General features: G+C 50.9%; 45 protein-coding genes (2 of these 45 running past the window's edge). 35 read left to right on the top strand and 10 right to left on the bottom strand.

The genetic code is table 11. From position 1 onward, the window contains the following. On the bottom strand, window positions 1–37 hold the 5' portion of the coding sequence (gene gpmI, locus F463_RS0105565) for a 2,3-bisphosphoglycerate-independent phosphoglycerate mutase (RefSeq protein WP_018986070.1). It extends 1514 nt beyond the left edge of the window; the window shows 37 of its 1551 coding nt (coding positions 1–37); it begins with the start codon at window positions 35–37; its stop codon lies off the left edge, out of view. 131 nt (window positions 38–168) lie between these two features. Between gpmI and F463_RS0105560 the strand changes: the two genes are divergently transcribed. From F463_RS0105560 to F463_RS0105540, 5 genes are all read left to right on the top strand, one after another. Continuing rightward, window positions 169–579, top strand: coding sequence for a rhodanese-like domain-containing protein (locus tag F463_RS0105560; RefSeq protein WP_018986069.1), 411 nt, complete (start codon window positions 169–171; stop codon window positions 577–579). A gap of 22 nt (window positions 580–601) precedes the next feature. Next, on the top strand, window positions 602–859 hold the full coding sequence (grxC, locus tag F463_RS0105555; protein ID WP_026295337.1) for a glutaredoxin 3: 258 nt from the start codon (window positions 602–604) through the stop codon (window positions 857–859). Between the two features lie 94 nt (window positions 860–953). Then, entirely contained in the window at window positions 954–1430 is a 477-nt protein-coding gene (secB, locus tag F463_RS0105550) for a protein-export chaperone SecB (protein ID WP_018986067.1), read from the top strand. 57 nt (window positions 1431–1487) lie between these two features. Then, complete coding sequence (locus F463_RS0105545) at window positions 1488–2480, top strand: NAD(P)H-dependent glycerol-3-phosphate dehydrogenase (protein WP_018986066.1); 993 nt, start codon at window positions 1488–1490, stop codon at window positions 2478–2480. Between the two features lie 416 nt (window positions 2481–2896). Then, window positions 2897–3796 carry an SdiA-regulated domain-containing protein gene (locus tag F463_RS0105540; RefSeq protein ID WP_018986065.1) on the top strand — a complete coding sequence of 300 codons (900 nt, stop codon included), beginning with the start codon at window positions 2897–2899 and terminating at the stop codon, window positions 3794–3796. 58 nt (window positions 3797–3854) lie between these two features. Here F463_RS0105540 and F463_RS0105535 read toward each other — a convergent pair whose 3' ends face one another. The 7 genes from F463_RS0105535 to F463_RS0105505 all read right to left on the bottom strand — a co-directional run bounded on the left by F463_RS0105535 (window position 3855) and on the right by F463_RS0105505 (window position 13350). After that, window positions 3855–4481 carry an FKBP-type peptidyl-prolyl cis-trans isomerase gene (locus F463_RS0105535; protein ID WP_018986064.1) on the bottom strand — a complete coding sequence of 209 codons (627 nt, stop codon included), beginning with the start codon at window positions 4479–4481 and terminating at the stop codon, window positions 3855–3857. A 239-nt stretch (window positions 4482–4720) separates the two neighbouring features. After that, window positions 4721–6358, bottom strand: a complete 1638-nt coding sequence (gene groL, locus F463_RS0105530) for a chaperonin GroEL (protein WP_018986063.1) — start codon at window positions 6356–6358, stop codon at window positions 4721–4723. A gap of 46 nt (window positions 6359–6404) precedes the next feature. Next, window positions 6405–6692 (bottom strand): co-chaperone GroES, encoded by a 288-nt coding sequence (locus F463_RS0105525; protein WP_018986062.1) that lies wholly within the window; start codon window positions 6690–6692, stop codon window positions 6405–6407. 338 nt (window positions 6693–7030) lie between these two features. Beyond that, complete coding sequence (gene pdeM / locus F463_RS0105520; protein ID WP_018986061.1) at window positions 7031–7702, bottom strand: ligase-associated DNA damage response endonuclease PdeM; 672 nt, start codon at window positions 7700–7702, stop codon at window positions 7031–7033. A 73-nt stretch (window positions 7703–7775) separates the two neighbouring features. Beyond that, entirely contained in the window at window positions 7776–10520 is a 2745-nt protein-coding gene (locus F463_RS0105515; protein WP_018986060.1) for a ligase-associated DNA damage response DEXH box helicase, read from the bottom strand. Window positions 10521–10522: 2 nt separating this feature from the next. Continuing rightward, window positions 10523–12277 (bottom strand): ATP-dependent DNA ligase, encoded by a 1755-nt coding sequence (locus F463_RS0105510; protein ID WP_018986059.1) that lies wholly within the window; start codon window positions 12275–12277, stop codon window positions 10523–10525. Beyond that, on the bottom strand, window positions 12274–13350 hold the full coding sequence (locus F463_RS0105505; RefSeq protein WP_018986058.1) for a ligase-associated DNA damage response exonuclease: 1077 nt from the start codon (window positions 13348–13350) through the stop codon (window positions 12274–12276). The genes F463_RS0105510 and F463_RS0105505 overlap by 4 nt, the downstream gene beginning before the upstream one ends. Window positions 13351–13898: 548 nt before the next feature. Between F463_RS0105505 and F463_RS14125 the strand changes: the two genes are divergently transcribed. The 17 genes from F463_RS14125 (at window position 13899) to F463_RS14115 (ending at window position 35447) form a co-directional block, all read left to right on the top strand. After that, the gene (locus F463_RS14125) at window positions 13899–14915 is read left to right on the top strand and encodes a methyl-accepting chemotaxis protein (protein ID WP_018986057.1); all 1017 of its coding nucleotides are present in this window, start codon (window positions 13899–13901) and stop codon (window positions 14913–14915) included. Window positions 14916–14941: 26 nt separating this feature from the next. Continuing rightward, complete coding sequence (locus F463_RS0105495) at window positions 14942–15310, top strand: response regulator (protein WP_018986056.1); 369 nt, start codon at window positions 14942–14944, stop codon at window positions 15308–15310. A gap of 52 nt (window positions 15311–15362) precedes the next feature. Further along, a complete protein-coding gene (locus F463_RS14120; RefSeq protein ID WP_018986055.1) occupies window positions 15363–15686 on the top strand; it encodes an STAS domain-containing protein in 324 nt (107 codons plus the stop codon). 25 nt (window positions 15687–15711) lie between these two features. Continuing rightward, window positions 15712–17895, top strand: coding sequence for a chemotaxis protein CheA (locus F463_RS0105485; protein ID WP_018986054.1), 2184 nt, complete (start codon window positions 15712–15714; stop codon window positions 17893–17895). 58 nt (window positions 17896–17953) lie between these two features. Then, window positions 17954–19579, top strand: coding sequence for a methyl-accepting chemotaxis protein (locus tag F463_RS0105480; RefSeq protein WP_018986053.1), 1626 nt, complete (start codon window positions 17954–17956; stop codon window positions 19577–19579). Window positions 19580–19656: 77 nt separating this feature from the next. Then, window positions 19657–20181 carry a chemotaxis protein CheW gene (locus tag F463_RS0105475; RefSeq protein WP_018986052.1) on the top strand — a complete coding sequence of 175 codons (525 nt, stop codon included), beginning with the start codon at window positions 19657–19659 and terminating at the stop codon, window positions 20179–20181. Window positions 20182–20430: 249 nt separating this feature from the next. Next, window positions 20431–21243, top strand: a complete 813-nt coding sequence (locus F463_RS0105470; protein ID WP_018986051.1) for a CheR family methyltransferase — start codon at window positions 20431–20433, stop codon at window positions 21241–21243. A 15-nt stretch (window positions 21244–21258) separates the two neighbouring features. After that, complete coding sequence (locus F463_RS0105465; protein WP_018986050.1) at window positions 21259–21786, top strand: chemotaxis protein CheD; 528 nt, start codon at window positions 21259–21261, stop codon at window positions 21784–21786. Between the two features lie 14 nt (window positions 21787–21800). Continuing rightward, on the top strand, window positions 21801–22877 hold the full coding sequence (locus F463_RS0105460) for a protein-glutamate methylesterase/protein-glutamine glutaminase (RefSeq protein ID WP_026295334.1): 1077 nt from the start codon (window positions 21801–21803) through the stop codon (window positions 22875–22877). Further along, window positions 22874–23590 carry a DUF2490 domain-containing protein gene (locus F463_RS0105455; protein ID WP_018986048.1) on the top strand — a complete coding sequence of 239 codons (717 nt, stop codon included), beginning with the start codon at window positions 22874–22876 and terminating at the stop codon, window positions 23588–23590. Before F463_RS0105460 ends, F463_RS0105455 begins: the two co-directional genes overlap by 4 nt. A gap of 285 nt (window positions 23591–23875) precedes the next feature. Beyond that, window positions 23876–26200 (top strand): FdhF/YdeP family oxidoreductase, encoded by a 2325-nt coding sequence (locus tag F463_RS0105445; RefSeq protein WP_018986046.1) that lies wholly within the window; start codon window positions 23876–23878, stop codon window positions 26198–26200. Continuing rightward, window positions 26190–26537, top strand: coding sequence for a hypothetical protein (locus tag F463_RS0105440; RefSeq protein WP_018986045.1), 348 nt, complete (start codon window positions 26190–26192; stop codon window positions 26535–26537). Before F463_RS0105445 ends, F463_RS0105440 begins: the two co-directional genes overlap by 11 nt. A gap of 95 nt (window positions 26538–26632) precedes the next feature. Beyond that, window positions 26633–28069, top strand: a complete 1437-nt coding sequence (locus F463_RS0105435; RefSeq protein ID WP_018986044.1) for an aminotransferase-like domain-containing protein — start codon at window positions 26633–26635, stop codon at window positions 28067–28069. A 261-nt stretch (window positions 28070–28330) separates the two neighbouring features. Beyond that, window positions 28331–31570 carry a response regulator gene (locus F463_RS0105430; protein WP_088177805.1) on the top strand — a complete coding sequence of 1080 codons (3240 nt, stop codon included), beginning with the start codon at window positions 28331–28333 and terminating at the stop codon, window positions 31568–31570. Further along, the gene (locus tag F463_RS0105425; protein ID WP_018986042.1) at window positions 31548–31907 is read left to right on the top strand and encodes a response regulator; all 360 of its coding nucleotides are present in this window, start codon (window positions 31548–31550) and stop codon (window positions 31905–31907) included. The genes F463_RS0105430 and F463_RS0105425 overlap by 23 nt, the downstream gene beginning before the upstream one ends. Before the next feature lie 36 nt (window positions 31908–31943). After that, window positions 31944–33014 (top strand): HD domain-containing phosphohydrolase, encoded by a 1071-nt coding sequence (locus F463_RS0105420; RefSeq protein ID WP_018986041.1) that lies wholly within the window; start codon window positions 31944–31946, stop codon window positions 33012–33014. A 510-nt stretch (window positions 33015–33524) separates the two neighbouring features. Next, on the top strand, window positions 33525–35447 hold the full coding sequence (locus F463_RS14115) for a putative bifunctional diguanylate cyclase/phosphodiesterase (RefSeq protein ID WP_018986040.1): 1923 nt from the start codon (window positions 33525–33527) through the stop codon (window positions 35445–35447). On the opposite strand, the gene F463_RS0105410 is transcribed toward F463_RS14115, so the two are convergent. Together F463_RS0105410 and F463_RS0105405 are read right to left on the bottom strand one after the other, a co-directional pair. Further along, the gene (locus tag F463_RS0105410) at window positions 35444–36628 is read right to left on the bottom strand and encodes an EAL domain-containing response regulator (protein ID WP_018986039.1); all 1185 of its coding nucleotides are present in this window, start codon (window positions 36626–36628) and stop codon (window positions 35444–35446) included. The two genes, F463_RS14115 and F463_RS0105410, sit on opposite strands and share 4 nt — an antisense overlap. A gap of 201 nt (window positions 36629–36829) precedes the next feature. Continuing rightward, window positions 36830–38737, bottom strand: coding sequence for a putative bifunctional diguanylate cyclase/phosphodiesterase (locus tag F463_RS0105405; RefSeq protein WP_018986038.1), 1908 nt, complete (start codon window positions 38735–38737; stop codon window positions 36830–36832). A gap of 385 nt (window positions 38738–39122) precedes the next feature. On the opposite strand from F463_RS0105405, the gene F463_RS0105400 reads away from it, so the two are divergent. The 13 genes from F463_RS0105400 to F463_RS0105340 form a co-directional block, all read left to right on the top strand. Then, complete coding sequence (locus F463_RS0105400; RefSeq protein ID WP_018986037.1) at window positions 39123–39623, top strand: RNA polymerase sigma factor; 501 nt, start codon at window positions 39123–39125, stop codon at window positions 39621–39623. A gap of 6 nt (window positions 39624–39629) precedes the next feature. Continuing rightward, the gene (locus F463_RS0105395; RefSeq protein WP_018986036.1) at window positions 39630–40655 is read left to right on the top strand and encodes a FecR family protein; all 1026 of its coding nucleotides are present in this window, start codon (window positions 39630–39632) and stop codon (window positions 40653–40655) included. A 146-nt stretch (window positions 40656–40801) separates the two neighbouring features. Further along, window positions 40802–44320 (top strand): TonB-dependent receptor, encoded by a 3519-nt coding sequence (locus F463_RS0105390; protein WP_026295329.1) that lies wholly within the window; start codon window positions 40802–40804, stop codon window positions 44318–44320. A gap of 187 nt (window positions 44321–44507) precedes the next feature. Next, entirely contained in the window at window positions 44508–45449 is a 942-nt protein-coding gene (locus tag F463_RS15110; RefSeq protein ID WP_018986034.1) for a hypothetical protein, read from the top strand. 70 nt (window positions 45450–45519) lie between these two features. Next, the gene (locus F463_RS0105380; RefSeq protein ID WP_018986033.1) at window positions 45520–47688 is read left to right on the top strand and encodes a calcium-binding protein; all 2169 of its coding nucleotides are present in this window, start codon (window positions 45520–45522) and stop codon (window positions 47686–47688) included. Between the two features lie 98 nt (window positions 47689–47786). Further along, window positions 47787–49511, top strand: a complete 1725-nt coding sequence (locus F463_RS0105375) for a type I secretion system permease/ATPase (protein ID WP_051082021.1) — start codon at window positions 47787–47789, stop codon at window positions 49509–49511. Then, on the top strand, window positions 49508–51226 hold the full coding sequence (locus tag F463_RS0105370) for a type I secretion system permease/ATPase (RefSeq protein WP_018986031.1): 1719 nt from the start codon (window positions 49508–49510) through the stop codon (window positions 51224–51226). Before F463_RS0105375 ends, F463_RS0105370 begins: the two co-directional genes overlap by 4 nt. After that, window positions 51217–52566, top strand: a complete 1350-nt coding sequence (locus F463_RS0105365; protein WP_018986030.1) for an HlyD family type I secretion periplasmic adaptor subunit — start codon at window positions 51217–51219, stop codon at window positions 52564–52566. Before F463_RS0105370 ends, F463_RS0105365 begins: the two co-directional genes overlap by 10 nt. Next, window positions 52566–54056: a TolC family outer membrane protein gene (locus F463_RS0105360; RefSeq protein ID WP_018986029.1), complete on the top strand. Its 1491-nt coding sequence runs from the start codon at window positions 52566–52568 to the stop codon at window positions 54054–54056. The genes F463_RS0105365 and F463_RS0105360 overlap by 1 nt, the downstream gene beginning before the upstream one ends. Before the next feature lie 25 nt (window positions 54057–54081). Then, entirely contained in the window at window positions 54082–54507 is a 426-nt protein-coding gene (gene gspG / locus F463_RS0105355) for a type II secretion system major pseudopilin GspG (protein ID WP_018986028.1), read from the top strand. Between the two features lie 22 nt (window positions 54508–54529). Continuing rightward, window positions 54530–55723: a type II secretion system F family protein gene (locus F463_RS0105350; protein ID WP_018986027.1), complete on the top strand. Its 1194-nt coding sequence runs from the start codon at window positions 54530–54532 to the stop codon at window positions 55721–55723. Window positions 55724–55824: 101 nt separating this feature from the next. Then, window positions 55825–57525, top strand: coding sequence for a GspE/PulE family protein (locus F463_RS0105345; RefSeq protein WP_018986026.1), 1701 nt, complete (start codon window positions 55825–55827; stop codon window positions 57523–57525). Then, window positions 57506–57671 carry the 5' portion of a hypothetical protein gene (locus F463_RS0105340; protein WP_018986025.1) on the top strand. It continues 749 nt past the right edge of the window, so the window shows 166 of its 915 coding nt (coding positions 1–166); the start codon lies at window positions 57506–57508; the stop codon falls past the right edge of the window. Before F463_RS0105345 ends, F463_RS0105340 begins: the two co-directional genes overlap by 20 nt.

Here is a 57671-nt window from a genome sequence, read left to right as displayed (position 1 = left end):
CATCGAGAATCAGCAAAATAACAGGTTTGATAGGCATGGCTAAGAATCTTTAAAGTGGTGACGCAATGTCAAATGAATGATTCGTCTATTATAATCGCAACCGCAGGTGACGCCTACCCGAAGGGCGCAGGACTGTGAAAACATAAAGTGAATAGGCAGGTAAAACAAGTGGATTTTTTTAAGCAAAATGTATTGTTGATCGGTTTGGCAATCGGCTCCGGACTGGCCCTGTTGTGGCCCATGCTGAATCGTTCATCAGCTGGAGCAACTGTGCTCTCGGTCACAGAAGCCGTCGTGCTCATGAACCGAAAATCTGCTTTGGTGCTGGATGTGCGTGACGCAGGCGAGTTTGCGCAAGGCCATTTGCAGGGTGCCCGCAACATACCGCTCTCGCAACTGGATGCGCGCAGCAAGGAACTGGAAAAGTTTCGTGACAAACCCGTATTGATTGTCTGCCAGCGTGGCAGCCGTGCCAGCAAAGCGGCCAAGTTACTCAAAGCGCAAAATTTCAGTGCATTGAATGTATTGAAAGGCGGCATGCAGGCCTGGCAGGAAGCCAACATGCCCACTGGCAAATAAGCAATTACTTTAAAGGATCATCATGGCTAAAGTCGTAATGTATACCTCTGCAGTCTGCCCATACTGCATGAATGCGGAGCGCTTGCTCAAAAACAAGGGCGTGACCGAGATTGAAAAAATCCGTGTTGATTTACAGCCAGAGCTACGAGCTGAAATGATGGAAAAAACTGGCCGCCGCACGGTACCGCAGATATTTATCGGTGACCATCATGTGGGCGGCTTTGATGACCTGCATGCGCTGGATGTGCAGGGTGGGCTGGATCCATTGCTGGCCGCATAGATACCTCTTGCTTTTGTCACAAAAAACACATAGTCATGCTGCACGTGTCCGGTTAGAATAGCGGCTTTGTGTATTGATCAATTAAGGATAATTCATGGCTCAGGATTCACAGAACCAAACAGAACAAAACGCAGCGCCCATTTTCAGCATTGAAAAACTGTACGTACATGACGCTTCGATTGAAGTGCCTAATGCGCCTGCCATTTTCACTGAGCGTACCACACCGCAAATCAATGTGGAGCTGGGCAACAGCGCGCAGCAGATCGAAGACGGCATTTTCAACGTGTCTATCAAAGTGACCGTGACTGCCAAAATCGAAGACAAGACTGCATTCCTGGTGGAAGTGAACCAGTCCGGCATTTTTGCCATCCGCAATGTGCCGCAAGAAAACATGGAGCCTATCCTGGCCGTGGCTTGTCCGAATATCCTGTTTCCATATGCCCGTGAAGCGATTTCCGATATGGTGACCCGCGCAGGCTTTATGCCGGTATTGTTGAACCCGATCAACTTCGAAGCGCTGTACCTGCAACAGCAACAGCAAGCTGCACAAGCCGCTGGTGCACCTAACTAATTTATTCAAATCAAGGACATCGCTAGTCACGCTGGTGATGTGTCTGGATAAAGCCAAATGAGTAAGGTCGCAGTTCTTGGAGCCGGTGCCTGGGGCACTGCTCTCGCCATGCATATCGCGCTACAGCACGAGGTTGTGCTGTGGGCGCGTAACAGCGGACATGTTTCCGGCATGCGCAAAGCACGCTCCAACCCGCTTTACCTCGGCGACTTTGCATTCCCTGAAAAACTTTCGGTAGAAGATGATCTGGCGGCTGCCATTGAGGGTGCCGATTTGATTTTATCTGTGGTGCCTACCGCTGGTTTCCGGCCTATCTTGCAACAGCTCAAAGCTTTGGGCATTACACAGCCATTGATCTGGGCCAATAAAGGCCTGGAACCCCAAACGGCCAAGCTGCCTTTTGAAGTCGCGCAAGATGAATTGGGTAGCGAATATCCGTGGGGCGTATTAAGCGGCCCCAGCTTTGCCGCTGAGCTGGTACGTGGCTTGCCGACGGCGATTACGCTCGCTGCCAATCACCGCGAGCTGGCGCAGCAAGCGGCACAGCTGATTCACGGTGGCTGTCTGCGCGTCTACGATAGCACCGATGTGGTGGGCGCTTCTGTAGGCGGTGCGGTGAAAAACGTGATGGCGATTGCCGCCGGGATCTCAGACGGCATGGGTTTTGGCAACAATGCACGTGCTGCGATGATCACGCGCGGGCTGGCAGAAATCACCCGCTTTGGCATGGCACTCGGCGCCAAGGCAGAGACCTTTATGGGGCTGGCTGGGGCAGGTGACCTGATCCTGACCTGTACCGGTCAATATTCGCGTAATCGTGAAGTCGGCTTGCAACTCGCTTCAGGCAAGTCTCTTGAAAGCATCCTCGCCGGTTTGGGCCATGTGGCAGAAGGCGTGAATACGGCGCGTGAAGTCATGCGTCGCGCAGAAACCATCCATGTTGAAATGCCGATTACCTTTGAAGTCAATCAGTTATTGACCAACCAAAAGACTGCGCAAGAAGCTGTCAGTGCCTTGCTCGGCCGCGGTCAGCGTCAAGAATCTGTTTAACCATCCTTCCCAACACCCCTGAGTCGAGTAGCGGCATCTCTTTAGCCGATTTTCGGAACTTGCTTGCATATATTCAGTCTGTCTAGGGCCTGTTAACGCTATTTCAATTGTCGATGTTGCCTCTGTCATCAGTGGTATCAAGGCGTGAGAAGCGCAGTTTGGTTATTCCCAACAAGCGCCGAACAACGCGGAGACCGCTGATGACAGAGGTAATCCTACGGGCTGGAGTCATTTATTCGCTTCGCTACGTTGTCTATCGCTTATGTAGCCAGCTGCGCCAAATCTATTCCTGCGACTCTTTCCGCCTTGCGTAACGAATAAATGCTCTCCAGCAGCGGCAACTGAAATAGCGTTAACAGGCCATAGTGGTTAACTCTCTTATAGGTAGTCCTCTTATGAAGTCTCTAAGGCAGCGCATGGCAAAAGCCGGTTTGGCATTCAGTTTACTGGCAGGCCTGCTTGCGACGCTTTACATGATCAAAGGCGAGGCGCTGGTGTGGCATGTATGGCATCAATTGCATCCGACAGATCATCACGGTCTTGATCTGGCACATTATCAAGTCTCGATAGAGGCGAAGCCGCTTTCTGGCTATAAAAACTTATCTGGAATTACATTTAATCGTGAAACCGGCACCCTTTTCGCCGTCTTGAACGATATGGGTAAGATTATTGAGTTAACCACCGGTGGTGTACCTTTGCGCGAGATCAGTGTCCAAGGTGTCGATGACCTTGAGGGAATTACGCATATAGAGAAAGATTACTTTGTGGTCGCAGACGAGCGGGAAAGTCAACTTTTGCTATTGCAGCTTGGCCCGGAAACGAGGGAAGTGTCGATCAACAATGCCAAATTATTTCGCTTGGGGCTGAACGAACGGGGAAATAAGAATTTTGAAGGCGTGTCCTGGGATAGCTTGCATCATCGCCTGATTGTCGTCAAAGAGCGGGATCCAAAATACGTTATTTCAGTCAGTGGCCTGTATCATCCGGATCAAGCGCAGCTGAATAGGGTCGTGGTTGAACGCATGCCTCAGTATGATCAGGCGATCAAATGGGTGCTGCGTGACTTGTCAGAAGTGTCGCACCACGCACAGTCAGGGCACCTGTTTCTGCTCAGTGACGAATCAAAACTGCTAAAGCAGTTTGACGAATCAGGCCAGCCTATGGGGTCGCTGGCGTTGTGGCAAGGGTTTCATGGACTGCATAAGAGCATACCGCAACCTGAAGGCGTCACTTTGGATGACGCAGGAAATATTTACGTCGTCAGCGAGCCCAACCTCTTTTATGTGTTCAAGCCGCAGTCCAAGCGACCAGTTTAAATAACAAGAAACCCGCCGAAGCGGGTTTTTATTGGTATTGCTGAATAGAGTTTCAGCCTTATTCAATCGCCAATAACTCAACTTGAAACACCAGGGTGGCATCCGGGCCAATCACCGGACCGCTGCCATTCACGCCGTAAGCCAGGTTGGATGGAATGGTCAATTCAAATTTGCTGCCTACATTCATCAACTGTAAGCCTTCTACCCAGCCTGCAATCACGCCTGTTACCGGGAACACGATAGGCTCGCCACGCTCGTAAGAACTGTCAAACACGGTACCGTCTGTCAGGGTGCCGTGGTAATGGACTTTAACGCGGTCTTGAGTGGTGGGTTTGGCCCCATTGCCTGCCACCAGTTGCTTGTACTGCAAGCCACTTGCTGTCGTGCTCACCCCTTCTTTTTTAGCATTCTCTGCCAGGTACGCGGCGCCTTCAGCCTGGTTTTTAGCTGATTTTTCAGCATGGGCGGCGCGCTGTTTTTCCTGGCTATATTTTTGTACCTCTTCGATCGTACTGCGTTTATCAGCATCAGATAAACGTGAAGGGGTGCCTGACATCACATCGGAAATCGCCAGCGCCAACGCCGTTGGATCAATATCCAGGCCGTCGTTTCTAAGCTGGTGCGCCATGTTTTCACCAACGATATAACTCAAGCGCTGGATTAAAGTATCTAACTGATTTGCCATAATGGTAAGTTCTTTCGTAATTTGAATAGATTGCGTTTAAATGGCGCAATCCGTCATTATGGCCGAGAACGCCAGATAAAACAAAACCCGCCAAAGCGGGTTTTGTTTTATATGAGATGCTAATGAGCGCATTTCAACAAGATAAAGCGGGGAGTGCAAGGCGCTTTATCCGCAGACAGTACAATTAAGTACGGCAAGGATAAAGCAACGCAGCAATCCCCGCTTTAGCGACGTTGAAATTACATCATACCGCCCATGCCACCCATCCCGCCCATATCCGGCGCAGCAGGTGCATCTTCTTTAGGCAGTTCTGCGACCATGCAGTCAGTCGTCAGCATCAGGCCAGCGACAGAAGCTGCGTTAGTCAAGGCAGAACGTGTCACTTTGGTTGGATCCAGTACGCCCATTTCAACCATGTCGCCATAGGTTTCGTTGGCAGCGTTGTAACCGTAGTTACCTTTACCAGCAGCAACGTTGCTGACAACCACAGATGGTTCAGCACCGGCGTTAGAAACGATCTGGCGCAGTGGTTCTTCAACCGCACGCAGAACGATCTTGATACCAGCATCCTGATCAGCGTTTTCGCCTTTGACTTTAGCAATCGCGTCACGAGCACGGATCAATGCAACACCGCCACCCGCCACGATACCTTCTTCAACCGCAGCGCGAGTCGCGTGCAATGCATCTTCAACGCGTGCTTTTTTCTCTTTCATTTCAACCTCAGTCGCAGCACCCACCTTGATCACTGCAACACCACCAGCCAGTTTGGCCACGCGCTCTTGCAGTTTTTCACGGTCGTAGTCGCTGGAAGCTTCTTCGATTTGGGTTTTGATCTGGCCGATACGCGCTTTGATCGCTTCTTCGTTACCAGCGCCATCAATGATGATGGTGTTTTCTTTACCCACTTCGATACGTTTGGCTTGACCCAGGTCGTGCAGCTGTACGCCTTCCAGTTTCAGGCCCACTTCTTCAGAAATCACGGTACCACCGGTCAGCACAGCGATATCTTCCAACATCGCTTTACGACGGTCACCAAAACCAGGCGCTTTCACAGCGGTTGTTTTCAGGATGCCGCGGATGTTGTTTACTACCAACGTTGCCAGAGCTTCGCCATCTACATCTTCAGCGATGATCAGCAATGGACGGCCGGCTTTAGCCACTTGCTCCAGGGTTGGCAGCAGGTCACGGATGTTGGAGATTTTCTTGTCGTGCAACAATACAAAAGGATTGTCCAGCAACGCAATTTGGCGCTCTGGGTTGTTGATGAAGTATGGGGACAAGTAACCGCGATCAAATTGCATACCCTCAACCACGTCCAGCTCGTTGCTCAAGCCAGAACCGTCTTCAACAGTGATCACGCCTTCTTTACCTACTTTGTCCATCGCATCAGCAATAATTTGGCCAACAGAAGTGTCGGAGTTAGCAGAGATAGAACCTACCTGGGCGATTTCTTTGCTGGTCGTACAGGGTTTGGATTGCACTTTCAATTCAGCAATCGCCGCTTCAACCGCTTTGTCGATACCGCGCTTCAGGTCCATTGGGTTCATGCCAGCAGCCACAGATTTCATGCCTTCGCGGATGATCGCTTGTGCCAACACAGTCGCAGTCGTTGTACCGTCACCAGCGATGTCGTTGGTTTTAGAAGCCACTTCTTTCACCATCTGTGCGCCCATGTTTTCGAATTTGTCTTTCAATTCGATTTCTTTAGCCACAGACACACCGTCTTTAGTGATGGTTGGCGCGCCAAAAGAACGCTCCAATACCACGTTACGGCCTTTAGGGCCCAAAGTTACGCGCACAGCGTTAGCCAATACGTTAACGCCATTTACCATTTTTTGGCGAACGTCATCACCAAATCTTACGTCTTTAGCTGCCATTTAAATTCTCCTAAATTTCAAATGTGTGGGATCAGTTGCGAGTGAGTTACTCAACAATCGCCATAATGTCTTCTTCGCGCATCACCAACAGCTCTTCGCCGTTGACTTTCACTGTTTGACCGGAGTATTTGCCGAACAATACCTTGTCGCCGACTTTCACGTCCAAGGCAATTGCTTTGCCGTTTTCATCTTTTTTGCCATTGCCAACTGCCTGAACCACACCTTGATCTGGTTTCTCAGTCGCACTGTCAGGGATCACAATGCCAGAAGCAGTGGTGCGCTCTTCAGCAGCGCGTTTAACAATTACACGGTCGTGCAACGGACGAATGTTCATTAGATTCTCCTTGGAGGTTTCCTAAAGTGTTATAGGGATAACGTTAAAACTAAAACAATAAAAGCGGTACGCATTTTAGCACTCACGCACCTTGATTGCTAATTGGGGTGGGATTTTTTGATTTCAAGAGCAAACACGCAAAATTTTTAAGGATTTGTGTTGTGGTGTTGTCGTTTGTAATTCAACTTGAGATTTTTTAATTCAACTCTAGAGTCCCATTCTCAAATATATTCATAAATGTCAGGCAGGAAAGCATTAGACCAAATTTGTTATTTTTTGGTTAAATTGTAGAAGGCAGACATATGAGTTTAAATTAAATGAGTGGTTGAACAGTTGCCTTATCTCAACGATAAGGCCGTGATAGGCCAGATATATTCACCGTTAGTAACGTATATAAAAGAGCCTGGTGTATGCTCTATGACACAGCCACCGGTAAAATCGCCAAATGAAGGGAGCAGGGTCATATTGTTCTGGTGGTGAAAACACGGTAACACCAGGCGTTGCCTGCCTTTTCCTTGCAAGCGAAAAGCTGGATGAATATGGCCAGCTAGGACATGGTGAGTGGGGTGGGGTGTGGGCATGTGTTGCAAGGCAAAGTTGCCAATCAGATAAGGCTCATCTACTGTTTTGATGTTTAAATTGACTGGTGGGTCGCCTGCATGTTTGTCATGATTGCCGCGCACCAGAATGCAGTGCAGCTGAGTGTGACGCGCTCGCCAGTGACCTAATGCGGCGAGGGTGGCAGGTGCATGAGACTTGGGAGCGTGTAAAAAGTCGCCTAAAAAAATCATTTGTTCTGTCGGGTAGTTAGATAATAAGGCATTGAGACGTTGCAAATTGTGGCTGGTGGTCCCTTGGGGGACGGGCTGGCCCAAGGCTCTGTAAGTAGCCGCTTTGCCGAAGTGCGCATCTGCAATCAATAGTGTACGTTGTTCTGGCCAGTAGATCGCTTTGTCGGCTAATAACAGAAGATCCTGCGACTGAATGGTGAGTTTTTGTTCGGAGTTCATGACGCTATATATCGAGCTTACGACTACTTTTTATGATTGTGGTACGTAGCGGCCAAATCAATACGCAGGTTCATTAAAATCCGTGACGTGGTTTGGGCGGAATGATTCTGGTGCGCCGGGGTGTTGTATTTTCTTGTGAACTGTCGCTATGCGCAACCCCGCTGGGTAAGCCCGTTTTACGAACACGTTCCCGCTTTTTATATACTTTTTCCTGCATATTGAATTTCGCCTGTTGAGTCACGCTTTCTTGTGGCATATAAGCACCGCCGCCTGCCGCTTTTTCCAGATCTGCCACCATGCGCGCAATGCGGTCGGCGAGCTTTTCAGAACTACTGCTCTCGCGAAAGCGTTCTACCAGTAATGGGAAAGCAAATGGCGTCGGCCTTTTGATGTGCATCAGTTGTAATTGCTTGCTTTGCAGATGTTGCAAAGTGGTTGATAATCGATCAATTTCAAGCTCCTGTTGCAGCACTTCTTGCTGCGCTTGGCTTAGCAGTAAATTGTTGGGGTCATATTTACGGAACACATCAAAAAACAGGCTGGAGGATGCTTGCACTTGACGTGCACTTTTGTGCGCACCGGGAAATCCGGCAAACACCAGCCCTGAAATCCGCGCGATTTCCCTAAAGCGTCTTTGTGCCAACTCACCGGCATTCAGGCTGCCGATCACATCAATTAGCAGGTGGTCGGTGCTGAAAATATCCTGTTTGAACATCGTTTCCCAATCCACCGGTGTGGCAGAAAGCAGTTCAAGCCCATAGTCGTTCACAGCGATGGAAAAGGTATTAGGCTGATGCTTGCCTGCACGCCACGCAATCAAGCTGGCCAGGCCCAGATGCACACTACGCCCGGCATAAGGGTAGAGAAACAGATGCCAGCCTTCACGCGATTGCATGCACTCTGCCAGCAGGTTGCTGTTCGTGGGAAGTGCAGACCAATCGCTCTGCACCTGTAAGAGCGGTTTGATCATATGCATTTCCGGGCCGTCAAAATGTCCGTGTGCAGCCGAGTCCATGCGTGCGACCATGGCATTGGCGAGCTCGGTAGAAAGCGGCAAACGGCCACCATTCCAGCGCGGGACAGCCGCTTTTTTGCCAGTGGCTTTACGCACAAATGCGGTCATTTCATGCACACGTACCAGCTCTAGCAGGCGTCCGCCAAATAAAAAGTGATCACCGGGTTTGAGTCGTGCGATAAAGTTTTCTTCTACCGAACCCAAGCTTTTACCCGATGCACCCTTGGCCCAGAATTTCACCAGCATGCTGGCATCGCTGACGATGGTACCTACGCTCATACGGTGGCGTCGTGCCAGGTGTGCATCCGGCACATGCCACACACCGTGTTCATCAGGAATCGCACGACGGTAATCCGGATAGGCGGTCAGTGATTCGCCGCCATGTCGTACAAACGCCAGCGCCCAGTGCCACTCGTCATCGGTTAACTGTCGGTAGGCATAACAGCTGCGTACTTCTGCCAGCAAGTCGTCCGCAGAAAATCCTCCACCTAAGGCGATTGTTACCAAATGCTGTACTAATACATCCAGCGGTTTTTGCGGTGATTCGCGCGGTTCGACATTGCGTGCGGCAATCGCATCCTGCGCAGCCACTGATTCAATCAGTTCCAGGCTGTGCGTGGGCACGACCGTCAGCCGGGAAGCGCGGCCAGGCGCATGGCCGGAACGGCCCGCACGTTGCATCAGACGTGCAACGCCTTTAGGCGAACCTATCTGCAATACGCGTTCCACCGGCAAAAAGTCGACTCCGAGGTCCAGGCTAGAGGTGCAGACAACCGCTTTTAGCGTGCCTTCTTTCAGGCCATTTTCTACCCATTCACGGACATTCCTGTCCAGCGAGCCGTGATGCAGAGCGATCAATCCCGCCCAGTCAGGCCGGGCTTCCAGCAGGGCCTGGTACCAGATTTCGCATTGCGAACGGGTGTTGGTGAAAATCAGGCTGTTGGGGCTGGATTCGATTTCCTCCACCACTTGCGGCAGCATGCGCAAACCCAGGTGGCCGGCCCATGGGAAGCGTTCTATGCCAGGCGGTAACAGGGTATCTATGATGAGATTTTTTGCCAGTTTGCCCTGTACCAGTAACGCATTGGACGCATTGGGGATCAGCACGTCCATGGCATGCTGCAAATTTCCCAGCGTCGCCGACAAGCCCCACGTGATCAGCTGGGGCTGCCAGCGCCGCAGCCGTGCGAGCGCCAGTTGCAGCTGCACGCCGCGTTTGTTGCCGATCAGCTCGTGCCATTCATCAACGACGACCATTTTCAGGCTGTCGAAAGTTTCGGCGGCGTCTTGTCTGGTCAAGAGCAACGTCAAGCTTTCCGGCGTGGTAATCAGCGCGGTCGGCAGGCGTTTGGATTGTCGCGAACGCTCGGCACTATTGGTATCGCCGGTGCGTAGCCCGATACTCCAGTCCAAATTTAACGCCTCAACCGGGGCGATGAGTGCGCGCTCGGTATCTGCGGCCAGGGCACGCATGGGGGTGATCCATAACACCGTCAGCGGTTGCGTGATGGCTTTGCGCCTGGCTGATTTTGGCGCTTTTTCAGGATCCGATTTACCTGTTTTTTTTAAAGCAAAGCGCTCAATCGCTGCCATCCATACGGCATAGGTTTTACCGGCACCGGTGGTCGCATGCAGCATGCCGGACTGGCCATGCGTCACCGCCTGCCAGACCTGCAGCTGGAACGGGAAAGGTTGCCATTGATGGGCAGCAAACCATTGGCAGCTTAACGGGAAATCACTGTGGCCTACTGTGTCAGCAGCCACATCCGGTTGGGTTAGCGCTGTAGCAGTTTGCAAAATCATGGCTAAGCCGCATCCTTGCTGTCGGGGCGCGAAGCCTCTGGTAACAATGCCTGTAAGGTTTGCAGTGTATCGGCTTCGGCTACCGGTTTATCCTGCCGCCAGCGCAGCATGCGCGGAAAGCGCACGGCAATGCCACTTTTATGGCGGCTGCTTAAAGAAATCCCTTCAAAGCCTAACTCAAACACCATGGTCGGCGTGACGCTGCGTACCGGACCAAATTTCTCAACCGTGGTTTTGCGGATAATTGCATCCACCTCACGCATTTCGGCATCGGTGAGGCCAGAATACGCTTTGGCAAACGGCACCAGTTTGCGGTCGGGATTATCCTCAGGGCTATCCCACACCGCAAAGGTGTAGTCGGTATACAGGCTGGCGCGGCGTCCGTGCCCGGTCTGGGCATAAATCAGCACAGCATCGGCCGTGTACGGGTCAATCTTCCATTTCCACCAGACACCGACATCCTTGGTTCTGCCGACGCCGTAGCGCGCATCCTTGCGCTTGAGCATAAAGCCTTCCACACCCAGGCTACGCGATGCCTGGCGCTGGCGGTCCAGGTCCTGCCAGCTGCCACCTGTGATCAACGGAGATATTTGCAGCTGTGGCTGCATGCAGGTCGCTACGATTTTTTCCAGTTGTTCGCGCCGGATGGATTGCGCTTGTTCGCGCCAGTCTTCGCCCTGCCATTCGAGCAGATCGTAAGCCAGTATCACGACGGGCAGGTTTTCCAGGATTTTAGCGTTTAAGGTTTTGCGGCCTATGCGTTGTTGTAGCAAGGCAAACGGTTGGACTTGCCCCTGGCTTTGGGAGGCTTGGGATTGGACATTGGTCTGATGTTTGATCTGTTCAGGATCAACTTCAGTCCCCGGCGCAGGCGCATGTTTCCACACCACCAGTTCGCCATCAATTACCGTGCCATCCGGCAGTTGGCTAGCCAGCACCTGTAATTCGGGAAAATGGTCGGTCACCAGTTCTTCGCCACGTGACCATACCCACAGCTGACCGTCGCGTTTGACCAGCTGGGCGCGTATGCCATCCCATTTCCATTCCACCTGCCATTGCTCAGGGCTGCCAATCGCTGCTGCAAACTCGTCAGTCGGCAATTGCAAAGGATGCGCCAGGAAAAACGGGTAGGGCTGGCCTTCACTGCGTTCTTCACACTCTTGATTGACCGCTGCGATCAGCTTCTGGTAATGCGCAGCAGTCGGCCTTGCCGAAAGGTCGGTGTAGCCAACCAGGCGCTGGGCAATGCGTTTGGCATCTATGTCTGCCACGGCAGCCAGGGCACGTGTCACCAGCAGTTTGGAAACCCCGACGCGGAAACTGCCGGTAATCAGCTTGATACACACCATCTTGCTGCGCTGGTCCAACTGCTGCAATAACGGGATCAGTTGCAGCGTCAACACTTGGGGTGCCAGGCCGCGCAAGGGTAATAATTTGTGTTCTACCCATGTTGCCAGCCCTTCGTCCGAGGTATGGGAAGATTCAGGCAGCAGCAGCGCCATGGTTTCCGCCAGGTCGCCCACGGCATGGTAGCTTTCTTCAAACAGCCATTCCGGCAGGCCGGCGACACTCAGTGTCAGTTCGCGCAGTAATTTGGTCGGGACCAATTGCCGTGGCCGCCCACCGGCCAGGAAATACACCGCCCATGCGGCATCTTCGGGGGCGGCTGCAGAAAAGAAATCACGCAGCGCAGCCAGTTTGGCGTTGCTGCTTGTGGTAGCGTCCAGCCGGTTGTAGAGATCGGCAAATGCTTTCAAACCGTTGCCTTTGCCATGGTCATATGATCACTGCCATCAGCCTCAGGCGGCAGTGTTGCTTCTGGTGGCAAGTCCGTTTCCGCTTCAGCTGCTTCTTCACCGTATTCGGTGGCAAATCCCTGCGCATCCAGCCCTTGCTCACACAACCAGCGAACCATGGGATGAACCTGCCCATGCGTGACAAACACACGTTGCGCGCCTGTCGCCTGTATGGCGGACTGCAACCCCGGCCAGTCTGCATGATCGGACATAATAAAGCCGCGATCCACCCCACGCCGCCTGCGCGTGCCACGTAACTGCATCCAGCCGCTGGCAAACGCATCCGAATAATCCCCAAAGCGTTTCATCCACGGCGTGCCTTGCGCCGAGGGTGGCGCCAGTACAATACTTTTTCCTATCTGTGATTTGTCCTGCATCTCGCTCACATATTGTGTCTCCGGCAGGCGAACACCGCCTTCGCGATAAACCTTGTTCAATGGCTCTACTGCCCCATGGACCAGGATGGGGCCTATGTGCGGGTTGAGCCCGGATAATATCCGTTGGGCTTTACCAAAGGCGTAGCAAAACAGGACGCTGGTGCGGTTTTGATTGGCATTGCTGTGCCACCACTGGTTGATGTCGGCAAAGACTTCGCTTTGCGGCTGCCATTTATAAATCGGCAGGCCAAAGGTGGATTCGGTGATAAAGGTATGGCAACGCACGCTTTCAAAAGGGGCGCAGGTCCCGTCCGGCTCCACTTTATAATCGCCCGAGGCCACCCATACTTCTCCCTTGTATTCCAGGCGTACCTGAGCAGAGCCCAGGACATGTCCGGCAGGGTGCAGGCTCAGCTTGACGCCATGATGATTGATGCTTTCGCCATATGCCAGCGTTTGCAGATGGATGTCTTCACCCAGCCGCTTGCGCAAAATACCTGCACCGGCTGCCGCTGCCAGGTAATGTCCGTGGCCGGTACGCGCATGGTCGCCATGCCCATGCGTGATCACGGCACGATCCACCTGCCGCCAGGGGTCGATATAAAAATCGCCCGGCGGGCAATACAAGCCTTCCGGGCGGGCTACCACTAACTCCATGGGATTAAATCCATCACATGTTGTGATCATTAAACATGATGATATGACAGTCAAAATAGAATTTCATTCTGTATGCTCCGAATAAAAAGTATTGAGATGACGGGAGAGGATGCGTCTGATGAAAGAAGTCAGTTGCAGTGGCATCACTCCATATTTCTCCATTTGTTGTTAATTTTATTTATATCAAATTGATTTTTTTACACAAAAATAAAGGTTAAACATGAGGGCTTGTGTCATTTATTTGACTTAAGCTTAGTCACGTCATTTTCCAGGAAATTTTCATGAAAAATGATGGCACGATAACCATTAAAGTCATTTTTTGTGAGTGCTCACTTACGCTTAATTATTTTTATATATTATGTTTTTGTTATCTTGATTTCTGAATATTCTACCAATCAAAAGCGTCTCGGCATCTAGGCAGTTTTCCCGTACCAAAATTTGAACAGGAAAGTGCATTCTTATTGATTAATCAAATTAATTTAAATCATTTATATTTATTTCAAATAAATTTTGGCTGGCCGCCTGGTTAAATTTTAAGGATCGAATGCATGCAGAACCATTATGTTCAAAATATCAATACAAATGATGTGCCGGAGTTTCGAGAGGAACTGCTGCAACAATTATGTGCGTCACTGCTTCCAGTGTGGGCTGACCAGATTCATGCTGCCAAGACGCTGACCAGCAGTTCTATTGATGAGTTGAGTGCGAAATTTTCAGGGCTGTCACAAAGTGTGAGGGCAGTGACCAGCCAGGAGCAGTCACAAAGTAACCAACAGTTGCTTGAATTACTCAACCTTAGCCAGGACCAATTAGCTACGGTGATTGTGTTGCTCAAAAATAGCATCGAAGAAAAACAAACTTTGCTACAGGCTGTTTCCACGTTGTCTGGGTATACCAAGAACTTGCTGGACATGGCAGATGTGGTTACCAGAATTGCCAAAGAAACCGGGATGGTGGCAGTCAATGCTGCGATTGAGGCTGCGCGCGTGGGTGACCGCGGACGAGGCTTTGCTGTGGTGGCGGAAGCGGTTAGAAGATTGTCTACAGATGCCGGGACAACTGGCTCTCATATTTCCGAAACCGTTAAAAACGTGTCAGAAGCCATTAAAAATGTTTCCCAGGTCTCTAAAGAGTTTGAAGCAAAAGATGCCAAAACGCTGGTGGAGGCCGAGCAGATTGTGAACTCTGTCGTAGATAAATTTGGACATACCGCTAACGCAGTTATCCAGGCCAGTCAGCAGATGATGAATGAAAGCCAGCATGTGGCTAATGAAATTGACCAGGTACTTTACGCCTTGCAATTCCAAGATCGTGTCAGCCAAATGCTTAGCCACGTGCAACAGGATATCGAAAAACTGAATCACAGGGTCGACGATGTCAATGGCCTGGGCAGTGTCGATGAGTGGTTAAGGGAGCTTAAATCCACTTATACCATGCGCGAGCAAACCCAGATTCATGAAAAGCGTGCTAAGCCCGCTTCTAGATTCGGAAAAAAAACTTTCGGTGCCAGCACTCCCCCGCCAGCCAGCACCAGCAACGATGCAGATGACATCACTTTCTTTTAAATGCTTTTGATAACAAGGATATCGCCATGGCAAAAACCATACTTATTGTAGACGACTCTTCCTCTTTACGATCCGTGGTTGGCACTGCCCTTAAAGGGGCAGGCTACGATGTGATTGAAGCCGAGGACGGTAAGGACGCACTCACCAAGTTAAACGGGCAAAAAATTCACCTGATTATTAGCGATGTGAACATGCCTAACATGAATGGCATTGAGTTCCTCAAGGCCAGCAAACAAATTCCGGCCTACAAATTTACCCCTGTCATCATGCTGACGACAGAAAGTGCAGAAGATAAAAAAATGCAAGGTCAGGCAGGTGGTGCCAAGGCCTGGATGGTGAAACCGTTTCAACCACCACAATTATTAAACGCAGTCTCCAAATTAGTGCTGCCATAACGGTTAACAAATCAGTGTTGTCGGCCAATCTTATCTCTCACGGAGTATTCCTATGCCAGTCATGATCAATACCAATGAAGCGCGTTGTGTGCTGACCTTCAGCGGCGAGCTGAATATTTACAACGCGGCCGAGACACTGTCACAGATTAAGGCTGAAATGAGCAACACATTGCCCATTCATGTGGATTTGGCCGCGGTGGATGAAGCTGACGCGGCTGGCTTGCAGATATTGATGGCTATCCGCTTACACACCCTTTCCCATGGCCTGGCTTTCCAGCTTGAAAATCCCAATGAAGCGGTCATGGCATTGATTGAGCTTTCGGACATGGCCGGTTTTTTTGGCGTCACCCAAGTGTTTACTGATATCGCCGCTTGAGACCAATATACGAGGATAAAACACCATGCAACTAGATGAGTCCCTGCAGATTTATATCATTGAAAGCCGCGATTTGTTGCAGCAAATGGAAGAGGCTTTGCTCACACTGGAGCAGAATCCGGAAGACGAGGAAAAGATTAATGCCATTTTCCGTGCCGCGCACACCATCAAAGGGTCGGCAGGATTGTTTGGCCTCGATTTTATTATCAGCTTTACCCACGTGGCCGAAAGCGTGCTCGATAAAGTCCGTAATGGCCAAGTCCCGGTGACCGAAGAAATTGTCGCGCTGTTCCTGGAGGTAGGTGACTTTATCTGCAAGCTGATTGATCATGTCGCCGAGGGGACCACCCCTGACGCCGATACCATGGTGGTGAATGATGGCCTGATTAACCGCCTGAATGTCTATTTGGGTGCGCCTCGTGCAACTGCAGCTGCATTGCCTGTTGCCTCACAGAATGAGGCTTCAGGTGTGGTGGAAAGCTTGGATGGTGTAGAGACCAGTTGCTGGCATATCTCATTAAGATTTGGGCCTGACACTTTCCGCAGCGGCATGGATCCTTTCAGTTTCCTGCGCTATATGAACACCATGGGCAAGATTGTGCATGTCGCGACCATCACCCAGGCACTGCCATCTCTGGAAGAAATGGATGCAGAGAGTTGTTACCTGGGTTTTGAAATCAGCTATGAAAGCCAGGCAAGTAAAGTTGAAATCGAAAGTATTTTTGATTTTGTTCGTGACGATTGTGACATTCATATCCTGCCACCGCACAGCCAGGTTCAGCATTATATTGACCTGATTGACCGCCTCTCGAATGAAGAAATGAAGCTTGGGGAGATCTTGGTCAAGTGTGGCACTCTGACCCCAACGGAGCTTGAAGCGGCACTTGTTCAACAGGCTGATGTTGCCACGGTTGATAAACAACCTATTGGTCAAACGCTCATTAATGCGCAGTTGGTACAGCCAGCGGTGGTGAATGCTGCGCTTGAAAAACAACGCCAGGTCAAAGAAAGCAAAAATTCAGAGTCCAACTATATTCGCATAGATGCCAACAAGCTTGATGAACTGATTAATCTGGTGGGTGAGCTGATTATCGCAGGGGCTGGTGCTACCCTGATCGCCGACAAATTAGGTGACGGTGCCATGAACGAGGCCACTTCCAATATTTCTACACTGGTAGAACAAGTGCGTGACTCAGCGCTGGCGCTACGTATGGTGCAAATTGGTGCCACGTTTAGTCGCTTTAACCGTGTCGTTCGGGATGTGAGCAAGGAGTTGGGGAAAGATATCCGGCTGGAAATCAGTGGCGAAGAAACCGAACTCGATAAAACCGTGGTGGAAAAAATCAGTGATCCGTTAACCCATCTGGTGCGTAACTCTATGGATCACGGTATTGAATCCGCCGAAGTGCGTGTCCCTAAAGGCAAGCCCGCTTATGGCACGCTCAAGCTTAACGCTTTCCACGATTCAGGCAGTATTGTGATTGAGGTCAGTGATGATGGCGCAGGCCTTAATCGCGACAAGATCCTGGCCAAAGCCATAGACAAAGGCTTGGTATCTGCAGAACAGTCACTCAGCGATAAAGAGATTTATAACCTGATTTTTGAAGCAGGTTTTTCAACGGCAGATGCCGTGAGTAACCTGTCCGGCCGCGGCGTGGGCATGGATGTGGTCAAGCGCAATATCCAAGCCTTACGCGGCACCATAGACATTCAATCCACGCCAGGGCTGGGATGCACCATGAGCATCCGCCTGCCGCTAACGTTGGCGATTATTGACGGCTTCCTGGTAGGAGTCGCAGATTCCTCCTATGTGGTGCCATTGGACATGGTGGTGGAATGTATCGAATTGTCGGCTGAAGATTACGCGTCTTCAGTCAGCGATAAACGTAACTTTATTAACCTGAGGGGCGAGGTATTGCCTTACCTCAAGCTCAGGGATGAGTTCGAATGTAAAGGGGAACCCCCCATACGGCAAAACATCGTCGTCATGCAGTACGCAAATCAAAAAATAGGATTAGTGGTGGATAAGTTAATTGGTGAATTCCAGACCGTGATTAAACCCCTAGGCAAGGTGTTTGAGCATGTGAAAGGTATTGGCGGCTTCACCATTCTAGGCTCAGGCAGTGTGGCATTGGTGCTGGATGTGCCGCGCATGATGCAACTGGCCAATATGGAAAGCATAAAAGAACAGGCGCTCGTCGAGAGTTGAATCATCACTTTGCGAGCAGTTTAGCCACAATTTATTGATTAAAGAAAGCAGGTTTGTAATGAAAGTCTCACACAAAATATCACTCATGATTGCCATTGCAGTCATTGGGTTATTCAGTTTGATCGGTCTTAGCTATAGCAGCATTGAAAAGGTATTTGAAGCCACAAACAGTGCTAACGTCAATAGCATCCCAAGCATTAATACACTCAATGAGAGTATGAAGAAATTTGGTCAATTGCGTGTCAGGGTGTATCGCCATGTGCTAAATACCGACCAGAACAATATGACCCAGATCGAAGAGGCCATTAATGAAGCAAGAAAAGGTCTCGAAGATGCGCTCGTCAAATATAACAATCAATACATTGCAGATGCCCAGGACAAGGCGTTGTTGCAAAAAGTGCGCAAAGGCCTGGACGCTTACGTGCCAGGCATGACAGAAGTGATCAAGCTATCCAGAGAAGGTAAACAAAAGGAAGCATTGGCTATTCTTACAGCAAATGCCAAGCTGGCAGAAGAACTGAATACGGCCATTGATGAACATATAGTGTATAACCAGACGCTGGCCCAAGCCTCCGCTGAAAGTGCGAAGGCCATTAAATCGTCTGCAATAACCATAGGTTTATTAGTCGGCGGCGTGCTTTCATTAGTGGTGTTTGGATTAGCATTTTTTACTATCCGCTCAATAACCCGTCCATTGAATAGCGCGGTCAAATCTGCCAATGCGATGGCTAGCGGCGATCTCACCCAACGTGTGGAAGTGAATTCAAAAGATGAAATCGGGCAGATGATGGCCTCAATGAAGATGATGTCTGAAAAAATCAGCAATGTGATTCATGAAATCAAATCTTCTGCTGACAACATTGCGAGTGCTTCTGAACAAGTCAGTGCCACAGCACAAAGCATCAGCCAGGCCACCAATGAGCAAGCCGCTTCAGTCGAAGAGACGTCTGCCTCTGTTGAACAGATGAGTGCGTCGATTAACCAGAACGCTGAAAACTCCAAGGTGACTGATGGCATTGCTGGTAAAGCGGCGACAGATGCCAACGAAGGCGGTGCAGCGGTTAAAGACACAGTGTCTGCCATGAAGAGTATTGCTGACAAAATCAGCATTATTGACGACATTGCCTACCAGACTAACTTGCTGGCTTTGAACGCGGCGATTGAAGCGGCACGAGCGGGTGAGCATGGCAAAGGCTTTGCCGTGGTGGCAGCCGAGGTGCGCAAGCTGGCCGAGCGCAGCCAAATCGCTGCACAAGAGATTGGCGAAGTAGCCAAGAACTCTGTCGGTTTGGCTGAGCGTGCTGGTGACCTGCTGGACGAGATCGTCCCTAGCATCAATAAAACCAGTGACCTGGTGCAAGAGATTTATGCCGCGAGTGAGGAGCAAAGCAGTGGCGCATTGCAGATTACAGCTGCTATGAACCAATTAAGCCAGGCCACACAGCAAAACGCCAGTTCGAGCGAGGAACTGGCAGCGACGGCAGAAGAGATGAGCGGCCAGGCTGAGCAGTTACAGCACCTGATCGGCTTTTTTAAAGTTAGCCTCGATGACATGCCTGTGTCTTCAGCCACAAAAAAAGTGATACAAAAAGTATCTAAGCCCCTGACTTCTAAAGTTGCGGCGAACCCGTCTCATCATGACTATGAGGCGCAAATCGATGAAGCTCAGTTTGTAAAATTCTAATAGGTGTGTGGCCAGGGTATCGGTAGCCAGCGCGTGGCTTACCGATAGGCCTGACTGCATCTGCGAAAGGAAAAATGATGAGTGAACTCATTGTGGCACAGCCACCAAGAACTCCGCAAGCGGTGAAAGAAAATGTGATCCAGCAATACCTGACCTTTGTCCTCGGTCGAGAAATATTTGCCCTCAATATTCTCAATGTGAAAGAGATTATTGAATACGGGCAATTGACTGAGGTCCCCAAGATGCCAGTCTTTATCAGAGGCGTTATTAATTTGCGCGGCGCCGTTGTCCCCGTGATCGACATGGCGGCACGTTTTGACAAACCCAGTGCACAAATCACGCGTAAAACCTGCATCGTGATTATTGAAGTTGCGCATACAGGCGGTACGCAAGTCGTGGGCGTCATGGTTGATGCCGTGAATGAAGTGGTAGAAATCGAGTCAGGCAATATAGAGCCAGCGCCTAGTTTTGGCGCTAACATCCGTGCCGACTTTATCGAAGGCATGGGAAAAATCGATGGCAAGTTCGTTATTATCCTGAATGTCAATAACGTATTGTCTATGGATGAAGTAGCTGCCTTGGCTGGAAGCATTGTGCAATAACGAGTTAGAAAAGCAGTGACCCAGTAGTCTAAGTTTCACGACAAGTGTATTGAGAGGCTATTGGGAATGGTAATGAAGGTCGATTCACAAGACCATCGATTTTATTGAAGCATGGACAAGATTAAAGGCAAATTCATTATTTTGTTCCACGTCAACAAGGTCCTTTCTGTCGATTAAATTTCCAGTCTGGTCACCGGTACCAGTTTGGCAAATTAGGGTTATTTAAGTTAAACGTTAAGGGTGGTAGAGATGGACCAAATTGAATCGCTGACGGCCAAAGAGTTCGGCTTATTCAAGAGTTTTATTTATTCGCAGGCCGGGATTGCATTATCGGATGTAAAAAAACCGCTGGTCAGCGGTAGACTCACCAAACGCCTGCATTTTCATAGATTGAATTCATTCACACAGTATTACAAATTGATCAATGATCCTGCCAATGCGACCGAGAAACAGATTGCGATTGATTTGCTTACGACCAACGAAACACATTTTTTCAGGGAACCCAAGCATTTCGATTTCTTTAAAGATGTCATTCTGCCCAAACGCAGCAAGGGCAGGCCTTTCCGCGTGTGGAGTGCAGCCTGCTCTTCTGGCGAGGAGCCTTACACCATTGCCATGATGCTCGATGAACACTTGGGCAAGGAGCCATGGGAAATCGTCGCCTCGGACTTAAGCACCAAAGTATTGCAGCAGGCACAAAACGGTTGCTACAAGATGCAGCGTGCGTCAGAAATTCCAAGGCAATATTTGACCAAATATTGTTTAAAAGGCACGGGTGATCATGAAGGTGATTTGCTCATCGTTAAAGAGCTGAGGCAGCGAATTAAATTCTTACAGGTCAACCTGACCAAACCTTACCCGGACCTTGGCCAGTTTGATGTGATTTTTTTGCGCAACGTCATGATTTATTTTGATGTTGAGACCAAGCGCATGATTACCAACCAAATGCTGCCTCTCTTGAAAAAGGACGGCTATTTTATGATCAGCCACTCCGAGAGCCTGAATGGTGTCACCGAAAAATTTGTTTCCGAAGTGCCGTCCATTTACAAAAAAAGCGCCTAACTTTTAGATATATTGATGCGTACGCAGCCTGCTTTGAATGTTGGATCATTAGACAAAAAGCCTGAGGAGGTTTTTGAGGTCTTTTTACAACCTGGTGAATTTTACTGGGGAGACGCAGACACCCGGATCAGGACCATATTGGGGTCCTGCGTAGCAGTGACCATCTGGCATCCTGAAAAGCAGGTGGGTGGTATGTGCCATATTATCCTGCCACAACGTTGCGAAGCTCATAAGAATCAGGCGATTGCAGAGAAATCGGCCAAATATGCAGACGAGGCGATCACCTTGATGATGTATGAAATGACCAAGATTAAAGTTCGCCCTAATGATTGTCAGGTCAAGGTGTTTGGCGGTAGTAATATGTTTCCGAAATTGCATATCAACCACAAACACAATATTGGCGACAGAAATCTACATGCAGTGTTAAAGCATCTCGCAGGCAATGGCTTTCAGGTAAGTGCCAATCACTCCGGGGGCAAGGATTCACGCTATATCATTTTTGATATCTGGAGTGGATTTGCCTGGGTGAAAATCAAGGCTTAACGCGAAGGGGAAACATGAAAAAAATAAGAATTATGATTGTGGACGATTCAGCCGTGGTCAGAAAAGTGCTCACTGAAAAAATCGCCAAATCGTCTGAGATCGAGGTGATTGCCTCGGCCTCAGACCCTATTTTTGCCATGGATAAAATGGTCAAGGATTGGCCGGATGTTGTGATCCTGGATGTAGAAATGCCGAGGATGGACGGTATTACTTTTCTCAAGAAAATCATGGCGCAACGTCCGACACCGGTCATTATCTGTTCTACCCTCACCGAGAAAGGTGCCGAGACTACCATTCAAGCACTGGCCGCCGGGGCAGTCAGCATTGTGACCAAGCCCAAAGCAGGGTTAAAAGATTTTTTAGAAGATGATGCCAACGACATTATCAACGTGATTAAGATTGCGGCCAAAGCCAACCTGAAACGCATGGTGCAGATGGAGCCGGTGGCCAAAATACAGCCCAAACTGACTGCGGATGCGGTACTGGCTGCGCCCAGCACTCGAGCCATGGCACAAACGACAGAAAGTATTGTTGCGATTGGCACCTCTACCGGTGGCACACAGGCGCTGGAAGCCGTGCTGACAAGCCTGCCTCGCGTATCTCCCGGTATGGTGATTGTGCAGCATATGCCAGAGAATTTTACCGCAGCGTTTGCCAAGCGGCTCAATGATTTGTGTGAGATTGAGGTGAAAGAGGCTGCGCATGGTGACCGCGTGATTCCCGGCCGCGCCCTGATTGCCCCTGGCGGCAAGCATATGCTGCTTAAACGCAGTGGCGCTCAATACCATGTTGATATCATCGATGGCCCATTGGTCAGCCGTCACCGCCCCTCGGTCAACGTGCTATTCCGTTCGGTAGCGCAACAGGCCGGTAAAAACGCCCTGGGAATCATCATGACGGGCATGGGTGATGACGGTGCGCAAGGATTAAAAGAAATGCTGGACGCCGGCGCAGAAACCCTGGGGCAAGATGAACGAAGCTGTGTTGTTTATGGCATGCCCAAAGAAGCACACAAACTGGGGGCGACCCCTAAAGAAGTGGCGCTTAGCAAAATCCCTCTCGAAATTATGAATTACTGGAATAAGAAATGAAATCCCTATTAAATAGACTGCCATTTAATCTTAAACCCTGGCTGCAAACGGCAGTCGCGCTGCCCTTGTGTATGCTGGGCAACCTCGCCATGGCCGACGTCGAAGAAGATGGGCGGTACTGGCTCAATATTTATGCACAAGGCAAGTTGCCGGTGGAAAACCTGTACTGGAGCATGGATACCCACCCGCGTTGGCGCGATGAGGGTAAACATTTCGATACGCTGATTCTGCGTCCTGCCATTTTCTACAAGGTGACGCCAAAAGCCAGTCTCTGGCTAGGGTACGATACGGTCATTAACCATCCTGCGGGCGCTTCTTCCTATAAGGAAAACCGCCTGTGGCAACAGTTCTTATACCAGTTTGACCCGGTTGCCAGCGTGAGTTGGAGTAGCCGATCCCGCCTGGAAAACAGGGATCGTGAAGACTTTAGCGAGCATGCCTATCGTTGGCGACAGATGGTGCGTGCCAGCATGCCTTCTACACTCAATCCGCATTTATCCTGGGTGGTGTATGACGAGCTGTTTATCAATTTTAATGACACCAATTGGGGTGTGCGCAAAGGCTTCGACCAGAACCGTTTGTTTCTGGGGGTCAACTGGAAATTCAGCGATTTTAGCAATGCGGATATTGGCTACCTGAACCAATACATCAATACCAAAACAGTTGACCGCGAAAATCATGTGCTCATGACAGCCATCCGCTTTAACTTCTAGCACCATCCCTGTTAGGGAGCGTTCGTATTGCTACCGCCGTGTGCAAGAGACGGCGGCAGCGCATCATCCGATTCGTGGAGCCCGATGCTCGTCCCTTCTGTGAGGGAGACTCCAGCCTGCACTTTGTGTCTTTGATGGCCTGACTGTACCCTAAAAATTAAGCCTGTCTGTATCTGGTTTCCTTGCCCGGCCTGCCTTACGATGGCATTCATCAAAATTCCTCAGGGATTAGGCTGGCAAAGGTAAACCAATGTCAGTCTATCCTCTGACACCATAGTAGGACATATGTCACAACCAAAAGCTACCATTAAACCATATCACCACCCGGCTGCCGGTTGGGGGGCGTTAAAACAAGTGGCTGCGCAACTCGCGCTGCAAAAAATCCCTGTGAAGGGTGTGATGACCCTGCTGGCGCAAAACCAGCCGGATGGATTTGACTGCCCGGGGTGTGCCTGGCCGGATAAAGAACATACCTCTACCTTTGAGTTTTGTGAAAATGGCGTGAAGGCGGTGGCTGCAGAAGCGACTGCCAAGCGCGTACCACCAGCGTTTTTTGCTAAACACACCGTCACCGAGTTGATGGGGTGGGGCGATTTTGAACTGGAAAATGAAGGCCGGTTAACACACCCGATGCGTTATAACGCGGCCACGGACAAGTATGAAGAAGTTTCCTGGGACGACGCATTCGCATTGATCGCCTCGCACCTGAATGCCTTGGCGGATCCGAATGAGGCGATTTTTTATACCTCAGGCCGTGCCGGCAATGAGGCGGCTTTTCTTTATCAATTGTTTGTGCGTGAGTTTGGCACCAACAACTTCCCTGATTGCTCCAACCTTTGCCATGAATCCACCAGCATTGCTTTGCCTGCTACGGTTGGTATAGGCAAGGGTTCAGTCACATTGCATGATTTTGAGCATGCGGACACTATCCTGATTTTTGGCCAGAACCCGGCCACCAATCATCCCCGTATGCTGGGCGAATTGCGCGAGGCCGCCAAGCGCGGTGCGCGTATCGTGGCGATCAACCCATTGAAAGAGCGCGGCCTGGAGCGGTTTGCTGACCCGCAAAGTCCGTTTGACATGTTGTCGTTCAAGGGCAGCAAAATCAGTGACCTGTTTATCCAGCCTAAGCTGGGCGGCGATTTGGCGCTCATCAAGGGCATGATCAAATTTGTCATCCAGTGGGATGACGAAGCCCTCAGGCTTGGCACAGAGCGTGTGGTTGACGTGGATTTTATCGAGCAGCACACCAACAACTTTGAGGCGATTGCCGAAGATGCCCGCCAGGAAAGCTGGGCGGTGATTGTGGAAGAGTCTGGCGTCCCCTTGGCGCAGATTGAGGAAATCGCACGCATTTATGCCACCGGTGACCGCGTGATCTCTACCTGGGGGATGGGCATTACCCAGCACAAGCATGGGGTGGCCACGATCAAGACCCTGGTCAATTTAATGCTGTTGCGCGGCAATATCGGCAAGGAAGGGGCTGGCCTGTGCCCGGTGCGCGGTCATAGCAATGTGCAGGGCAACCGCACGGTAGGCATTTACGAAAAGATGCCAGCAGAATTCCTCGAAAGCCTGGAACGCGTGTTTGATATCAAAGTGCCCAGAACACCGGGTTATGATGCGGTGGGTGCCATACAGGCCATGATAGACGGTAAGGCTAAGGTGTTCTTTGGCCTGGGCGGTAATTTTTCCATTGCCACGCCCGACACTGACCGTACCTGGGAAGGCATGCGCAACTGCGATTTGACCGCGCATGTGACCACCAAACTGAACCGCAGCCATCTGGTGCACGGTAAAGAAGCCCTGATCCTGCCATGCCTGGGCCGTACCGAGATTGATACCCAGGAAAGCGGCCCGCAAGGGGTGACCGTGGAAGACTCCATGAGCATGGTGCATATCTCTTACGGCATGAACAAGCCAGCGTCGCCGCATTTGCTGTCTGAGCCTGCCATCGTTGCGCGCCTGGCCCATGCCACGCTCAAGCACAGCAAAACGCCCTGGCTGGAATATATCAAGGATTACAGCAAAATCCGTGATGCCATTGAGCAGACCATGCCGGTGGCTTTCAAGGATTACAACGAACGCATCAAGGTGCCGGGTGGATTCCGCATGCCGGTACCTTCCAGCGAACGCATCTGGAATACACCGTCTGGCAAGGCCGAGTTCACCTTGCAGGCCATTCCGCAAAACTCGCCTATCCACCAGGCGCGTGAGCAATATGGCGACCAGTTGTTTGTGTTGATGACGACGCGCTCACATGACCAATACAACACTACGATTTATGGCATGGATGACCGTTACCGCGGCGTGTTTGGCCAGCGCCGTGTGGTGTTTATGAACCCGGCAGATATTGAACGCATGGGGTTGCAGGCAGGCGATTGGGTTAACCTGGTCAGTGTCTGGCAGGATGGCATTACTCGCCGCGCAAATAATTTCCTGGTGGTGTCTTACGACATTCCGCAGGGCTGCCTGAGCGGCTACTACCCCGAAACCAATAACCTGGTGTCTTTAGAAAGTGTGGCTGACCAATCACGTACGCCAACCTCAAAATCTATCCCGGTCATTATTGAGAAAACCACAGTAGCCGAGGTAGCCAATGCTGCGTGAGTATGATGCCTATCCAGAGCAGGCATTAGAAGCATCTGCCCAGATAGAAACTTCTGTCGAGGAAGGCTTCCTTTCCGAATATGTACCGCTGGATCACAGTACGGTATTGATGCTGGGTATTCTGGAGTTGCTGCATGCTGAACATGCACAGGGCAGGGCGGCTGTGTCCCTGGCCGTCATCTGCAAACGGCTGGGCGTCCGCATGAGTACCCTGCAACGCTTGATGACCGCGCTTAGTGAACAGGCATTGGTGGAAGTGTTTACGCAAAAAGAGCGCCTTGTTGCCAGCCTGACACAAGGTGGTGAAGAAGTTTCGCTGGCGCTACAGGCTGCTTAATCCACCACTGCCGTTTAATCACAGCGTATTGAAACGCTAGCCATGGCGATGGCTGGAGTATAATCAGGCATCAAAACTCCTGCCTGCTTGCCTTCATGAAGCTTTATGTCTCGTTCGCCGCCCGCATCCGCGCCATGATTGACGAAGGCGTGCTACGGCCCGGTGAACGGATTTTCTCGGTGCGCCAAGCCAGCCAGAAATATGAGCTCAGTATCAGCACCGTACTACGCGCCTATCTGTTGCTCGAACAGGAAGGCGTCATCAGCAGCCATCCGCAATCCGGTTATTACGTCACGCCGCGCAAGCGCTTGCAGCAAAAGCAAGCTTCCCCGCTAGCTAAAGATATCAACCTGTCCGAGATTGATGCCAGCAAACTGGTGCTGACCACACTCAAATCCATCCGTGAATTTGGCACGGTGCCGCTGGGTTCACCGTTTCCGGATCCACAACTGTTCCCACTCAAGCGTATCCACCAGTATGAAAAAGCACTCACCGATGATGAAGGAGAGTGGGGTGTACTCAGCGACTTGCCGCCAGGCAATGAATTCTTGCGCCAGCAGATTGCGCGGCGCTACCTGGCAAATGGCATGGATGTATCGCCGGATGATATTGTGATCACCCATGGTGCGACCGAGGCGATTACGCTGTGCCTGCAGGCAGTGGCCAAGGCCGGCGATACGATTGCACTGGAGTCGCCCGGATATTATGCGCTGGCCCACACGGTAGAGCGTCTGGGCATGAAGGTGGCAGAAATCCGTACCGATCCCGCGTCTGGCATTGATCTGGATGCACTGCGTGCGGTCACGGATAATGTGCGGATTGCCGCGGTGATCCTCACCACTAACTTCCAGAATCCGCTTGGGTTTGTCATGCCCGATGACAAGAAAAGGGCCTTGGTGGCGTTTCTCTCTGAGCAAAATATCCCGCTGATTGAAGATGATGTGTATGGCGAACTGTATTTCAGTGATGCACCACCTTTACCGGCCAAAGCTTTTGATCAGGCCGGCATCGTGCTACATTGCTCCTCGTTTTCCAAATCCCTCGCGCCCGGTTACCGAGTGGGCTGGACGACTGCTGGACGCTACCGCCAGGAGGTGGAGCGCCTGATGTTCCTGAATAGCCTGTCGCTGACTTCTGCTCCGCAGATCGCCATTGCCAAATTTATGCAGCGCGACAGTTTTGAGCAGCATCTGAAACAGTTGCGGCACACATTGCGCTCAAACTATGTATTGATGCGCAATGTGATTGAGCAAACCTTTCCTGCCGGGACGCAGCTGTCTGTGCCCCAGGGCGGCTATGTGATCTGGGTAAAACTGTCTCCGGCACTGGATGCGCTTGAGCTGTACCGCAAGGCCATCGACAATGGCATTACTGTTGCGCCTGGGACCATTTTTTCGCGCAAAAAAGAGCTGACCCACTACATCCGCCTGAATTTCAGTCACTTGTGGACACTGGCGATTGAGCAAGCCGTGCGTGATGTGGGCGCACTGGCTTGTGAAATGGTTGCAGCAGACGCTTCAGGCAGAAATTAAGCCGACAGCCGACTGGAAAAGGCCAAGCTTGCCTTGGCCAACGACTCACACTGCAAATTTTTTAAAGCGACTGGCATGGCTGGCCGATTCATACACGCTGCTTGTTGATTTCGTCACAAACCGTTCTGTAAATGTATTACTATAAATACTATTGCCTCTTTTATAAAATTAAAAAGAGGCTGGGGAAGCAGCGTCAACGGATCAATCCTGGGTGTTCTCGAACAGAGGGGGTAATCGGTATGCGAGTGGCAGGAGTCGTTTGTGAAGCCTAGAAAACACGAGTTCTGGGCGTTGGAATCCATGATTATTTATGGATTTATCAGTTTTTTTGTGCTGCTCGTCCTGCTGGGAATCACTAGCATGATTTATCTGCAGCGCTTTTCTGAAAACAGCCAGTGGGTGACGCACACCCACGCCGTGATCTCCAAACTGGACCACGGGTTGAATTTTTTCAACCAGCTGGAAGTTGCCCAGCGGGGTTTTCTGCTGACCGGGGATGATAGTTCTATTACCCGCCGGGATAGTGCCTTGGCTGATTTGCAGAACGAGATTTCGCAACTCGCCGTACTGACCAAGGATAACAATTTCCAGCAGCAGCAAATCATGCTGTTACGGCGTCTGATTGACAGGCGTGTTGTTTATTTTCACCAGATTAACGATATAGCACGTGCAAGCTCTGCCGAAAAGCTACAGGCGCTTTTGCGCAAGGACCTTATCCGCAAGGAAGATATGCTCGAAATTCGTAGTGTGTTCAATGCTATGTCGCTGGAAGAGCAGGGCTTACTCGCAGAGCGTACCCAATCAGAGCAGGACCATGCGAAAGACTTGCTGATTCTTTTTGCGGTGATGTCTGTTGCTATCCTTATTTTTTTCCCGCTTCTGATCTGGCGTATTCAACGGGACCTCAATATACGTAAGCAAGCTTCAATTGAACAAAATCGATTAACGGCTATCCTGGATGCCTCGCCTGACCTCATCGCCAATGCGAGCCTGCAAGGAGATTATTTTTACCTCAACAGTGGTGGGCGTAAGTTGCTGGGAATAGGCGAGCATGAAGATATCACCTCGCAACCCATTTCCCGCATGCGCCCCGCTTGGGCGATTGAATTAATCTACAACAAGGCGATACCGACAGCATTGAGTACGGGTGTCTGGAGTGGTGAAACGGCCTATATCACACGTGCCGGCATAGAGGTTCCGGTTTCGCAGGTAATTGTTGTCCATCATGATGCCGATGGTGTGCCTACTCATTTATCCACCGTGGCACGCAATGTGAGCGATTTCAAGCAGATTCAATATGACCTCACCAATGCTGCCATGTATGATCAAACGCATAGTGAAGTGTTAAGACTTTTTAATGCCAACTATGACCGCGCTAACATCCTTTCAAACATGCTGGATATTTTAGCCAAGTCTCATGCTTTTCCGGTCTCGGCCATTTATGGATATGACGAATGGAGCGGGTTTTACCGCTTGGAAACCGCACATGCTGCCCCCGTAGATATTCTCAATGAATTCAAGCTGGGCCACGGCTTGATTGGTGAAGCCATTCAGAACAATCAAACCCTCATCCTGAGCGAGCTGGATGAATTGCCTTCCTTAACGATTGAAACCGGATTACTGTCATTCAAACCCAAAAGCATCATTATCTGCCCGGTGACTTACCAGGAAAAACGCCAAGCTGTGCTGGTGCTGGCCGCAAGTAAAACGCTGGCTGAGCGTGATCAAACCTTTATCGAGCGTTTATCGGCGCAACTGGGGGTCGCACTTCATAATATCCAGCAGTATGGTGACCTTAAACTCCTGGCCGAACAGCTACGCCTGCGTAGCGAGGAAATTGGCTTAAAGAACGAGCAATTATTGGAAGCCGACAGGATGAAGTCTGAGTTCCTTGCCACCATGTCGCATGAGTTACGCACGCCTTTAAATGCCATTATCGGCTTTTCCGAGATTCTCAGGGATGGCTTGATTGGGCAATTGGCGGATAAACAGAAGGTTTACGTCAATGATATTTTTGAAAGCGGTCAACACTTGCTTTCACTGATTAACGATGTGCTTGATTTATCCAAGATAGAAGCCGGGCGGATGACGCTGGAGCTGGAGATTATCGATGTCAGGGGGTTGCTGCAAAACTGTCTTTCCATCATCAAGGAAAAAGCAGTCTCCCAGCGTGTCCAGTTACACACGCAGGTGTCGGAAGCGTTGGGCACTGGCTTGCTGGATGTGCGCAAGGTGAAACAGATCGTTTATAACCTGTTGTCGAATGCGATCAAATTCACGCCCGAGGGAGGGCATATCACTTTACAGGCGCAGCTGGTTGAGCGCGACGAGATCCTGGCTAAAACAAGACAGATGGCGGGTAGCCATACCTCAGGCTTGGGCACCGATCACCCATTCATTGAGATCGCCATTACGGATACGGGAATTGGGATTGAAGCACAGGATATCCAGCGTATCTTCCAGCCTTTTGTTCAGGTAGAGAGCACTTTATCCCGACGCTTTGAAGGCACCGGCCTGGGGTTGGCGCTGGTGCGCAAACTGGCTGAACTGCATGGTGGTGGTGTGGCCTTGACCAGCACCCCCGGCAAGGGCAGTACATTTACCGTTTGGCTGCAATACAAGGCCAGTTTAGCCGAAACTGCGGCTCGCACCCTGGCCCCGACTGAAGGCATGCGGCCACCGCCAAGCAGTGAGCCACCGCATGTGCTGGTGCTCGAAGATGATGACCGTGCCGCTGACCTGATTCGGCTACAACTTGAGGCAGATCATTGTAAAGTGACGCGTGCAGCCACTGCTGAAATTGCCCTGGCGATTCTGGCGGAGGGTACGCCACCAGATCTGATTACGCTGGATATTCTTTTGCCTGGCATGGATGGCTGGGGATTCCTGAGCAAGCTGAAAGCAAATAAAAAACTTGCCCATATCCCGGTCGTGATTATTTCGATTGTGGCAGATAGCAATCGCGGTTTATCACTTGGCGCTGCACAGGTGCTACAAAAACCGGTTTCTGCGGACGACTTGCAAACGGCTTTATGCAAGCTTGGTTTTGCCAATCCTGGCACGCAACAGCCTGGTTTAAAGGTGCTGGTGGTGGATGACGACCCCAAGGCTGTCGAAATTATTTCCACCTATCTTGAGCATGCAAACCACGCGGTGTTGCGTGCCTATAGCGGCAGTGAAGCCATTGACATTGCAAAATCGCAAACGCCAGATTTGATTGTGCTTGATTTAATGATGCCGGAAATCAGCGGTTTTGAAGTGGTTGAAGACTTAAAACTGGATAAACGGACGGCAAGGATACCCATCATCATCGTCACTTCCAAGTTCTTGACGCCTGAAGAACACTATATGCTTAAAGGACAGGTGTTGGCGGTGCTGGAAAAATCCGAATTCAATCATGGCAATTTCATCAGTGAAGTCCATCGTGCATTAGCGGGTAAGCAAGGCCGCCAGTCACCACGAAAAAGTAAAGGCAAGCATGGCAAGCATACTGATCATTGAGGATAACCCCATGAATATGCGGCTGGCGCAATTGATTCTGGAAACCGCGGGCCATGAAGTGTTACAAGCGGTCAATGCACAGGATGGCATGGAGATTGCCCGTAGCCAGTCTCCAGCGATGATATTGATGGATATCCAGTTGCCAGGCATGGATGGTCTGACCGCTACCCAGTTGCTTAAAAAAGATGCAGACACCCGGCATATCAAGATTGTTGCGTTGACGGCTTTTGCCATGAAAGGGGATAAAGAAAAAATGCGGGCGGCAGGGTGTGATGGTTACATCGCTAAACCTATCCGTTATAAAGAGTTTCTGGAAACAATTGGAGCCTTGCTCTAATCAAAACAATACGCAGGAAGGGGGTGTACATTGGACATGAAAGTCACACGCAAGACCATTCTCATCGTCGATGATGAAGCAACTAATCGCGCCTATCTGGAGACACTGCTCACCTCTGAAGGGTATGTCACTTTGCAGGCACAAGATGGAAAAATGGCCTATGACATGATACTGGCCCATCGGCCTGACCTGATCCTGCTGGATGCCATGATGCCTGTCCTCGATGGTTTCGAGTTGGCTGAAAAATTAAAGAACAATGAAACCACCAAAATTATTCCTATCATTATGCTCACGGCCCTGGCAGATAGAGAATCCAAAATGCGCGCCTTGCAATGCGGTGTTGAGGAGTTTGTGACCAAGCCTGTCGACCGGGCAGAACTCTGGATCAGGGTCCGTAACCTGCTACGCCTCAAGGAATATAATGACTTCCTGGCGGATTACAGTCATACGCTGGAAGAGCAGGTAGAAGAGCGGACCGCACAACTGGTGGCCAGTTACTTTGATTCCATGTTCAGCATTATGCGTGCTGCAGAGTTTCGCGATGAGGAAACAGGCGCCCATATTCACCGCATTGCATTCTTCTGCAAAGAGCTGGCCGCCGATTTAGGCATGCCTGCAGACTTTATTGATACGATTTATCATGCCAGCCCGCTGCATGATGTGGGCAAAATTGGGATTCCTGACCATATCCTGCTCAAACCCGGCCCGCATACGGCAGAGGAGTGGGCCATCATGAAAACACATTCCGCGTTGGGCGACAGTATCCTCGGTCACGGCAAAGGCACTTCCCCTTTTATGATGATGGGGGCAGAGATTGCCTTGAATCATCATGAACGGTGGGATGGCAGTGGTTACCCGCATGGCCTGAAAGGGGAAGAGATTCCGCTGTCTGCGCGTATTATGATGATGAGTGATGTCTATGATGCGCTACGCAGCAAGCGCCCATATAAACCGGCGTTTACACACGAGCACGCGGTTAAAATCATTATGGAAGGAGATGGCCGTACACAGCCTCTTCATTTTGACCCCATGATTCTTGACGCCTTTAAAAAACTTTCTGAGCGTTTCAGGGATATTTTTGAAGAACATGCCGACCCGTCAGAATGACGCGGGTAGAGAAGATGGCTTGACCTCGTTGTGTCTAGAGCCCTCGGGGTAGATTACCTTTACAGAAGGCTACATATTGATCCTCATGATGCCTTGAGGATGTCTGATTGACCTTGCAGGGTGAAATTCCCAAGCCTGAAAAGTCCTCATATTCTTTATTAGTCCGATTGGGCTATCAAGAAAAATGCCTGCAGGTTTTATAATGCCCAGCATAAATAAGGGTTTGTTTCATAAAAAGAAGCTTGATGATTGCATACAAAGCTTCAACGTCCCATAAACTGCTCGGACATGTCACACCCAGTGATGTCTTCGATGATTCGATAGTCTGTTCACAGAGCCTGTCCCTTCTTTATCAACGCGTGTTGATCTCAATATTGCCTGCTTGGAAAGTGCTGCTTGTAGTAAACACCTTTTATAACCCTGGTGGATTGGCTGCACTTGCGCGCCTCTCGTTTTTTTAGTGATGACGGTATGTCATTGCGTCATGAATGTTCAGAGATTGTTTGAAAGATGATCAGCATACGGTATTACAATAATTTCGATGAAGACCTTCTCCGGGCCAGGTACTTCTCCCTCTTGCCTTATGTGCCTGTGGTGATTGTGGCGGCGGTGGTGGCCATGCTCACGCAGATTTCCGTGTTTCATTCCACTGAGCCATTCTTGTGGTCATTCGTGATTCCAGGCCTGCTGACCGTGGTGTCGGCGGGGGTGTTTGTGTACTGGTTTTTTCACCGCAAGGAGCAGCCAGACATTGCCATCGTCAGGCGTCGCTTGCAATTTTTTGCCAGTTTGCTGGTGGTGGCCGGCATCACGACCATTATTTGTGATTTGCATCTTTTGCAACATTCTGCCGGCTACAGCCGCTATTTCCTGATTGTACAAATGACCTTATATGGGATCTGCTTTCCATTTTTGCTGGTGAGCCTGGGACGCCCGGCCTATATCTACAACCTGATGCTAATTACGACCACGGTGTTTTACCTGTTGTATGCCGATGTCGAATACGCCCAGCCCTTTGCCTTTATGATCCTGGTTTTTGAGGCCGGGATGCTCGCGGCCATGCACCGGCGCAATAAAGGCTTTGACTCGCTGGTATTCAGCTCACTCCACGCGCAGCAGCTGGCAAAAGAAAATGCGCGCCTGGCCAACGTTGATATCCTGACGGGGTTGCCTAATCGCCGCCAGTTTTTTGCAGCAATTAAGGCTCAATCGCTAGATCATTTAAAAACGACAGGGATGCGCTTTGCCATAGGTATTATTGACCTGGATAGATTCAAGTTGGTCAATGATTCGCATGGCCACAGGGTGGGTGATCTGGTGTTGATAGAAATTGCACGACGACTCAGTGAGTATGATGGCTGTCACCAGCCGGTCAGTTTTTATCGTCTGGGCGGGGATGAATTTGCTTTTCACAAGCATTTTGGTGGCGATGAAGCTGGCTTGAAAAGCTTGGGGCAAGCACTGATTGCACTGATTGAACAACCGGTGTCGGTTGAGGGCCTGGTATTCCACCTCAGCGCATCTGCCGGGATCGCTGTGTTCCCCGACGTGGACGATTCAACCGAAAAGCTGTACGAATACGCAGACTATGCGCTCTACCAGGCTAAAAATAGTGGCCGTGGGCATCCCGAACTCTTCTCGCCACAGCATCTTGGCAGTTTGCAGGCCAGGACTCAAACCGAACGGGCGTTACGCGCTGCGAATATCAGGCAGGAGTTTTCCACGGTATTCCAGCCCATCGTCAATACGACAGCCAATCACCCAGTGGCGTTTGAATGTCTCGCCCGCTGGCATAGCCCTGTCATCGGAGAGGTCACGCCTAATGAATTTATTCCTGTCGCAGAAAGTATCGGCCTGATTTCAAATATCACATTGGTGCTGTTCGAAAAAGCAATACAGGCCATGCGTGACTGGCCGGAACAGGTCGGTTTGTCATTCAATTTGTCGGCCAACGATATTACTAACGATAAAATGATCCATGACCTGATCCGGATGATTGCCGACTGTGGCGTAGATGCAAAACGTTTTACTTTCGAGCTGACGGAAACCGCCTTGCTGCAAGATTATCTTTCGACCAGGAACAATATCGAGCTGTTGCGTCAGGCAGGTGTGGCCTTGGCGCTGGATGACTTTGGCACAGGTTATTCCAGCTTAAGCCATGTGCAAGGCTTGCCCTTGAATAAAATCAAGGTCGACCGAAGCTTTGTGCACGATATTGAAACCAACCCTAAGAGTAAAATGATTGTCAGTTCGATTTTGGTTTTATGCCGGGGCATAGGCATTGATTGTGTGGTGGAGGGGGCAGAGTCAAAAAGCCAGATTGAGCTTTTACAGGCCATGGGCTGCCATATCATCCAGGGGTTTTATTACGCCCAGCCCATGAACGCACAGGCGATCCCAGCGTTCCTGGCAACTACAAGGGCAACCCGCTAAAACTGGCGGTTCCAGCCTTGCAGCCAATGCAGCGCGGTTCCCTGGTCCATAGGTCTTGCAAAGTAATAGCCTTGGCCATAACGGCAGCCCAACTCACGCAGGCCGATGGCTGCCAGCGTGTTTTCAATGCCTTCGGCAATGGTTTCTATCTTCAGGCTTTCGGCCAGCTTGAGGGTGGAGGCAATTACCTTTCTTGATTTTGAGGATGCTTCCAGGGTACTAACCAAGGACTTATCTATCTTAAGCTCGGTAAAAGGCAGGTTTGCCAGCAGCGTCATCGAAGCGTTATTGTTACCAAAGTCATCAAGACTTAATTTAAAACCTTCTGTGCGGAGCCGTGAAAGGATTTTTTTTGCTTGTTCCGGGTCTTCCAGGGTGGCGGTTTCCGTGAGCTCAAGGATGACTCTTTCAGGAGGTAAATCGCAGGCTTGGCATGCACTGACCAATACATTTGTCAGCGACTGGTCTCTAAAGCTATTGGCCGAAATGTTCATGGAAAACGACAGGGTGGTTCCAAGCGAGCGGATGAAATGAAAGCCTGTTTCTATGACGATCTGAGTCAGCTGGGTAATTTGGCCTGTCTTTTCGGCAATCGGGATAAACAGGTCGGGTAGTTTGATGCCAAGCAGCGGGTGGTTCCAGCGTAATAATCCCTCAAATCCGATCACATTGCCATTCACTAAGTCTATCTGTGGTTGATAAAACACCGTAAATTCATGATTGCGGATGGCTTCGTCTATCGTCCTGGCGTCCACAATCAGAGGTTGTGTACTGAGGCCGTTGCCGGTATGCGCATGCAAGTCTACAGAGGCCTGGTCAGAGAGCATGTTTCTGAGGATATGCTGGTGAAAAGGGTAGTGCAAAATGCCGCGTATATTGAGTTGATATTGGATGGCAGCGAGTTGTACGGCAGGTAGGGCGGCTGTGCCTATGCCACTGGTTAAAATAATCGAAGACTGGCACTGATGTTGCGCCAGCGTTTGCAGCAGGCTCACGCCATGCACGCCGGGCATCAGGATGTCGATTGCCAGATGGGAGGGTCTTTCTGCCAGGAATGCTGCCATAAAAAGGTTGGCATCATCAAATATTCTGACTTCAAACCCCTGGGTCTGAGCTTCACTGGCAATAATTTCGGCATCATTTCCATCATCATCCAGTATTAAAAGAGTACTTGCACGCATACAGCAACCTCCGTTTTTTAGCGATTAACCATCGCTGGATAGACATCCCTAATTAAAATGCTAGCAATATTGATATTAATGTATTTTTGCGAAAACTGTATAGTCTTAGTGGGTGTTCAATCGAAAAGTCGTTCATGCTGACATGATGTGTCGCGGGATTGGCTACCCAAACAGTCATCTATGTTGAAACTCAATTGCTCATTATGAAATAGGAGTGGGGGCGTGACCAAGATAGGCCTGGATCTCTGCTTCAAGCATGGGTTTTGCAAAATAATAGCCTTGGACCCACTGGCAACCCATCGCTTGCAGGAATCTGACCTGGCTTTCGGTTTCTGCCCCTTCGGCCACGCATTCCATATGCATGCCCTGGCACAAAGCCAGAATTGAACGCACGATGGTTTGGCTGGTGGTATTGGTTTCAATGTCCTTGATGAAACTGCGATCTATCTTCAGTTTATCCAGGGGCAGGTGCTGTACATGGCTTAAACTCGAGTAACCCGTGCCAAAGTCATCCAGCGCGACTTTGGCGCCTGCCTGGCGTAACCGCTTTATGTTTTCCCTGGCTGTTTCAAAATCCTGCAGCAAGGCAGTTTCGGTGATTTCAAAGACAAACCTGCCAGGCCTTAGATGGCTGGTTTGCATAATGCTGATCAAGTCTTCAATCACCGCCTGGTTGGTGACATCGTAGGCCGATAAATTGAAAGACAGGCGCATATCTTCTGGCCAGTGAGCCATGGAGCGAATGGCGCGGCGAAACATCAGTTTGGTGATGTCGGCGATCATGCCCAGGCTTTCCGCCACGGGGATAAACAGGGCAGGGGAAACATCGCCCAGTGTCGGGCTGCGCCAGCGTGCCAGGCTTTCGAAAGCACCCACCTCACCGGTATCAATGTCGATAATCGGCTGGAATACCGGAAATAATTCTGCGTGGATATCTGCTGCCCGTAGTGCCTGGTCTATCCGGTTTAATTGCTGGCGCTCTTTTTCCAGCGTATCGGAATAGATTTCCAAGTTGCCGCGCTCGGTACGCTTGACGTGATACAGGGCAAAGTCGGCATGCTCATACAGGGTTTGTGCCGAGGTCTGCTGGTCACAGACAATACAGGCCCCCATAGAGGCTTTGATGACCATCCGCAGGCCATCAATGCTAATCGGTTGCGAAATGGCCTGGTTGATTTCATAAGCAATCTGCGTGAGTGACGCATGCTCATCATCCGTGACCAGGTGGAACGCAAACTCATCACCTCCCAGGCGGTAAAAACGCACTTCATCCGGCCTGATCTGTGCCAGGCGTTTGCCTACTTCCACCAGTACCAGGTCACCGATATGATGGCCATGTACATCATTAACCGGTTTGAAATTATCGAGATCCAGGATGCCTACGGCAAAGCACTGGCTGGTTTGCCTGGCCAGGATCAGCTCCTGCTCAACCTGCACAAAAAACTGGCGACGATTCGGTAGTTGCGTCAGTACATCCTGGTTGGCAAGGCGCTGGTTATCTTTGAGTAAAGCCTGCGTTTCATAAGTGGCATTGACCCATTGATCAAATATCGTGCTGCTGGAACGCATGGCCAGTAGCATGCCGACTTCAAATACCACGATCAGCAAGGCAATCAGATAGGCATGTTCTATGTGGCCGATAAACACACAGGCAATCGCCGAGGTGATCATCACCAGGTTATAGAGATAAGCGGCAGTCCCGATTTTCCTGAGAATAAAAGCAAAGCAGAAGCCATACAGCGTGTTATGGAAGATCAGGTAATAGTGTCCGAAGTTATCGGTAAGCGGGTAAATGTAGAGACTGCGCCAGAAAGTGACTAGGCCAGCAAAGATGAGGATGCAGGAGCCAATATCCAACCGCCTGTGGATGGCATGCGTGGGAGGATGTTCGTTGCGATGCCGGAACCAGTATAGAAGCATGCCAGCACAGATCAGCATCCTGAATGCCGGTCCCGCAATGGCCAGTTTCCAGTCCACGCTGTCTTTTAAGACGAGCATTTGTATGGAGAGCGCACTCATCGCCATGAAGATGGCAACAGGCACATCTTTCAGCAGGCTGTTATAGCGCGCACGCAGCAATTCATGGCTGGTTGTTCTAAAAAATAGCATTGCGACGTTAAGTTATTATTTTTTTAAGGCTGCTTAATCTTAAGCAGCCCCATGGTGTTTCTATCTGCTGAATAAAAAGCGATTCACTTTCCAATTGTGGCTTTGGTAAGCCAGTGAGTTTGTGAATGCTATCACCCTGTAAAGCCTGTTGCCGACAGGTTTTACCACATCTGCATCCCCCGGCCGTGATTGTACGTTTTTTATTGCAAAGAAAATGGTTTAAAACAGCCAATTATTCAAAAAATGGTTGTAATGAGCCGTATTGATTAACCATAAATTTATCCACTTAATTTTTTTTAATTGAGAATCAGTCTCTTATGTCAAAGAGACATGCTGGCATGTGTTTTGCAATCAATATAAAAAAGGATATGGCAGGGAGTCTGAGATGAGCGAAACATTAGCCTGGTGTGGCATAGACTTGAAATGGGCATATAGCGATGTCTTGCGACGCATTGGGCGTCGTACGGCCTGTGTGCAACGTGCCAAGGATATCCTGCATGACGCGCTGGTATTCTTTGCGGTTTCCAGTCACCCGGCACGCGAAGAGTCCCCGCAAGCTTACCTCAATGGCATCGTCAACCATTTGCTGGTTGATGAGTTCCGCTACAGGACGCGTTTTGTCGATGAAGAGCAGATAGACGAAACGGCACTCATTCTCGAGTGCACGCCAGAGCAGCTATACGAAACCCGCCAAAAACTCTATCACCTGCAACGTGTGGTGGATCTGCTGCCGGAAAAATGCCGACAGGTATTCTGGTTATACCATGTGGACGAAATGAAGCAGCGCGAGATTGCCATGCAGCTGGACATCAGCGTCAATATGGTCGAGAAACACCTGATCCGCGCCATGCTTGATATCCGCGCGTTTCAACAGGCCATCAATTAAGCCATCATGTCCAAGCCGCTTAACTCAAAGTCGCTGACCCTCAGTGAAATGGCTGCGCGCTGGTACCTGCGCATGCGTGAGCATGGGCACAACCAGCGTCATGCCGAACACCATGCCTTTGAGCAGTGGCTAGCCGATGACCCGCGTCATGGTGCCGAATACGATAGTATCGCGCGCGCCATGGGCCAGCTGGATTCCACTGAAGGCCTCTCTAAATTGGCAGAGGCAGCAGAGCAGCATGCTTTCCTTGCCAATGAGGCACGCCGCAAAGCCAAGCAACGTCGCCTGGCGCAAGTGATGGTGGTCTGTTTTATCTGTGTGGCCGGTTATTTCACCCACCAGCAGTACCAGGTCTGGCAGGCCAAACCCGTCATGCAGATGGCCGCGCAAAACCCGGTCGGGCAAATCGCCATTAAAACGCTGGATGACGGCACCAAAGTCACCCTGAGCGCCAAGAGCGATATGGAAGTCACCTATTACCGCCACGAACGGCACGTGTTGCTCAAAGAAGGCGAGGCTGTGTTTGAAGTAACCAAAGACGCTGACCGTCCTTTTGTCGTTGAAACCGATACCGCCAAAGTCACCGTGCTGGGGACACGCTTCGCCGTCAACCGCCTGGAGCAGGTGGTGCGTGTCAGTGTGGATCACGGCCGGGTAAAAGTAGAGCCCAAGTTGGAAAGCACATCAGGCAATGCTGGCAATCCACTGGATATTTCACGCGAAATTACTAATGGACAAGTGGTCGAGGTCTACCCCAACCATGCCATGGTCCTGGTCAACCGCCCGGCTTCGGATGCCTTTGCCTTCCTCAATGGCAGGCTGGTATTTGACCGCGCCGATACCAGTGAGATCGCCTATACCGTCTCCCGCTACCGCCTTAAACCGGTGCACTCCCAAGGCAAGCAGGTACGCAATATTTCTGCGGATATCAATATCCAGGATATAGACCAGTTCTTGCGTGGTTTGCCCAATATTGCCCCGGTCAGACTGCAAGAAAGCCCGCAGTATACGCTGCTGAATTCCCAGCAATAATCCCAACAAAAAGCGCCATTCATGGCGCTTTTTTATTCTCTTTTTCTTGTCTTGGGATAAATCTTTTCTGTCGATAAATGTAAATTTAAGTTATCGACGTCAGGTTTTTGCCTCACTCACAGATGAGTCATAGACAGGAGAAGTCTGTGAGTACATATAAAAAATTAAACAGAAGAGGAATACACACTGCGTTAGCTGCTTTGAGCGTGATGGCATCGCAACCAGTGTGGGCAGAAGCATTAAATACCCAGTTGCCTAAACAGCAGGAGGAAACTTTTAGTGTGCCCGTTAACGTTGATATTCCAGCGCAGCCGTTGGCTAACTCATTGCATGACCTTGGCAAGGCCACGGGCATGAATATTTCATTCCCCAACGACGTGGTTTCCGGCAAAACCGCACCCGAAGTGCGCGGCCGTATGACGCGCAAAGAAGCACTGCAACGCGTGTTGGGCGAGAGCGGGCTTGTGCCTAAAGTTGAAGGCAGTAATGTCATTATTCAAAAGGCACCTAAAGAAGATAATAAGAGCGTGCAGCTCGACAAGGTTGAAGTCCGCGCCAAACGCTTTTATGAAGTCGGCCCACTGCCTGGTCTAGGGCTAACCAAAGAAGAAATCCCTGGCAATGTCCAAAGTATCTCTGCCAAAGAGATTAAAGAAGCACACTCATTGAGTATTACAGACTTGATGAACCGCAAGCTGCAATCGGTCACAGTGAATGATTATCAGGGCAATCCGTTCCAGATGGATGTGCAGTATCGTGGTTTTACCGCAGGGCCACAGATTGGTACCCCGCAAGGTTTGTCAGTGTTTATTGATGGTATTCGTGTGAACGAGCCATTTGGTGATGTGGTGAACTGGGACATGTTGCCCATGAATGCCTTGGCAAGTGTAGACGTGTTTCCTGGCTCAAATCCTATTTTTGGTTTGAATACTCTGGGTGGGGCATTCTCACTTAAAACCAAGGATGGCTTTAATAATGCTGGCGCAGATGTTGACATACTGACAGGATCATTTGGTCGTAAGCAACTGCAACTGGAGGGTGGCTGGAACAACGGCACAGTGGGATTGTTCGCGGCAGGTAACTTATTTTTGGAGGATGGCTGGAGAAAAAACTCTCCAAGTAGGGTTAATCAATTGTTTACCAAGGGCAGTTATCGAGGAGATAACTTAGACCTTAATCTCAGTACATTACTCGTAAAGACTGATCTGACTGGGAATGGATTGATTCCAACAAATGAGTATGAACAAAACAGGGATGGCGTTTATACCAGCCCGGATGTGACAAAAAATCAATTAGCTCAGTTTCAGTTATCTGGCAGTTATTTTGTCAACGATAAATTTACTATTACAGGCCAAGCATACCATCGTAATAGTAAACGTAAGCAGAAAAGCGGGGATGTCTTCACTGATTATGACCAAGAGCTTTTAGCGCGACGTAGGCCGGGTATCAATGGCACAACAGGTACCCCAGAACAATATACCTGCTTATTTAATAGTACAAACTCTTATGGGGTGCCAGATTATTATGCGATTCCACTTGATATCGACCCGACAACCGGTGGGTTTGACTTATCAAGTTCTTCATTTTTTAATGATTTGTTTGATAACGGCGTATTGGACGGTAATTACGATTCATTTAAAAACACAGCCCTGCCGGCAGATTATGCAAAATCACTCCAAGATGTTATTGCATACTGGAAAAACCCTTATGTGACAGCGGTTTATGATCGAGGAGCGGTTGAGCCGGTAACGGCTGGCCCTACAGTAACTTATGATTATGGTGACGATATTTCATACAATGCAGCGTCAAGTGTTTGGCAAGAAGGAGCGTATACAGGTAACTTAGGCGGCGTCATTTTGACAATTGATAATTACTATCAACAACAAGTAGGCGGCACGATTACTCGTTATCTGATACTTCCTCTGGCCCCAACAAATCTTGAAAATTGCGCAAGTACTCAGGCTACCAATGCATCCGGTGGTAGTAATAACGGAGGCAATGCCTATACCTATTTAGATCCTGCAACAGGGCTACCGACAACAGTTGATGGTGTCGGTACTGGTCAATCTGGTGTGGTGAATGGAACACCTACAGGGATTATTACTAATAACCAGATTGACCAAATTGTCGATGGTTTTTCGCTCCAGTTTAACTGGAACTTGGATACGCATAAATTGATGGTGGGCATGTCCCTGGACTCGGCAAGAGCCGATTATCGGAACTCCCAGCAATTAGCTTTTATCAATGCAAACAGGGAGGTCTACATTGATCCATCTCAGGCGAACCCGCAATTTGCCGGCGCATTCCAGCCAATCAGCAATAATAACTTTGATGGCACTAGCGTCACCAAGAGCTTGTATTTTAGTGACACGTGGACGCCCGTGGATACTTTGCATTTTACAGCTGCTGGACGATACAACCAGACCAAGGTAAGAAACACAATCGCTGCCCGTTATGGTATCGGGGCGTATCAGATTGGTGATGTGGTCGCTGTACCAGATAACTACAATGTTTGCCCGAATGGTGATTGCACTGGTGTTGAAACCAATTACCTTCAACCAGACATCTTCAATTCTCTTGATAATCCTGAAACAGAAAAATTCACCTATTACTCTTTTAATCCTTCATTAGGTATGTCTTGGCAGGCCAAGGGGAATTTAAATTTTTTTGCCAATATTGCACAGGGAACTCGTACACCTAGCGTGATTGAGTTGGGTTGCGCATTTGATGATACCCCTGTGCCCAGCAGCACGGGTGTTATGGGACCGCGCAGTATTGTAGAAAACCGCTTTTGCTCTTTGCCCACCACTCTATCGGGCGATCCATATCTCAAGCAGATTAGAGCCACAACTTACGATATTGGTTTGCGCGGCACCATTGGTGAGGATATGCAATGGAATGTAGGTGCCTATCAAACAGACCTTAGGAACGATATCTACTTCATCGCCGTGGGTTCTCCTGGTCAAGGTTTTTTTGACAATGTGGGTAAAACCCGCCGTAGAGGTTTAGAAGCTGGGCTGTCTGGTAAAAAAGACAAGCTTCGTTTTAGCGTGAACTACTCCCTCACTGAAGCCACCTTCCAAGACAAGTTCTATATGTTCAGCGACTCTAACAGTAGTGCGTTTACGCTGAGTGGCTATGGGGATGGGGTTATTCAGGTAAAGCCCGGTGATCGGATGCCAGGTGTTCCACTACAAAACTTGAACGCCAGCGTCAGTTACGACGTGACAGACAAGTGGACAGTGGGTTTGAATATGGTTGCTCATTCAGACAGTTATTTACGTGGAAATGAAAATAATGAACATCGTGCAGGGGTACCACGGCCCATTTTTGTAAATATTCCTGGTCAAGGTCCTACTACCGTCTACCGGCAACCCACAACCAATCCTGGCAAAGTAGACGGCTATGCGACTTTTAACTTTCAAACCAGTTACAAACTTAACAAAGAGTGGACTGCGACGATGGTGGTTAACAATCTGTTCGACAAAGAGTATTTCAGTGCGGGGCGTTTGGGGCTTAATCCATTTTCGCCAAGTATCCTGGGAGCAGTTGGGCCAGACGGATACAACCACAATTCCGGAGATTGGTTAACTACAAATTTCATTGCGCCTGGCGCACCGCGAGGAGTGTGGTTTAGTCTGAACTGGCATTTTGAGCCTAATTAACAATTTCGGGAGAAATTCCCTGAAGGGCTATAGCTTAATTTTGAAAGAATAATGGGCATTTGTGGTCGGCCCATAAAGTGTTCAACCGCAACGTATTTAGAACTTACCAAGAGCTAAGAGGTTGTGGTGAATTGGTGATGCAGGCAGCCACAAATGCCTGCTTATTGTAACTCTTTAGGAGCGCGTAATGAAAATCTCATTATTGAAAATGGCAGTTTTAAGTGCGTTAACATTCTCAAGCCATGCATTTGCAACAGGTTTTGTGGGTTTGCCTGCTACTGGTTTTGCTTCATCTGCTTATACCAATTGTTTTAACGATGGCCGCACAGCTGCCGATCCAAAGGGCAATTTTGGCTCATATAGTCCATTCACATCGCCTAGCACAACCGTGAATAACACATGCTGGGTTGCAAAACCTTCTACAGAGTTAACCTCCCCACTGTCTGGATACACTCTTGTAGGCAGTCGCTCTGTACAGATTCCAACATCTACAGGTGCAGGTGGCAATATTGGTACATTGGTTGACTATGCGTGGAGAAATGCTTCCACCAACATGTGCATTATCGGTACGCGGGCGACCATGATTAATGCTGATCATGATCTTTCAAGCGCCGGGACTCAAATCTTTGAAATCAACGATGTAACCAGAGGTGGTTTCTCAGGTTTAGGTACCGTAAATGTGGCTTACACCTTGTTCGCATCCAATGCTTCACCGGTTTACCGCGCTGGCAGAACATTCACCTCCGTACAGCACAGAGCATTGAAGTACGACACTACAGCGAATAAGGCACTCAATGGGACTAACTATTTGGACTTGCCAACAAAAACTAGTGTGACTGCAAATATTTCTGGTGAAAACACGCCAATCGCAGCTGGCACTACTGCGACGACAACTGCTGCTACGCAAGATGCTGTGGTCAATGACAATTATGTCGATTTTACGTTGGACACTGGCTTTCAGGATGATGATGGCGGCTTGAATCCAGTTACTGCATTTACGTATATCCAAGCTTCATGCACGGCCAATCCAACTGTGCAAACCAATGCGATTCGGTTACGCCAAACCGCTCAGGAAAATGCAACATTTAAAGAAATCCTGATGGATGGTTATGCCATTGGTACACCATAATTTGTCGGTTTTTTTAATATGAATTCACGAGTTGCTAATAGCAACTCGTGATGAGCTAAGGAGATTTCTCATGGCTGTAAAGATTTTCAACTCAACTGAAGTTGAGTACACAGGGACTGCTGACTCTGATTTGATAGTCGGCAATGCTTTAAATAATTTTATTAACACTGGTGAAGGTAATAATGTAGTTTTTGGTGGGGCCGGAGACGACGTTATTATTGGCGGCACAGGTAATGATGTTATTTTTGGAGGTGCTGGTAATGACATCATTGATGCAGGTAACGGCAATAATTATGTAGATGGTGGTGATGGCGACGATAGTATCTTCGGTGGTGAGGATGATGACATTCTTGCTGGTGGTGCTGGAAACGATACCATTTTAGGTGGTGATGGCGATGATATATTGTTCGGCGGAGAGGGTGCTGATTATCTCCAAGGGGATGATAGTACTGCGGGTGATGAGAGTGTTGATGGCAACATTTACTTTGTCACTTCCGATGATGCCATTATCGGTGGTGAGGGTAACGATACATTCGTTATCACCAGTCAAGAGGATGCTGAGGGTGTAATTATCGAAGCTGGTGTTTCAGATTTGGACAATTCAGGTAATGAGGCGCGGTATGTAGACCTTGAAGAGTCCAGTGAGGTGGATGAAGATGCGCCGCTTGTGGCAATTGATACCACAACAGGCTTGGTGGTAGAAATCGATGACGAAGAAATGTCTGAGCAAGCAGAAACCGATGTTCGTCTGAACATTGTTACTCGTCCAGGCTCTTCTGCAATAAGCACGTTCGCCACGACAGTTGCGGGTTATAACGCAGTGGATACCCTAGAGTTCACTCAATCTGGAGAGTTTGAAGGTATTCAATTTTCTGGCATTGAGCGCATTGAGTTAGCAAGTGGTGTAAGCATCACCCTAGAAGCCGAACAGCTAGAAGAAAATGGCGAATCTCTGAGCTTGGGTGAATTAAACCCTGGCTACCAAATCCACGGTGTTGCTGGTGGTCCCGTCGAAAACGTTACTGTCGAGCTTGAGTTTGAAGAAGAAGAGTTTGAACCAGCTGCTAGCATTGTAGGTGCCACTCCGGTTAGCTACGATAAAGCAGTATTTGAGGTGGATGATTTCTCCGTTGCTCACCTCTACTTCAATGTTGATGTCACCTACGATGCTTCAGAAGGCGAAGCTGGTAGCTTCACCCGTATTGATGGTGCTAACGAAGGCAGCGATGCACACGAGATCGTATTGGGTAGCGAAGGCGTTGACTACGCGACCATGCGTTTGGGTGATGACACTGTATACGGTAACGGTGGCAATGACCTGTTGATCGGTCATGGCGGTGCGGATTACCTGGACGGTGGTGAAGGCGATGACATTTTTGTGATCGGCGGTTTTGGTAGTGGTGTGCAAGGCACGACTTCCAAGGCTGATGACGGTAACAAAGAGTGGATCGCGACTGGCGCTAAACACGATGTGATCGTAGGTGGTGATGGCGTGGATACTCTGCGGATCACAACAGGCATTGGTGCCAACACCAAAGCCAATGGTACTGTGGTGCTGAATGATGCTAACTTCCAGTCTATGGAAGTGGTGCAAGTGGGTGGCACAGTGGGGCGTTTGAACGTTGAAAACACCGATTTGCAGTTGCTCAACGATCATTACTACTTCAAGGCCAATGGCACTGTGGCTGACCTCTCTAACACCTTGGGTAACAATGGCGGCACCATCAACAATGTGGTGGTGGATGCATCCGGCGTGACTGCAAACGGCCTGCGTTTTGAAGGCAATGCCAACCAGCAGACCTTTATTGGTACCACTAAAGCTGACGTGTTTGTCGGCAATGGTGGTAACGATACGCTGACTGGCGGCGGCGGTGCTGATACCTTTGTCTTCGGCAAAGTGTATGAGCAAGTGGTCACAGGCTCTTCAACCACTGTGCAAACCTATACCAACACGGCGTTTAACCTGACCGGGGTAGACACCATTACTGACTTTACCCGTGGCACCGACAAAATCGAGTTGCACCTGGATCAGTACAGCATGTTGGCAGGGTTTAACAGCAGCATGTTGCGTGTAAACAGCACAGGCACAGCACAAGACGCCAATGACTACCTGGTTTACAACACTACTACTAAAACCCTCAGCTATGACGCTGACGGCAATGGTAGCGGTGCCAAGGTAGACATCGCGATCCTGACCGGTGTGAACACATTGTCCACTTCGGACTTCATCATCGTTTAATTGCGATAACTGCAAGCAGGGCTCCCTGCTTGCAGTCTTTTAATAAGAGAAGTCTTTGGGTGAGTAAGTTGTCGCAATCTGAGAGCATTAAGCAAGTCATGTCCGAACTTTGGCCCGCATGGCGCAAAGTATGGATGTTTGGCATCGTGACGCATTTGCTGATCCTGGTGCCTTCCTGGTACATGCTGGAAGTGTACGACCGCGTGATTAACAGCCGCAATGTGTCTACATTGCTGATGCTAACGCTACTGGCTACCTTCGCCTATTTGGTGATGGAAGGGCTGGAATGGCAACGCCGACATTTATTGCAGGCTGCTTCAAGCCACTTTGAAACCGAGTTGCAGCAACGCCTGTTCGAGCGTGTGTTTACCGCTAAATTGGCGATGCCGGAATTTCCGGCACAACAAGTCTTTTCCGATTTTTCTACCCTTAAAAGTACATTGCATTCTTCAGCGTTTTTAAACCTGATGGATGCGCCTTTTTGCCTGATTTTTTTAGTGGCCGTATTCCTGATTCACCCGGCGCTGGGTGTGTTGACCTTACTCGGGCTATTGATACAACTGGTACTCACCGTGCAGAACCAGGCACGCGTAGCACCCATGATGAAACAGGCCAATGTGCATGCACTGGAATCCCAGCGTTATTTTGCCAGCATCAGCCGTCATGGCGATGTCATGCAGGCCATGCACATGATGGTACCGGTGGAGCAGCGCTGGTTAAAAAGCCAGCATGGTTTCTTGTGGCAGCAGACACTGGCCTCTGAATTGGCTGGCAAGAATTCAGCCGTTTCCCGCTGGTTGCAAACCTTGCAAACCAGCCTGATCCTGGGCTTGGCCTGCTACCTGTTTATTGCCGGTGAACTGTTTAATGGCGGCGCCATGATGATTGTGGCCTCTATTCTGGCCTCCAGAGTGCTGGCACCGCTGGTGCAATGTGTGGGTCACTGGAAAACCTATGAGCAGGCCTGGACCGCCTATCAGCGCATAGACAGCTTGTTTGCCGGGGCTGCGGCAAAAGCAGACGGCTTGGTATTGCCCCCACCAACAGGTGAAGTGACGGTGGAGCAACTGGCTTATGCGATCCCGAAGTCAGGCAAGGCACAGGCTGATGCTTTTATCCGCCAGGTGCATTTCAAACTGCCTGCCGGAAATGTGCTGATTGTGGCCGGCGCTTCCGCCTCTGGCAAAAGTACACTCGCCAAATTGCTGGTGGGATTGTTGCCGCCCAGCAGTGGCCGCGTGCGCTATGACGGGGTGGATGTCTACAGTTGGGATAAAACCAGGCTGGGCCCGCATATTGGTTACCTGGCGCAAGAGGTCGAGCTGTATGACGGCCGCCTGATAGATAACATTTGCCGATTCCAGGCACCTGATCCGGCGGCGCTCACGGAAGTGCTGGAGTTGCTGGGTTTGTCGGATTGGGTACAGCAGCTGCCAGAAGGGTTGAACACACATATTGGTCAAGCCGGCATGATGCTCTCAGGCGGTGAGCGCCAGCTCATCGGTCTGGCACGCGCCTTTTACGGCAAGCCGCGCATTGTGGTGCTCGATGAGCCAAATGCCAACCTGGACACAGGCGCGGAGCGACTGTTGCAACAGGCCATTGCCCGCCTCAAGCAGCAAGGCACCACATTTGTGATTGTGAGCCACTTGCAGCATATCCTGACTATTGCTGACTGGATGCTGGTGATGGTACAGGGCCAGATGATCCGTTATGGCAAACCGGCTGATGTGCTGGCGAGTTTCCAGGCCCCTGCGGCCAAAGAGGCCATGTCTCAAGCACCAATCGCTCCGGTGCCAGCGGCAAAGGTGGCCCAAACATGAGTGTTTTGCAGAAAATCGCATTATGGCCGCTGGTCAAAGCGTTCCGCCAGCAGTTTATCCATATGGCCTGGCTCAGTTTACTCACCAATGTACTCATGCTCGTCCCCACGTTGTACATGCTGCAACTCTACGACAGGGTGATGATGAGCAGGAACACCATGACACTGGTGGCCATTACCCTGCTCACGGCAGGCTTGCTGCTGCTGATGGCAGGGGCCGATTGGCTGCGTAACCTGTATGCGATCAAAACAGGCGTGCAACTAGATCTGAGCTACGGCAAGCAGGTATTTTCTGCGGCATTCAATCCGCGCACGCCGCCGCAGCAATCGCCAGTGCAATCCTTGCAGCAGTTGACCACGATCAGGCAGTTTCTAACCGGGCAAGGGCTGTTTGCCATGCTGGACCTGCCCTGGAGCGTGGTCTATATCGCTGTGCTGTTGACCTTGCATCCGCTGCTAGGGCTGACGGCGGTGGTGTTCTGCCTGATCCAGTTTGGGGTGGCTGTATGGAACCAGTCCGTCATTGCAGAGCCAGCACAACAGGCGCAATCGGCCAAGCAAACCACCGAAAACTTCATCCAGAAAAAAATTAGCCACTTGCAAACCAGCCATGTGCTGGGGATGTCGCACACCTTGCGCCAGCGCTGGCAGGCATTGCTCGCCGAACAATCCAGCGCGGAGCGCATATGGCTGTCCGCCAGTGACCGTAGCCAGTTTGTGAATAAATGGGTGCGCTATACCATGCAGTCGCTGATGCTGGCAGTGGCGGCCTGGTTGACGATTAAAGGGGATATCAGTGTCGGTTCCATGGTGGCTTCCAATGTATTGATTGCCCGAGCCTTGCAACCGTTTGATGTCATTGTGCATAGCTGGCGGCAGTGGTTGCAAGCCAATGATGCAGCAAGTGATTTGCAGGCATTGCTCACCAGCGCCAGGCAAACGGATGCAGCCCATGTGCCCACCCAGGCATTGCAAGGTCCTTACACCCTCCGGCTCAAAGGCATGGGCGTGACGCTGCAGTCACGCCGTATTCTGCATGCGCTGGATTTAACGATTCCGCCTGGTCGATTGCTGTGCATTATGGGCCCCTCCGGTTCCGGTAAAAGCACGCTGGCGCGGCTGCTCGTGGGTGCAGTGTTTCCCACGCAAGGCGGGTATCAAGTCAACCAGACGGTGATCCATGCTGGCAATGCCCGTGCTGCCATGACTAGCGTGGGTTATTTGCCGCAGCAGGTGTCACTGCTTGAAGGCACTATTGCCGAAAATGTCGCCCGGTTTGGTGAACTCAACAGCCAGCATATTATTGAGGCCTGCCAGCGCGTAGGCTTGCATGAAGCGATTTTACGTTTGCCACAAGGTTACGATACCCGCCTCGATGAACAGGGATTGCCCTTGTCTGGCGGGCAGCGCCAGTTGCTGGGGCTGGCACGCGCCATTTATCAAGAGCCTGCCTTGCTGGTGCTTGATGAACCGAATGCTAGCCTGGACGAGTTTGGCGAAGCCAGGTTGATGCAGTTGCTGCAAGCCCTCAAAGAAAAGCAGAAGACCATTGTCGTGGTCTCACACCGTTCTGGGGTGCTCAAGGTCACCGATGACTTGCTGGTGCTCAAGCGTGGCGAGGTGGTGCATCACGGCCCGCGAGACGCTGGCATTGTCTACCTGAACCAACTGAATGCCACTGCAACAAGCGTCACCACGGAGTCTCCATGTCCTTAACCCTGCCTCAACCTGTTCCCGATAATGTGCACGCGATTGAAGCGTATGCGCATCACACCGGCCATACCCGCAAGGGGGCATTCATTGTCCTGGCCGGGGTGATCGGGTTTGTGCTGTGGGCAGCGTATGCCCCGTTGGACGAAGGCGTGCCTACCGAGGGGCAGATCAGCGTCGAAAGCAATCACAAGGTGGTGCAACATTTGAGCGGTGGCATCGTGAGCAGTTTGCTGGTGCATGAAGGGCAGCAGGTGAAAGCGGGCGATCTGTTGTTTAAGTTAGATGAACAAGCCAGCAAGGCGCGCTATGAAGAAGTGCGCCAGCGCTATGCTGGCTTGCGTGCGCAAGAAGACCGCTTGCGTGCCGAGCAGTTACACCGCACGGTGATTGATTTTCACCCGGACCTGCTCAAGCTGCAAAACGACCCGTTGATCCAGCAACAAATGCGCAACCAGAGTCAGTTACTGGCGGCGAGAACGTCAGCCCTGGCCGCCGATATTGCCGGTAAACAGGAGTCGATTGCTGGCTACCAGGCCATGATCCAGGGCTATCAGGGCATGCTGGCCAGCCATGAATCACAGCTGACTTTGTTGGAGGAACAACTGCAAGGTATTCGTGCCCTGACGGGGGAAGGTTATGCCCCGCGTAACCAGCAAAATGATCTGGAGCAGCGGGTGGCTGCTTTGCATGGTGAGCGCGCCAATACCCAGGCCAATATCATCCGTGCGCAGCGTACCATTCTTGAGTTGCAGCAGCAGATCAACCAGCGCAACCAGCTGGAACGTAAGGAAATGGATGCCGAGATGGCGCAGGTCAAGTTGCAAGTGGAGGCCGATGCGCAAAAACTGGTGGCCTTGCGCGATGAGCTGGGTCGTACCGAGATCCGCTCACCAGCTTCTGGGCAAGTGGTTGGTTTGCAGGTGCATACCGTGGGCGCTGTGATCCAGCCCGGGCAAAAGCTCATGGATATTGTACCCTCTGGTGAATCGCTGATTATTGATGCGCAGATTCCGCCACACCTCATCGACAAAATCCACGCCGGCCAGGCGGCCGATGTCCGCTTCTCGACCTTTTCCAATAGTCCGCAATTACTGGCCGAAGGCCGCTTGAAGTCGGTTTCCAGTGACTTGCTGACTAAACCGGCGGCGACCGTGGAAGGCAGCCAGAGCTATTACCTGGCCAGGATCGTGTTGACCGATAAAGGCATGCAAGCCTTGCAGGGCCGCCAGTTGCAGCCTGGCATGCCAGTGCAGGTGGTGATTAAAACCGGCGAGCGCACGCTGTGGGATTACTGGATGCATCCGTTGAGCAAGCGGTTGGCGGCATCGATGAAGGAAGAGTAATGGAAACACGTTCTCAGTGGCTACGCAGGCAAATTACTGCGTTGCGCGGTACTCGTAATCCTCATGTACAACTACGTACATTCCGGTTCCTCCGCTCCGTGCGCCTTGCACTTTCTCCTGCTCGCTCACTGCTTCAGGGCTTCCTTATGCGTTTGCATCCTTTCTTCAAAATATGCCTGATAGCGATGATGATTGGCTGTGCTTCTGCACATGCCCTCGAAGACCTCAATGGCCTATACCAGCTGGCGATTAACCATAATGCCGATTACCGCGCAGCATTGGCCAATACCGAGGCCGAGCGCGAAGAGCTGACCAAGGCCAAGGCCTTGTTTTATCCCAAGGTGAATCTTGGCCTGATGCGGGGCCGCGGTGTGACTGACCGCACAACGCAAACCAATTTGGGTTCCTTCAACAGCAACCTTAACTATGAGCTGGAGAATTACAGTTTTAGCGTCAAACAGCCATTGTTCAATAAAGAAACCATGGCGATTTACGGCGGTGCCAAGTCCTATGTCAGCGCGCAGGAGTCTTTGCTGGAACAGGAAAACGCCAAACTGATTCTCAAGCTGGTGTCAGTCTACCTGGAAACCCTGTATGGGCAGGAGCGTGTGCGCTTGCAGCAAAGCAAGGTGGACGCCGTGAGCCAGCAGTTGCGTCAGGCCGAGCAGCGCTATCAGCGCGGTAGCGGCACGGTGGTCGAGGTCAGCGAGGCACAAGCTAACCTGGATGTGGCCAAGGCAGAGCAGATCCAGGCAGAAAATGATCTGCTTTCCAATCAGCAAAGCCTGCAAATCCTGACGGGCGTCGCTCAGCCACTCTCTGTTGAATTGGTGGTGGATGGCTTGAACCGGTTTACTGGCGCGGAATATCCGATTGAGCGCTGGCTGGACCTGGCGCGGCAGAATCACCCGGAGTTGGCTGCTGCCACGTTGGAGGTGGATGTGGCGAGAAAAGACATCGAGAAGAAACAGGCCGGGCACTACCCCACGCTGGATTTGGTAGGCGTGCGTTCCTATAGCCAGAATGACAGCAATAACACCTTGGGGTCGCGTTTTGATACGACCACCATTGCCCTGCAGATGAATGTGCCCTTGTTTGCCGGTGGGTATGTCAGCGCCAATGTGCGCCAGAGTGCCAGCCGCCTTACTGCCAGTGAAGAAACCATGACGGCCAAATCACGTGAGATTGAGTTCAATGTGCGCAAGTATTACCAAAGCCTGCAGGCGCAGCAACAATCCATCTCGGCTTACCAGCAGGCGGTGCAATCAGCCACGGTGGCACTCGATGGCACACAAAAAGGTTTTCTGGCCGGGTTCAAGACCAACCATGAGGTGCTGGATGCCCAGCAAAAACTGTTTTCCAACCGGCTGTTATTGACCAAGGCCTATTACAGCCTGATCAGTGACTGGGTCAATTTGCAGTTCAGTAGTGGTTTGCTGTCGCTGGAGGCACTCAATCGTGTCAGCCAGGTGTTTGTGTCAAAAAAATAGAGGGGTTGAAAAGGTGATCTATAACATGAAATCAGTGTGTATAAAGTGCAAGCAGGCCGGGTTTACCTTGCTTGAGTTACTGGTGGTGATGGTGATTATCGGCTTGCTGGCCGGCTATGTCGGCCCCAAGTATTTTGCCCAGATCGGCAAATCGGAAACCAAAACCGCCAAGGCGCAAATTGAGGCTTTGTCACGTGCACTGGACACCTATCGGCTGGATACAGGGCATTACCCGACCACTGAGCAAGGCTTGGCCGCGCTTAACCGCCAACCCGATGGCGAGGCCAAGTGGCAGGGCCCTTACCTGGCCAAAGGGGTGCCTGCAGACCCATGGGGGCGGCCTTATTTGTACCGTTATCCAGGCGAGCATGGCGATTACGATGTGTGGTCACTGGGCAGTGATGGCGCCGCGGGCGGCCAGGATGCGGACAGTGATGTGGGTAACTGGTAACCCACTTTCGTGAGCCGGTACGATGAAGTTTGAGCTGAAAGTATTGCAGGGCACACAGGTGAGCTGGTTGTCAGTAGAAGCGACTGACCGGCAGTCAGCGCTGCACCAGGTGCAGGCGCAAGGGTATGGCGTGTTGCAGGTACGTGCTGCGCGCGCAGGCAATTGGTGGCCACAATGGCCGCTCAAGGCCCAGAGCTTTAACCTCAGCTTGTTTAGCCAGGAGTTGTTGGCGCTGCTGGAGTCTGGCCTCAGCCTGATTGAAGCCATTGAAGGCCTGGCCGAAAAAGAGCAGCAGGACCATGCGCGTGCGGTACTGGCAAGGTTGCGTACTGCACTCTATGAAGGCTTGCCTTTGTCGCAGGCGCTGGCATTGCAGCCCTCGGTATTCAGCCAGCTGTATATCGCTCTGATCCGTGCCAGTGAGCGTACCGGTGACATGGTGCAGGCGCTGCGCCGTCATGTGGCTTACCAGGCACAGGTCGATGCGATCCGTAAAAAAATCATTTCGGCCTCGATTTACCCGGTATTGCTCATAGCCGTGGGCGGGCTGGTGGTGCTGTTCCTGCTGGGATATGTGGTGCCACGCTTTAGCAGCATTTATGAAAGTGGTGGGGACAAGCTGCCATGGGCCAGCCAGATGCTGTTGCGCTGGGGGCAATTGCTACAGGGGCATGGCGAGTGGGTGTTGCTGGGCACATTAGGGATAGGCCTATCCCTGTGGCTGGTATTTTCGCGCCCCGCCAGCAAGGCCTGGGTCATGCGGCGTGTATGGCAAATCCCCAGCCTGGGAGAAGCGTTACGTATTTACCAGCTGGCCAGGTTCTACCGCACGCTGGGCATGTTGTTACAGGGAGGAATTCCCTTGCTGACTGCCCTGGGGATGGTGCAGTCTCTGTTACCGCAAGAATTGCAGCTGGCCTTGCAACGCGTGATCACCGACGTACGCGAAGGCAAACCACTGTCTGGGGCCATGGAGATGCATGGACTCACCACCTCGATCGCCAACCGCATGTTGCGCGTGGGCGAGCGTAGCGGGCAGCTGGACGAAATGCTGGGGCGCATTGGTGTGTTTTACGACGAGGAAACGGCGCGACGGGTGGAGTGGTTAAGCAAGCTGCTGGAGCCTGCACTGATGGTATTGATAGGCCTGATTGTGGGCCTGGTCGTCGTATTGATGTATATGCCGATTTTTGAATTGGCGGGCGCGATTGAGTAAGCGCGCCCCAAGAGATAAGTTGCAATTGAGTAATCACTGCTCAAAGACGGAAGTGAACGTGCATTCCATGAAAGAGGTTGTGACGTGAAAAGGACTGGCGCATGAATATGCAGGACTTGCCATTACCTGGTAACGACGTGCCACCGCTGGCTGCGGAGTGGCTGCCGCAGGCACGGCAGTTGTCCATGCAGAGTGGGCGGCCGCTGATGGAGGTGCTGGAAGAGCTATCCGGCCTGGCGCCCGATGTATTTGTGCTGGCACTGGGGCAAACGATGCATTACCCGACGCTGACAGCACTCGACTTGCACGCCATGCAGCCTATGTTTGAGCTGTTGCGCTTTGCCGACGCCAGTAGCCAGCATGCCGTGCTCATGCAAAAAGACGACCAGTCACTGCATATGGTGATTGCTGACCCGTTTGATGAGCCCTTGCAAATACGGTTGCAGAATAAGGTGCGGTTACCGGTGCAATGGTGCCTGGCACACCGCAACGATATTGCGGCCTGCCTGCAGTTTCATGAGGCACAGATGCGTGCACTCGACCAGGTGCATCCCAGCGACGCGACAAATAACGAAGAGGAAGCGCCGGTGGAAGAGCTGTCACTGAAATCCATCAGTGAAGACAGCAGCCCGGTGGTGCGTTTTGTGCGCTCTACCTTATACGATGCCCTCAAAGCCGGGGCCAGTGATATCCACCTCGAATCCACCATGCAGGGCCTGCGCGTCAAGTACCGCATCGATGGCGTGCTCAATGAAGTGGGCGGTCTCAGTGGCGTGATGCAGGCCGAGCAGGCCATTTCCCGGCTCAAGGTCATGTCCGAACTTGATATTGCCGAGCGCCGTATCCCGCAGGATGGCCGCTGCAAGGTGCATGCGCTGGGCCGCGAGATAGACTTGCGCGTGTCTATCATGCCCAGTGTGGTGGGCGAAGATGCCGTGTTGCGTGTGCTGGACCGCAAGGCCCTCAGTGAGGCACAGGGTATCAGCCTGGAGGTGCTGGGCTTTGCGCCGCATTTGCTGGCACAAATCCGTGCCCAGGCAGAAGCGCCTTACGGCATGCTGCTGGTGACCGGACCGACGGGCAGCGGTAAAACCACCACCTTGTACGGCATGATTTCCGAGATCAACCAGGGACAGGACAAGATAGTCACCATTGAAGACCCGGTCGAGTACCAGCTGCCTGGCGTACTGCAAATCCCCGTCAACGAGAAAAAAGGCCTGACTTTTGCGCGCGGCCTGCGTTCGATTTTGCGGCACGACCCGGACAAGATCATGGTGGGTGAAATCCGCGATGGCGAAACGGCGCAGATTGCCGTTCAGTCGGCGCTCACCGGCCACCTGGTGTTGACGACGGTGCATGCCAATAATGTGTTTGATGTGATTGGCCGGTTTACCAATATGGGCGTGGATGCTTACAGTTTTGTCTCTGCCGTCAATGTGATCCTGGCGCAACGGCTGGTGCGCGTGATCTGCCCGTTTTGCAAGGCAGATGACCAGCCTGATGAGGCCTTGCTGCTCAAGTCCGGTTTGAGCGCTGAGACCACTGCGCATTACCGCTTTAAAAAGGGACAGGGTTGCGGCCAGTGCCATGGCAGCGGTTACAAGGGCCGCAAAGGCATTGCCGAGCTGTTGCTGTTTGATGACCGTATGCGTGAACTGATTGTGTCCAGGGCCCCCATCAGCCAGATCAAGGCACTGGCAGCCACTACAGGCACGCGTTCCATGCGTGAGGCCGGGCTGGCGCTGGTCGCGGCGGGCGAAACCACCTTGCAGGAGATCAACCGTGTTACATCATTATCCTGATCCAGGTGTGGATTGCCGCTGGCGTGATAGCCAGCGCTGGTGGCAGGCGCTGACTGCACCCGAGTTACGGCTGGTCATCAGTTGTGATGAACTCGAAGTATTCTGGTTTACGCGGCAAGGACTACCCAATTTCACCAGGGAATTAC

The organism is Methylophilus methylotrophus DSM 46235 = ATCC 53528, assembly GCF_000378225.1.
Classification (GTDB): Bacteria; Pseudomonadota; Gammaproteobacteria; order Burkholderiales; family Methylophilaceae; genus Methylophilus; species Methylophilus methylotrophus.
The sequence above is the reverse complement of the archived record's forward strand: the minus strand, read 5'-3'. Positions and strand labels throughout refer to the sequence as shown.

Bases quoted from the DNA above. Each gene is read 5' to 3' on its own strand.
- grxC (WP_026295337.1), top strand. From the start codon at position 602: ATGGCTAAAGTCGTAATGTATACCTCTGCAGTCTGCCCATACTGCATG.
- secB (WP_018986067.1), top strand. From the start codon at position 954: ATGGCTCAGGATTCACAGAACCAAACAGAACAAAACGCAGCGCCCATT.
- F463_RS0105545 (WP_018986066.1), top strand. From the start codon at position 1,488: ATGAGTAAGGTCGCAGTTCTTGGAGCCGGTGCCTGGGGCACTGCTCTC.
- F463_RS0105540 (WP_018986065.1), top strand. From the start codon at position 2,897: ATGGCAAAAGCCGGTTTGGCATTCAGTTTACTGGCAGGCCTGCTTGCG.
- F463_RS0105535 (WP_018986064.1), bottom strand. From the start codon at position 4,481: ATGGCAAATCAGTTAGATACTTTAATCCAGCGCTTGAGTTATATCGTT.
- groL (WP_018986063.1), bottom strand. From the start codon at position 6,358: ATGGCAGCTAAAGACGTAAGATTTGGTGATGACGTTCGCCAAAAAATG.
- F463_RS0105525 (WP_018986062.1), bottom strand. From the start codon at position 6,692: ATGAACATTCGTCCGTTGCACGACCGTGTAATTGTTAAACGCGCTGCT.
- pdeM (WP_018986061.1), bottom strand. From the start codon at position 7,702: ATGAACTCCGAACAAAAACTCACCATTCAGTCGCAGGATCTTCTGTTA.
- F463_RS0105515 (WP_018986060.1), bottom strand. From the start codon at position 10,520: ATGATTTTGCAAACTGCTACAGCGCTAACCCAACCGGATGTGGCTGCT.
- F463_RS0105505 (WP_018986058.1), bottom strand. From the start codon at position 13,350: ATGGAGTTAGTGGTAGCCCGCCCGGAAGGCTTGTATTGCCCGCCGGGC.
- F463_RS14125 (WP_018986057.1), top strand. From the start codon at position 13,899: ATGCAGAACCATTATGTTCAAAATATCAATACAAATGATGTGCCGGAG.
- F463_RS0105495 (WP_018986056.1), top strand. From the start codon at position 14,942: ATGGCAAAAACCATACTTATTGTAGACGACTCTTCCTCTTTACGATCC.
- F463_RS14120 (WP_018986055.1), top strand. From the start codon at position 15,363: ATGCCAGTCATGATCAATACCAATGAAGCGCGTTGTGTGCTGACCTTC.
- F463_RS0105485 (WP_018986054.1), top strand. From the start codon at position 15,712: ATGCAACTAGATGAGTCCCTGCAGATTTATATCATTGAAAGCCGCGAT.
- F463_RS0105480 (WP_018986053.1), top strand. From the start codon at position 17,954: ATGAAAGTCTCACACAAAATATCACTCATGATTGCCATTGCAGTCATT.
- F463_RS0105475 (WP_018986052.1), top strand. From the start codon at position 19,657: ATGAGTGAACTCATTGTGGCACAGCCACCAAGAACTCCGCAAGCGGTG.
- F463_RS0105470 (WP_018986051.1), top strand. From the start codon at position 20,431: ATGGACCAAATTGAATCGCTGACGGCCAAAGAGTTCGGCTTATTCAAG.
- F463_RS0105465 (WP_018986050.1), top strand. From the start codon at position 21,259: ATGCGTACGCAGCCTGCTTTGAATGTTGGATCATTAGACAAAAAGCCT.
- F463_RS0105460 (WP_026295334.1), top strand. From the start codon at position 21,801: ATGAAAAAAATAAGAATTATGATTGTGGACGATTCAGCCGTGGTCAGA.
- F463_RS0105455 (WP_018986048.1), top strand. From the start codon at position 22,874: ATGAAATCCCTATTAAATAGACTGCCATTTAATCTTAAACCCTGGCTG.
- F463_RS0105445 (WP_018986046.1), top strand. From the start codon at position 23,876: ATGTCACAACCAAAAGCTACCATTAAACCATATCACCACCCGGCTGCC.
- F463_RS0105440 (WP_018986045.1), top strand. From the start codon at position 26,190: ATGCTGCGTGAGTATGATGCCTATCCAGAGCAGGCATTAGAAGCATCT.
- F463_RS0105435 (WP_018986044.1), top strand. From the start codon at position 26,633: ATGAAGCTTTATGTCTCGTTCGCCGCCCGCATCCGCGCCATGATTGAC.
- F463_RS0105425 (WP_018986042.1), top strand. From the start codon at position 31,548: ATGGCAAGCATACTGATCATTGAGGATAACCCCATGAATATGCGGCTG.
- F463_RS0105420 (WP_018986041.1), top strand. From the start codon at position 31,944: ATGAAAGTCACACGCAAGACCATTCTCATCGTCGATGATGAAGCAACT.
- F463_RS14115 (WP_018986040.1), top strand. From the start codon at position 33,525: ATGATCAGCATACGGTATTACAATAATTTCGATGAAGACCTTCTCCGG.
- F463_RS0105410 (WP_018986039.1), bottom strand. From the start codon at position 36,628: ATGCGTGCAAGTACTCTTTTAATACTGGATGATGATGGAAATGATGCC.
- F463_RS0105405 (WP_018986038.1), bottom strand. From the start codon at position 38,737: ATGCTATTTTTTAGAACAACCAGCCATGAATTGCTGCGTGCGCGCTAT.
- F463_RS0105400 (WP_018986037.1), top strand. From the start codon at position 39,123: ATGAGCGAAACATTAGCCTGGTGTGGCATAGACTTGAAATGGGCATAT.
- F463_RS0105395 (WP_018986036.1), top strand. From the start codon at position 39,630: ATGTCCAAGCCGCTTAACTCAAAGTCGCTGACCCTCAGTGAAATGGCT.
- F463_RS15110 (WP_018986034.1), top strand. From the start codon at position 44,508: ATGAAAATCTCATTATTGAAAATGGCAGTTTTAAGTGCGTTAACATTC.
- F463_RS0105380 (WP_018986033.1), top strand. From the start codon at position 45,520: ATGGCTGTAAAGATTTTCAACTCAACTGAAGTTGAGTACACAGGGACT.
- F463_RS0105375 (WP_051082021.1), top strand. From the start codon at position 47,787: ATGTCCGAACTTTGGCCCGCATGGCGCAAAGTATGGATGTTTGGCATC.
- F463_RS0105370 (WP_018986031.1), top strand. From the start codon at position 49,508: ATGAGTGTTTTGCAGAAAATCGCATTATGGCCGCTGGTCAAAGCGTTC.
- F463_RS0105365 (WP_018986030.1), top strand. From the start codon at position 51,217: ATGTCCTTAACCCTGCCTCAACCTGTTCCCGATAATGTGCACGCGATT.
- F463_RS0105360 (WP_018986029.1), top strand. From the start codon at position 52,566: ATGGAAACACGTTCTCAGTGGCTACGCAGGCAAATTACTGCGTTGCGC.
- gspG (WP_018986028.1), top strand. From the start codon at position 54,082: ATGAAATCAGTGTGTATAAAGTGCAAGCAGGCCGGGTTTACCTTGCTT.
- F463_RS0105350 (WP_018986027.1), top strand. From the start codon at position 54,530: ATGAAGTTTGAGCTGAAAGTATTGCAGGGCACACAGGTGAGCTGGTTG.
- F463_RS0105345 (WP_018986026.1), top strand. From the start codon at position 55,825: ATGAATATGCAGGACTTGCCATTACCTGGTAACGACGTGCCACCGCTG.